This is a genomic window from Acetivibrio cellulolyticus CD2 (genome assembly GCF_000179595.2).
Taxonomy (GTDB): Bacteria; Bacillota; Clostridia; order Acetivibrionales; family Acetivibrionaceae; genus Acetivibrio; species Acetivibrio cellulolyticus.
This window is the reverse complement of the sequence record NZ_JH556653.1, coordinates 225,311-282,981: the sequence shown is the minus strand read 5'-3', so window position 1 is coordinate 282,981 and position 57,671 is coordinate 225,311. Positions and strand designations below refer to the sequence as shown.

Sequence of the window (57,671 nt, the reverse complement as noted above, 5' to 3'; positions counted from 1 at the left end):
ATACTTGACAGAACTTCGAAAGTATGATTTAATTGGAATGTGTTTAAAGCTCTGAATGGGCGAAATTATACACCCTGAAGGAGGTGCGGATAATGTTAAATGGTACAGTTAAATGGTTCAATGCTGGAAAAGGTTTTGGATTTATCGAAAGAGAAGATGGTGAAGATGTATTTGTTCACTTCTCAGCAATAAATGCTGATGGTTATAAAACTCTTAACGAAGGTCAAAAAGTTCAGTTTGAGGTTGAAAACGGTCAACGTGGCTTACAGGCTAAGAACGTTATTCCTTGCTAAAACTGATAAGAAAATAAGACATTAGCAATATTGCTAGTGTCTTTTTTTATTTGAGAAATTTACGGCGAAAATCACTAAAATCAATTATAGCAAAATCTCAATAAATTTTGTTTAAGATACACTTGCTAGTGGTATTCTAAATAAGTTACAAAATTAAATTACAATATATTATTAAGATACTGGCATAAGGGATTTTCGGGTGATATAATGCTTTTATCAAATAATAAAACTATTAAAAATTAACTATAGGAGGTTACTTATGAAGAGTTTAAAAGGTACAAAAACAGCGGAAAATCTATTAAAGGCATTTGCCGGTGAATCACAGGCTCGTAACCGCTATACATTCTATTCTTCAGTTGCAGACAAGGAAGGATACAAGCAAATAAAAAATTTGTTTATTGAAACGGCAGATAATGAAAAAGAACATGCCAAGAGATTCTATAAATTACTTCTAGAAGGGTTACAAGGAGAACTTCCAACAACTATAAAAATAACAGCAGATTTTCCTATAGCTCAAGGGACTACACTTGAAAATTTAAAAGCGGCAGCTGCCGGTGAAAATGAAGAATGGTCAGACTTGTATCCGGAATTTGCGAAAGTGGCAGAGGAAGAAGGTTTTACTGAAATAGCAACAGCCTTCAAAATGATAGCAAAAGTTGAAAAACATCATGAGGAAAGATATAAAAAGCTGGCTGATAATGTAGCAAATGGAGTAGTATTTAAGAAGGAAGAAAAAGTTGTTTGGAAATGCGCAAATTGCGGATATATTCATGAAGGATCTGGAGCACCTGATAAATGTCCTGCATGTAATCATCCTCAATCATATTTTGAATTGAATGCGGAACCGTACTAATAGAATAGAGTTGAAAACCTCTCATTCTTCTTGTGGATATTTGAAAATGTTCACAAGAAGAGCAGGTTTTTATTTTGAGATATAAATGGATGCTTACATATGAAGAGCAGAAAACAGTATTATGTGATGTCTGGATAAAATTTTACTTTCACATTTTATTGGGGCTGATGTAAAATAAGTATATCCAAGAAAATAAAATATGTGGAGGTCATTATGTGGAAAGAGTTTAAAGAGTTTGCACTTAAAGGGAATGTTTTGGATCTGGCAGTGGGTGTTGTAATTGGGGCTGCGTTTGGAAAAATTGTAACTTCGCTTGTTAATGATATTATAATGCCTGTAATCAGTGTCTTTACTAAGGGGTTGAACTTCGAGAATTTGTTTGTTAGTCTCGACGGGAGTAAATATGCCACTTTGGCTGCGGCTAAAGATGCTGGAGCAGCAACTTTGAATTATGGATTATTTATAAGTAATATTATTGACTTTTTAATAATTGCTTTTTCAATATTTATTGTAGTAAGGCAACTAAACCGTTTCACAAAGAAAAAAGAAGAGCCTGCTCCTAAGAAAACAAAACAGTGTAAGTATTGTTTTAGCGAAATTCACATTGATGCGACAAAATGTCCGCATTGTACATCTGATATGAAATAAATTTAGTATTGCGTACTTAAATTGTTAAATGCGCCGATGAGAAACTTTGGTTCTCTCATTGGCGTATTTTATTTTGAGAACTATCAACGAGCAAAGGTTATCAAAGCAATGGGGTTTAAAGACGCTAAATATCACCAGAACTTTGTGGTTTGGCAAATGATGCTTAAGCTAACTTGAATTGAACTTAGATCAAAGAACTGTTAAAATCACACTTGTAGAATATTAATAAATAATTGAGCTATTTTAAATCTTAAGAAAATCTTAAGAATTTTATATAGTGTTTTGTAAAGATTACCTGCTAATCTTATATCAGAGGCAGGTGATATAGATGTATTACTTCGGAAAAATTTTGGGGGTTTGCTCTTATGGATAGATTTAATGTATTGGTGTGTGATGATGACAGGGCTATAGTTGATGCTCTGGAGGTTTACCTCAGGCAGGAAAATTATGAAGTCATAAAGGCATATACCGGGAAGCAAGCATTGAAGGCTTTGGCAGAACAAAAAATTCATCTGATTTTATTAGATGTGATGATGCCGGAGATGGATGGGTTATCTGCAACTGTCAAAATTCGTGAAGAATTAAACATTCCAATTATAATACTTTCTGCAAAGTCTGAGGACACAGATAAAATTATTGGGCTAAACTTTGGAGCTGATGATTACGTGACAAAGCCTTTTAACCCATTGGAACTAATGGCAAGAGTAAAGTCACAAATGAGGCGGTATACTCTCCTTGGAGGGGCAGCAGAAAAGAGCGGGGTTATAAAAAACGGCGGTTTGGAGCTTGATACGGAAGCTAAAGAAGTCCGATTGGATGGGGAACTAGTAAAGTTAACTGCTACTGAATACGGTATAGTTTTATTTCTTATGAATAATATAGGCAGGGTTTTTTCGATAGAGCAAATATACGAAAATGTTTGGAATGAACCGCTGTATTCTTCGGAAAGTACAGTTGCTGTACATATTAGACGCATCAGAGAAAAGATGGAAATCAATCCTAAGGATCCAAAATATTTAAAGGTGGTGTGGGGAATTGGGTACAAAATTGAAAAATATTAAGTATTCAATGGTTGTAAAAGTTATTGCAGTTGTTATGGCTTTGTTTTGTGTTTTTACAGCATATGGTAGTAGTGTGTATCTTTTGAGTAATGAGAATATTGCCAGAAGTACAAATTATTATGAAACATATGGATTTTATTCTGAGTATTCAAGGCTCATTCACAATATTATCGAGTATAATGTGAAACTGAAGAGTGAGGAGAACATTAAAGCTTCCGGTAAAACTAAGGAAGAAATCCAGAATATGTTGGATAGATATAATACCATAAAGAATAGAATTACAGAATGTATTAACTTTACCTATTATATAAAAGACAGGACAACCGGTGCAGTAATTACAAATAATAATACCAAAGATCCAATATCACTATTTGAAGGTCAGGACACCATGTTTCATTATAGTCAGGATCAATTTGAATATAGGTATCCTTTTATGTATACTGATGATATTAAGTTAATGCTGTCTGGAACTTCATATGAGGTATATGCGGCTGTAATGGAGCCATTGAAACAAGGTGATGTAATTTATGACAATTATGTTTCTTATACAAAAGCTAAAATGTTGGCAAATAACATAAAATATCTTTTGATTGCTTCGTTAATTCTTTTTCTGATGATTCTGGCTTATCTCGTCTTTTCTGCTGGACGTAAGGAAGGAGTGACAGAAGTAGTATTAACTAATATTGATAGGATTTACATCGATGTACATACAATAATGGTACTTGTTGCTGCTGCAATTTCAATATTTGCTGTAGCAGGAATTGTTAATACAGGCAATTTTACAGAAATTGATTTAGAATTGATTGTTTTAATTATTTTAACCATTGATTTTTTAATAGGTTTATCTTTTTTATTGTCGGTAACAAGGCAGCTAAAAGCTGGAGGATTGATGCAAAATATACTCATTATAATAATTTTGGGCAAATTAAAAGCTCATTTTATAAGGAGAATTAATGGAGGCAAATCTATTGTTGTAAAAAGCTTTAGCAAAGGTAAATCTTTTATCAAACTTTGTTTTAATGGAAAGATTTTCAGAGTGCAGATACTTTTTTTGCTTTTGGTATACACGCTTTTAAATATAGTGTTCTCAAGCATCATTTTTCATTACGCATATTATGCAAATAATGGATTCTATCATGGGTATATTCACATATTCCTTACATTTCTTTTGTTTGCTATAAACGGTTTTGTCTTTTATCAGACGGCTAAGGGCTTGAAAACTTTGTCTACAATAATTGAAGGGACAAAAAATATATCAAGCGGCAATATGGATTATGCATTTGACGTAAATAATATGTCAGTTGCATTTGCTGCCTTTGCGGAAAATATTCAAACGATTCAAAGTGGTTTGAAAAAAGCGGTTGATGAAGCAATTAAAGGAGAACGAATGAAAACCGATCTTATCACGAATGTATCCCACGATTTGAAGACTCCGCTTACTTCTATTATTAATTACGTTGATTTGTTAAAAAAAGAGGAGCTGGATAATCAAAAAGTAAAGGAGTATATAAACATCCTGGATGAAAAATCGGCAAGATTGAAGGTATTAATTGAGGATTTGGTTGAAGCAAGCAAGGCGTCAAGCGGGAATTTGCCGGTAAACGCGGAAAAGGTTGATTTACACGAGCTGGTTATGCAGGCAGTTGGTGAGTATCGTGAGAAAATTGAAAAAGCAGGATTGGACATTCGAACTAGTACCAGTGATAAAAACATATTTGTCCGGGCTGATGGAAAGCATATGTGGCGTATAATCGAAAACCTTTTATCAAATGTTTTGAAATATTCGATGCAAAATTCAAGAGTATATATCAATATAACAAAAAATGAAACACATGGGGTGTTGACTATTAAGAATATATCAGCGCTTCCGCTTGAAATACCTGTAGAGCAATTGACAGAGCGCTTTGTCAGGGGTGATGTGTCCAGAACTACTGAAGGATCAGGTTTAGGTTTGTCTATTGCTCAAAGTTTGACTAATATTCAAAAGGGAAGATTTAACATTGAAATAGATGGGGATTTATTTAAAGTAAATGTAGAAATACCTTTATGGAATGATTTGTAGTAGAATACCATTCTCTGGGGAAGCAGTTCGATGAAAAATACAATTAAAAAGGCCTGCATTGCATGGCCTTTTTAATTGTATATATATATCTGAAGCCGGGGAATCAATTGAAGTAATATTTCAGCTATTCCTTAATAATAGTACACAAAAGCTTTATCTATTTTACGCTTGTACTATAACATTCGGTGCTAGGAATTTATTTCATCTAGAATTTTTAAAAATAATGATCACATTTCTCATATATAATTTGTTTTCTCTCCTTCGATTATATGTTCTAGATATTTTTGTTAAGTACTTTTTCGTATATTTCCATCATCAATGCTTCGACACGTTTTATGTCTGGCTCTTCGGGTAGAGAAGTATTATTTGCAGCATATTTAAACCGTTCTTCATATTCATTAACCATTTCAAAAACCTGATTGTAGCTGTACTTGCCTTTTCGAATATCTAAAAAGAGTTCGCGCTCATTCTCCCTATAAGTATTAATACCTTTGCCCTCAAGAATTTCGGTCCCTGTGACCAGAAGCCGAATTAAGTGCATTGCATGCTTGTTAAGGTGAAGTTCATCCTTTTTACTATTACGGTGGTTGAGCTTTGCGTATTCCCTGACTATGTTATCCATGTCCGAATAGATATTTTTAAGGTCACGCAGGGGATAGTGCTTTAATTCTATATCAATAAATATCTCTGATTCCATTTCCTCTTTGGCTGATTTATCAAGATACAAATTGATTTCACTGCCTGTAAAGCTCTTGTAGGTTCTTTTTAAATGATCCATTTGGCCTAATATGCTGTTTAATATATGTTGTTCTTTTTCTTTCTGTGGATAGTTATCTCTTGCCAGAGCATTCTGCAGCCTTCGAAGCTGTGCAGTAGCATAATTTCCAAAGCTGGCTATTGCTCTTCTTGACAAAAAGAGATCAACATTATCGCGCAAGAGTTTACCTTCTTCAGTTATAATTAGAAGGTGATCGGGGTTGGTGCCTAGTATTTCTAGAACATTTGGGTTGCTATTAAGACAAAGCAATATAAATTTCTTCAGGCCATAAATGACAGTATCTGTTACCCTGTCTTCAAACTGATCAAAACTAGACAAACCTATGATATCCTGCGGGGTTTCAATTGTGACACCTCTGATGTCGATATCACTGGTTTCAACATTTGTTCCATATGCAATAGAGCCCGCTGTTGTAAGGATTAGTATGTTTCCTCCAAGGTGTGGGTCGGTTTTGATAAATTCATATTCCTTTGAATTCAATTTTTCTTTTATAGATTTTATGTCCATATAAGTTGGTCTCCTTATTAAATGCCCGCGAGTGGAGGAATTGTGAAGCCAATATTATAAATTGGGGCAGGGCTAAATGCTTCCTTGAGATTTTTATTATATCATAGTATAATTTAACAAGAAATATCTTTTTGCACTGCATTTAAGCTACAGTACAAACTGATCAGGCGATAAACCCCAAATTTTAAGGTTTATGCAGCTGGGCCATAAACGGCAGCAGATGAAAAATATAACACATCTGTGGGACAGTGATTCCACAGGTGTGTTTTTTTACTTTTAATAGAGTTTAGAATTTCTGCCATAATAATAAATGATTGGAGGGCTAATTTTGATTAAATTGATAATAAGAAGATTTATTAAGAATAGTGAGAAGGTAAATGATAAGGAAGTACGGGAGTCTTATGGAATATTATCCGGTACTTTGGGGATTATTTGCAACCTGTTTTTATTTGTGCTAAAGCTTGCTATTGGACTATTAATAAATAGTATAGCAGTAATTTCCGATGCTTTTAATAATTTGAGTGATATGGGTACATCAGTTATTACGATATTTGGAGCTAAGCTTAGCAATCGTCCTCCAGATAAGGAACATCCCCATGGACATGGAAGATATGAGTATATTGCATCTTTGGTAGTATCATTTATTATTTTTGCTGTTGGTATAGAGTTATTAAGAAATTCGTTTAATAAAATTATTAATCCGCAAGAAGTGGTGTTCCAATTAACATCAATGATCATTTTGACGAGTTCAGTTCTGGTAAAGGTATGGATGTTTTCTTACAACAAGTATATTGGTAAAGCGATAAACTCAAGCATTATCAGGACAACAGCCTTTGACAGCTTAAATGATGTATACGCAACAAGTGCAGTAATAATTGGAACTATTATAGGCATGTTTGTTAGTTTTCCAGTTGATGGTATAATGGGGCTTGGTATTTCAGGATTAATTATATACACAGGGTTTAATACGGCAAAAGATTCAGTAGACTTGCTTTTGGGAGCTTTGCCAGATCCTGAGCTTATTGAAAGAATTAACACATTGGTTCTTGGCAGCAAAAATATAAAAGGTGCACACGACTTGAAAATTCATGATTATGGACCAGGAAGGATATCTGCCTCAATACATGCTGAAGTTTCTGATGATGCCAATATTGTGGACATCCATTCGGAAATTGATAAAATTGAACTAAAGGTTAAAGAAGAGCTTGGGATTGAAATGGTTATTCATATGGATCCTGTTGAGTAGGGAGTTTCAATTGTATAATACAATGCTGAAAATGCAGTTTGATTAAATCAATCTGCATTTTTAATGTTTGGGGAATTATGATGTTTTGTAAAAAAGCCACTAACTATAAACTAAGAGAAGACAAATATTTATGGGGTTAATATTGTTGGCAGCATTTTGAATTTTAATGATATGATATAATGAGATGAAGAAAAGCAGAATTATTGTTACTAAAGGGTGGCAAAATGGAAAAGTTTATTTATAAGATAATTGAGAGTCAATCCAAAAAGGTTATTGAAATAGCAGATATACTTATAAGTGTGGAAAGAAAACTTGGTGGAGATGATTTTGAAATCAAGGGTGGATATAGGACTTTTGCAGACATAATTAAGGAGTTCTGTGAAAAGGGCATTTTGATACCTGTAAAGGTATCTGGAACGAATGGAAGAAATCCATCTCTACATAATAAATACAGAATTTCTTATGAAGATAAAAAGCAGTTGGAAGATGGGCTTTTTCATGAACTTCAGTCTTTACACCCTAAGCTGGATAAAAGCTATTACTTTAAAAATCCAGATGTATACAGAGAAGATAGGAATTATGTGCTAATGTTGTCGGAGTTTCTTCTTAAACATTTTGAGAGTAAATCTTTGAAATTTCGATGTACAATGAATGAAAGATCCTTTGAAATATTCAATAACGAGAAGTTTTTGGAATCAAGAGGCAAGGTTTTGCTCAAGCGACTTGGGCTTTCTTTCAATGATTTAAACTGTTACAAGACACTTGAGGCGTTTTTTTATATACTGTTCAAACCCCAAGCCAGCCTGACTATACTTATTATTGAAAACAAGGATACTTTTTATTCGGTACTGAAGTACCTTGAAAGAAGGCCTGACAAGGATTTGTTTGGTATAAATATAGATATGCTTATTTATGGAGAGGGAAAGAAAATAGTGAACAGCTATAGTTTCATAAATGAGGTGGCAACGGGAATGCCAATTGACAGGGTATATTATTTCGGTGACCTTGATTTTGAAGGTATAGGAATATTCAACTCTATGGCAGCAAAGTATGGCAAGTATCTTATTGTGCCGCATGTAAACCTTTACAAGCAAATGCTTGCAGAAGCAAAAAATCCACCTTTTTTAAGAACAAACCAATCTGAATTAAACCTTGAATTATTTCTTATGAACTTTGATGAGGAAAGCAAGACAAAAATATCGGAAATATTGTATACTGGCAGATATATTCCACAGGAGGCTGTAAATTTTGGACGAAAGAAAAATTTATGAAGGTGCTGTCTTTGATTGCCTTAAGGATTTTAGGGGAAGAATGCAAAGCCTTGCACCCTTTATACACCTTTCACGAAAGCTATCAGGATTTCAAAAGTATACTGAAGTCGATATGATTTCAGTAGGATTTTCCGTCCTGCTATTTATATTAGAAAACATGTTGATTGGCAGGGAAGAGTGCAGTATTGAGGATATAGCAGGTTTTCTTCAGACTATTCTTAAGCGTTCCTATGATATAAATATGACACAGGAAGAGTCGAGGGAAATGGCATTTTATATAAGGGATTCCATCTCAGGAAGCGGGGGAGAAGTTCTAGAGTTTAAATTCAGGAACCTTGAATACAATAGGGATGAATCTATACCGATAAAGCTGATTGATACATCCTATTATGAGATAAAAAAGTCCGCTCGTTACAAATTGACTGATCAGGGAATGGAACTTTTGTTTAAGACTAGGGAGATATACTCGGAATTTAGGATAAATATCACTCAGATGTACTTAAAACAGCAGATTGAAAAAGGTGTTTTTTCCGGTGCATTGCAAACGGTAAATGAACTTAACCTTCAGGTGAGACAGCTTCGTGAAAGACTGGAAAACCTTCTTTTAAACATACGGCAAAACGTTTTGGGCATTGACTTTGAGGAGTTGAAGATCCTTTTTGTCAGGATAAAGGAGCAGTTTGAATCGGAGAGGCGTGAGTTCCATAATATAAAGAGAATACTTAAAGAGCAGAGAGAAAATATAGAAAAAATAAGCTACAATGATCTGCAAGAAAAAGAATTAAAAAGTCTTGAACAGATAAAAACCCTAACAGAAAAGCTGAATATAACAACTTCGGAACATGACAGGCTTTTTAATGATAAGCTGGATATTGTGGGTGAATACTTGAAAACATTGGAATTGAGGCTTCGCCAGGGTGTTAGTGAATATATTGACTTTGAAAAGAATATTTTTGATGTTTTGATTTCAAAAAACACAAGCTATGAGCCTCTGAAAAATATTCTGGCACCGCTATTTGTAAATATTTCACGCAATAAGGTTTTTAATCCATTTAAGGCTTTTGAACCTCAAAGGGTAAAGAGTGAAACGGAAGAAGAACGGGAAAAAGTAGACATAGAAATGCAAGTGGAGATAAGAGAAAAGGAAGAACGTGAGGAGCGGGAAAAAAGGGATTTAAAGGTTATGGCATACCTTGAAGCTATATTGCTGGAAGCATACTTTGAAGGAGATTCTTACTTAAGTTCTGCCATAAAAAGGCTGAATGACCAGCTATATAAATCTACTTCCTATGACTTCGATTTCTATAGTTTGGTGGTAATTTTACATCAGCACAAGTTGCTTTGTTTTGAGGATTTGGAAGAGATTTTAAGCAAGATGGTTAGAGATACTTCAAACTATAACATAAATATCTATTACCTGTTTGACAGGATATTTGCTGTAAAACCGGAACTGAAGTCTTTAAAATCACTGATTTTACTGTCAACAGCTAAAAAGATCAACTTTGAAAACGGAAATGAAATTACTGATTTTGTAATTAAGGGGGTAAAGTGATGGAAAACCTGTCGCCGGATCTGGTAAGAAAGGCTTTTGCATTATATATGAATCTGATTGAAAAGTCAAAAGTTGCAAAGAAGGACAACCCGGAAGAGTTTGCGGACTTTGATGACCCTGAAATATCATATATTATGAGAATTTTTGAGGAAGAATCAGGGATAATGATATTAAGGTCAGGAGATACAATGTATTTTACACCAAGAACCGATAACCGGTTTTTGGGATTCACGAACGAAAATCTCAGGGAGAAAATGGGCTTTTCAAATAATACTGAGTTGTATGTTGGGTATGTAGTAATACTCTCTATTATAATAAAGTTCTTTAACGGAGAAAACTATAACAACAAAATTCGGTCGATGCTTAAGGTTGAGGAACTTGAAGGTTTTATTACAGCCAAGCTGGAATCATATAATTCTGGAGAAAACAGTGAAGAGACTGACGAAGCATTAAATTTTAATTTTGGAAGTGTAGCAAAACTCTGGCTCGACCTTCCTACCTATGATGAAAAAATAAAGAATTTCGGACAGTCAAAAGGTACGAGGATAAGCTTTATATACAGGACTCTAAAGTTTTTACAGGAGCAGGGGCTTGCAAATGTTGATAATGACAGCGAAATATATACCACGGATAAGTTTGACACGCTTATAATAGGCTATTACCCGGAAAGCACAAGAAAGAGGGAGATTTTATCTTTCCTTGAAAGCATATGAATTTTGAAAGGACATGGTTTTATGCCGCGGATAAATAGATTCAGAATTGTAAATTTCAGATATGATGATGACAAGAAATACATTGCAAACGAGCTTTATGAATTTGATGGCAAAAACGCCCTTATAAACTTGGAGAATGGCGGAGGAAAAAGTGTTATTCTTCAACTGGCGCTTCAGACAGTACTTCCAAATACAAATATGGGGAGCAGAAACTTTTCAGATTATTTTAAGGTGAATTCTTCTCCTACGCATATTATGATTGAATGGAGATTGGACGGCACAAGAGCCGACTTCTTACTCACAGGAATATGTGTCTCTAAAAATGCGGATGGAATAAGATTTTTTACCTATACACATAATTATACTCTCCCTCATGATTTGGATATAAAGGGAATGGAAGTAGTAACAAGAGATAAACAGATTATTGGTTTTTCTGAGTGCCACAATTACCTAAAGAGGCTTGCTTCAGAAATGCGTCTTAACATAAATGTATATTCGAGGGACCGTCAGAAGGAGTACCGTGATAAGCTGCACACCTTTAATTTATTTAAAGAAGAATTTGATGCCGTTAAGATTATAAATCAGTCAGAAGGCGGAATTGATAAATTTTTTGAGAACGCCAGAAAGTCAAGAAGTGTAATAGAAAAGTTGATAATTCCCAATATACCCAAGGGAGAGGGGGAAACCTCGGGAATACTTGCAGAAACTTTTAAAAAGCACCTTGAAAATTTAAAGAACATTCCTTTGTATCAGCATAATATAAAGATGTATGAAGCATTCTGCGATAAGGCTTCCGATCTTTTTTCGAAGCTTGAAGGCTATGGAACTACTGTTGAAGAAATAAATAAAGTAAGCAGGGATATTCTGGCTCTTGACAACCTTATCAGTCTTGCAACAGATAAACTTCAAAATGAAATCGAGTCCCTTAAATCAAGTGACCGTGAGTATGCTGCAAATATCGAGGAACTTTTTTATAAAAAGGATAGTCTGGATTATCAAAGCAAAATTATTGAGCTTAAGTCATTAAATAAAAAGCTTGAAGATGTAGCTTACAGTATTGAAAGAATTAGGAATGAAATTGAAGAAAAAGACAAGCGAATAAAATATATGGAATCAGCTTCTCTTTTTGAAGAAGTCGTGAATGCCAGAAGAGAAATTGCTACATATAAAGCACAGCTTGAGACTGTTTCGAAGGAAAAGGACGAGATAGATAGAGAGTACCAGAGCTGTCTATTTTTCGCAAAACTTATTCTAAGTGAGGAAGCCCAAAAAGTTTTGAGGATTGTTGAAGAATTAAAAAAACAAGTGGATGAATATTCAAATGAACGTGGGTTACTCCAGAAAGAGTTAAGTGAAAAAGACAGTGAAAGGGATAGTATTCGTGACAGTCTGTCTTCTATAAGTACAAGGCTTAAAGATAGCAAAGACAAACAGTCACAAATTACAGGTTATTTCGTAAAGGATATGACACTGTTAGTAGACTCAGCTACTGGACTTAAAGACCTTATAAATGAAAGGGACACGCTTTCGGATAAGAGAATGAGCTTGAACGATGCGCTTGAAAAGGCAAATAAGGCTAATGGGGATATTTCAATCAGTGAGATAAGAATTAAGGAAGCTGTTGCTGCATTAATTCAAAACCGCAAGACTAAAAAAGAAGAAATAGAAGTTTTTGAAACACGATTTTTAAAGATAAACAGGGAAATAAACATGTATGAAATTGATGGAGATGTATACAGCAAAGGTGCATCAGAGTCTTTGAAAGCTCATAGGGCAAGAGTGGACAATTCCTTGAGCGAGGTTTTGGGAAGGTATCATGAAATTCAAAAGAGAAAGTTGCTCTATGATGGCTGTGAGTACTATATTCCAGATATAGAGCTTAAAAAGGTGTATGAGTTTTTGAAAAGCAGCGGTATAAGGTGTATACCTGGTTCGTTATGGCTTAAGAACCAGCGTGAGGATATGAGAGAAGAGTTTTTACACAGAAATCCACTTTTGTGCCATTCAATTGTATTGGAAAAAGCTGAATTGGAGAAGATTAAAGCAGATTCAGGCAATATTCCTCTAACTAATCAAATACTTGAATTGGTTGAGAACTATCCGGTTACATTTATAGTGGATTCGGAAGCTGGAATTGTTGCGCCAACGGGTGAGGGAAAACTATCTGTAGGTATTGACAAATTAGGCTCAATGGAAGCCTATGTTGTTTTTGCGAATAATAATACTTTTGCGTTTAATTCCAATGCGTTTCAGGATTATTTGACCGGCATGGATCAAAATATTTCAAAAATGAAGGAAAACTATGAAGCAATTAAAAGTGATCAGGAAAAGATAACAGGGCTTATTGAAAGGTGTTCTGAATTCTTAGAATTGTATCCGCAAGGATGTTTGAAGGAAATGCAAAGTCAACTGGATAAGATTGATAGAGATGTAAATGCAAATGAAACCTCTCTGAAAGAACTGCAAGAAAAGAGAGAGTTGCTTTTCAAGAATATAAGGGAAAATCAAAAGACTATCAGTGATATAGAGGAACTTATAGGTGAGAAAAACAAGGATATAGTTAAGCTTAATGAGCATATTGAACTTGCAGGAAAGATAAAAGAGCTGGAAAAGCAATACAGGGAAGAAGACTTAATTAGAGCTAAAATTGAGGAAGAGAAAAAAAATCTCATCGAAAAGCTTAATTCTACGTCAAAGAAGATTGAAGATACCAGAAATAATATGGATGCACGTATAAGAGAAAATCAGGATAACAGGAAAAAACTTGACCAAATATCTGCAAAGCTTAATATAGATAAGCCTGCAATCGATATAAAAGGTAGTTTGGAAGAAATTCTTTCAAGAGCGCAGGGACTTGAGATAAAAATAGCTGACAGTCAGACCGAGCAGATTCAAAAGTTTATAGAGAGTCGTATGAAGGATGAACACAGGAGAATAAAGGAGATACACAATAAAGGCTTTTGTGAGGCTGATTTTGAAGGTAGTGTAATATCTTTTACTGATGAAGAACTTGAAGAGGATAGAGAAAAACTTTTATTACTAAAAGACGAAGATGTGAGGATAAAGAACAATGAGCGAAAGCTTTCAGGTCAGATAAATACTTTGGAAGGAGAGGCAAAGGAGCTTAAGAAGAATATTGAAAGAAGATTTAATTTGGAACCGTTTGAATTTGAATCACTGGAAAGTGTTGATGTGGCAACTTTTAATGCTCAGATAGAGGCTTACAATAGAAAGAGGCAGAAGAACGCAAGAAGGCTTGAAGAGATTGAAAAAAGAAGAATAAGACTTTTGCGATCTGGGGAGAGAATTGAAGATTACATTAGTGCAAACAAAATAACAATTCGGAGCGAGTCAAGGGAGTACATGGACAGTCTTGTTCATAATGGCGAAAGTATTTCCATGTGGGATATGCTGCAACTTCCTGTAGAAAGGATAGATGTGATTATCAACGAGGACCGGGACATTTATAGGGATTTGATCAAAAGCCTCGGGCAGATAGAAGCGACAATAAGGGAAAGTTACGATGAGCTTTACCACGAAGCTGATTGGGCTGAGAATGTGACAATCAGGATGATTATTGAAAAAATAATGAATAATGATATGTACAATTATAAATATGTTAAGGATTTGTTCAAAGAAATAATCGATAACGTTGAAAATATGAAAAAGGGAGCACAGTTCCAATTGGAGGAATCACTAAGGGATAAGTCAGAGATTGTTGAACGTTGCTACAGCAGGGCAGAGGCAGTATATGACGAGCTTAAGTCGGTGGATAATTTCTCTAAAATAAAAATTGATGGAGTTCACAAAAAGACTATAGTAATTGATATGCCTCAGCTGCATACTGAAGAAGGAAAAGCTTTGATGACTAGGTATATAGAGGTTTCCATCAGTGAAATTGAAAAGATGAAGGCAGAAGGTAAATATGACCCTGCCAGGATTGATGGGGAGATAGCAAGGATTATGTCTCCTGTAAGCCTGTTGGACGCAGTAACAAACCTCAATGAATATTCAATAAAGGTATTTAAACCTGAGTCCGTAGGAGCGTCACGATATATTGCATGGGAAGTAGTTATAAGCTGGTCTGGAGGAGAAAAGCTTGCCGGATTTTTCGCCATGTTCATTTCAATTATCTCTTACCTGAGAAGTAAAAAGACCGGATGGCCCGATTCCAGTAAGGTTATATGGATTGATAATCCTTTTGGTCAGGCAAATGCGGGATATCTTTTATCCTATATATTTGAACTGGCTAGGGCGACAAATACCCAGATGATATGCCTGACTGGTCATATGCAGGTGGATATTTACATGCAGTTTGATGTGGTTTATAGCCTCATACACAGGCAACTGACAGGAATGAATATGAGCGTAATACAGTCAAAATTGGTAAAATCTCAGGGTGGATTGGAATCGGCGTTCTACAAGATTAAGCAGGAGCAAATGACACTGTTTTAGCGAACAATAAAGTCAATTGTATAATACAAGGATGAAAATGCAGTTTGATTAATCGATCTGCATTTTTCTTTTTGTTAAACACATTGACAATTATCTATATGAGGTGATTAAATATGGAAAATGTATTTGTTGAAAATGCAAATCTATTTAAGGCGCTTTCCGATCCTAATAGATTAATGATAGTGGATATGCTGGCAAAGGGTGAATTGTGTGCATGTAAGATACTGGATGAAATGAAGATTACACAGCCAACTTTATCCCACCACATGAAAATTTTATGTGAAAGCGGGCTTGTAAATGGCAGGCGTGATGGTATTTGGATGAGATACTCTATTAATAGAAAAGGTCTGGAAGCGGTGAAAGTTTTGATAGATACTGTTTTTGCAGGTGAAGAGATTTTAAAGAAATAAGCGTGGAACTTTTTGCATTTTTATCAGGAGGTGGATATTTTGATTATATTTAAATGGCTAAATGATCAATTATTAAAGATGGAATGGCTTAATTAGGAACAACTATAAGTGCCCTAAAACTTGAAAAATATGTTGCTTCATTTATTTTCGAAAACAAGGTACTTGATATGGAGCAGGAAAAGTTAACAAAAAGGCAAAGAATCGAGTTTTCAAGGAATCAGGTATTAGACATAATTAAAAAAGTTTGGATATATATATTGATAGGAGTGGGAATAGGGGCAGGCATTCATGGTTGGGTTCCGGAAGATATGATAAAAGCTGTTTTAGGTCAGGATAAATGGTATTCTGTATTTTTGGCCACTTTCGTAGGTGTACCGATGTATGCTGATATTTTTGGAACATTGCCTATTGCTGAATCATTAATTGCCAAGGGAGTTGGATTAGGAACTGCATTGTCGTTTATGATGGCTGTTACGGCTTTGTCACTTCCATCAATGATCATGTTGAGTAAGGTTGTTAAGCCAAAGCTACTTGCTATTTTTGCAGGAATTGTAACTACTGGAATATTGATTATTGGATTCTTTTTTAATGCGTTTTCGCATTTATTTATGTGAAATTTAAATAAAGAAAGGAGTAAATTGACATGGTAATAAAAATCTTGGGTTCAGGTTGTAGAAATTGTGTTTTACTGGCTGATAATACTAAAGCGGCAGTAGAAGAGGCAGGTGTGCAGGCTGAAATAATTAAAGTTACTGATTATAAGGACATCGTGGCATACGGGGTAATGTCAACTCCGGCACTTGTTATTGATGAAAAGGTTGTATCCTTTGGCAAAGTTCTTAAGCCGAAGGAGATTGTTGGAATTATTGAAAAAGTAAAGTAAGGAATGCTAAAAAGAGCATGCAAAAAGCCGCACATCAAATAGTGCGGCTTTTGCGTATATTAAGACTATTTTGAATCCTTATCAACAGTACTGAGCATCGGTTCTTCAATCTGTTTACCGTTAAGTGCAATATAAACACCCTTGCCGGCATGATTTTCCTTTAGACGGATGGTTTTAACCTTTGAAAATGGATCCATCTTATAGTGTTTTATTGTTTCTGAAAGGTCTTGGTATAGCTTTTCTGAACCTTTAGCCAAACAGGATTCACACATACAGATGGTAAATTCCTGTACGACAAAAGCTGAGTTATCCTTTTTACGTACAGTGTTGCAAGCGCTATCACCTTGTTTTGGGGAATAATGAGTATGCAAAAGTTCATGAGCAAGATGAGAGTTTGCTTCACCGTAGAATTCATCATAAAGTCTCAAAATATCAGGATTTTCTTGTGATTTACGGTATTTTGAAACCTTATCGATATTAACAAGAATCTGTTGACGTTTTTCAGCGGCATCTATTTTTTCAGGAACTGGATGACCTGCTCCACAGATACAGCCACCAGGACATGCCATAACTTCTATAAGATCATATCCTACATCAATGCCTTGTATTATTTTTTCAACTATAGGCTCAGCATTATGCAGACCACTAACAACGGCTACGCGCACTTTTGTGCTGTCAACATCTACTGTAGCTTCTTTAACGCCATCAAAACCACGGATTTCTTCAAAGTCAAGATGGTCAGTAAGAACTTTTCCTGTGAGTTTTTCAACAGCCATACGAAGTGCGGCCTCAGCAACACCACCTGATGCACCAAAGAGTATACCTGCGCCTGAAACTTGTCTGTATGGCTCATCAAATTCCTGAGGTACAACTTCGGAAATGTCGATGTTTTCCAGTTTAACCATTTCAATCATTTCTGTTGTAGTGAGTACAGCGTCAACATCACGGATTCCTTCAGGAGCAAACTCCGGACGTGCTGCTTCATGCTTCTTTGCAAGACATGGAACGATAGAAACTACAAAGAGATCCTTCTTATCCAGTCCGGCAAGCTTTGCGTAATGGTTTTTAACAGTTGCACCCATCATCATTTGCGGTGATTTACAGCTTGACAGGTGAGGTATGATCTCAGGGTAACGCTTTTCAACAAAGTTGACCCAACCAGGACAACAGGAGGTAAACTGTGGCATTACACCTTTATTTGATACCCTTGTTAAAAACTCTGTTGTTTCTTCTACAATTGTTAAGTCAGCTGCAAACGTAAAGTCGAACACCTTGTCAAAACCAAGTTTTTTGAGAAGTCCTGCCATAAATGGAGAAGCTTCTTCAAATGGAACATTATAGGTTTTTGAGATAAGGCTTCGAACAGCTGGTGCAACAAATGCAACGACAGTCTTTTTATGATCATTTATTGCTCTCATTACCTTTCCCTTATCACGACGGTAATCTAAAGCACCACAAGGACATGCAGTTACACACTGACCGCAGCTTACGCAATCTGTTTGCTGTAATGGCAAACCGCTCTTTGTACCAACTAACTGGCGTCCGTTTTTCATATAAAATGTTAGTATATCAGGGCCTTCAATCTCGGAACATGCAGCAATACAACGGCCACAGGATATACATTTGTTATGATCACGTATAATAAAAGGATGATCATCAACTATAGGAATATATGGACGGTCATGAATAGGATTCTCGAACTCTACACCATGACAGCTTGCTTCTTTTCTTAAATCACAGGTATAGCGTTCAGTACAGCCGCATTTCAGACAACGTCTAGCCTCTTGACGTGCAGTTTGTTCCATCAGTCCTAACTCAACTTCATTAAAATTGTTTTTACGTTCAGCAATTGAAATTGAAGGCATTTGAGCACGTGGAACTTTAGGGATCTCCCTGAATTCCCATTTTGGAAGATCTTCCATAGAGCCACGGCTGCAACTGTAGTCAACGTTTTCTTCTTTAATATAGCCTTTCATCAAAAAGCTGTCCATAGTATCAGAAGCATGGCGGCCTGCTGAAACAGCCTGAATTACAGTTGCTGGTCCGGTTACGCAGTCTCCACCCGCAAATATGTTGACTTCAGATGTTTGAAGAGTTTTTCCGTTGATTTCGACATCTCCCCATTTGTTTAGCTTTACAGGAAGGTCGTTATACAGGAACTGTGTATTGGTACTTTGACCGATAGCACCGATTATTGTATCTGCTTCAATTTCAATATCGCTTCCTTCAACAGGTACAGGACGGCGACGACCTGAACGGTCAGGTTCTCCGAGTGTCATTTTTATACAGCCAAGCTTCTTTTTGCCGCCTTCAGAAGTAATCTTTGTTGGTGCCATGAGGAAGAGCATCTCAACACCTTCATGCAAAGCTTCTTCTACCTCGTATGGTTCTGCCGGCATTTCTTCCTGAGTACGGCGGTATACGAGTTTAACCGATTTGGCTCCTTTTCTAAGAGCAGTACGAGCACAGTCAATAGCAGTATTACCACCGCCGATAACTATGACATTGTTGCCTAAGTTAATCTCTGCATTCCTTGTCACCTGTTCAAGGAATTGTATTCCAAGCCATACCCCATCGAGTTTTTCACCTTCAATGTGCATAGGAGTTGCATTCCATGAACCTATAGCAAGATATACGGCATCAAAATCTTTATGAAGATCCTCAAGACGTATATGAATTCCAAGGGATTTGCCTGTCATAACCTTTACACCGAGGCTTTTAATTATATCAATTTCTTTATCTAGCGTAGCCTTTGGCAGACGATATTCAGGTATACCATACCTCATCATTCCACCTGCATGTGGCTGACGTTCAAATACAGTTACATCATGACCCTTGATAGCACTGTAGTATGTAGCAGAAAGACCTGACGGTCCTGCACCTACTATAGCAATCTTTTTACCAGTCGAAGGGCTCTTGGTTGGAACCCATGGATGCGGTTGTGACATATCCCAGTCGGAAGCAAAACGTTTTACGTAGTTGATTGCTACCGGTGAATCTACAAGATTGCGGCGGCATTGAGCTTCACATGGGTGTGGACAAACACGGCCACATACGACAGGAAACGGATTTCTGTCTTTTATAGTTCTTATTGCAGACTCGTAATTACCATTGCCTACGTGACGTAGATAAGTTTGGATATCAACGTTTGCAGGGCAGGTCATAACGCATGGAGCGACACAATCTGCATTGTGGTCGGAAAGCAGCTGTTCAAGGCGTACTTTTCTATAGCTTTCAAGTTTAGGACTGTTTGTGCATATTATCATTCCCTCTTTTATGGGGGTTTGACATGCTTTTACATCCTTTTCACCATTTGGACCAATTGAAACTACACATAAGCCACAGTTTCCGTTTGATCTTTCAAGCCTTATATCATAACACAGATGAGGAATATGGATATCCTCCTGGAGTAACGCCTGAAGAATGGTAAGATTATCGTACACTTCGATTTCGCGACCGTTTACTGTTACTTTGATACGGTTTTGATTTGTTAATGTTTTCATTCCTTTTCACCTCAAAATACATTCGTAGACTTATTTTTCAAAATTATAGTGATATTAATTTTAATTTTAATGCTCACATCTATATATTATAGCGGGGGAATTTAAACTTGTCATCGGAAATTGACAAATTTTTAACTATTTTTCGACGAAAATTTTTGGTAATGCATTTTGAAATGCAATAAATAGAAAATATGTAAAAAGTTCATTGGGAAAAAACTATTATGTGAACGATATTAAGATGGCAGATCTAAACCTATCACGGTAAGTTCTGCTGTGATATAATTCTATTATGAGGCATTCCTTAATGACAATGATTGACAAATATATTCGTGGAGGATTAATTCAATGAGAAGAGTTGCTATTTATATCGGTGTTGCAGTTTTATGTTTGGGTGTCCTAAGTGTAATATTTTTGTTTTTTTCAACAGGAAAGTATAATCAGAATAACTCAGAAGTTGCTGATATTCAAATTAGCTTTGGCAGCAATCAAAATGAAGCAGGTATAACTCAGGATATTAATTTGCCTCAATACAGTAAAAATCACAGAGAGATTACTTGGGAAAGCAGCAACGAAGTATATATAAACAGTAAAGGAATTGTTAACTGTCCAATAGGTAAAGATGTAAAAGTCAATCTGACTGCCACTATAAAAGTGGGCAATATTAATTATTATAAGAGATTCAGTGTTGTTGTATTAAAGAAAAACGCTGGTGGAAGCATAATTGATAACTCTATTGAGGATTTGGCCAAATATAACAACAATGTAGAGCCGGAGCTTACATTGGATGAGGAAGGTAAAATAAAGCTTATTGATGGAAGATATACCGACTATATTATTGAATCTCCAGCTGACGTGTTATATTCCCTTAACAGTATTAAGTCAATAATGAAAATAAACTCTCCGGAAAATGAGTTTGCGGTTATTAATCAGGAAAAGAGCGATGATTTGGTTTATTACAAATTGCAGCAATTGTTTGATGGAATTGAGGTTTATGGAAAAGAATTGGTTGTTTGCGTGGATAAAGGTGGAAATTCAGTATCGGTGAGTGGTGATTATCTGCTAATTACAAACTTAAACACGAATCCTCAAATACAAGAAAGCACAATTGTCAACTCATTTGGGATGCTTGAAAGAAGAAAAATACAGTCAGTTGAACTTGTAGTCTATCCAGGAAAGGACAAGACCGTTAAACTTGCATGGAAAGTACATATTATTAACAATAAATTAATTGGATCAGCCTCAAACAGACTTGAATTTTATGATGCAGAAAATGCAGAGAAACTTGGTGAAGTCAGTTTGGTAAACTATTAGGTTGTTGAAAAGTTTGATTTTAAGATAATACAGTATTATCATTAAGGCTGCCTGGAAAATAATCCGGCAGCCTTTAAAATGTTAATATCTTCTACATTAAAATTTTGTTAAAAAAGATAGTGAAGTAATTTTTTTATGTGCCGAAATATATATTGCAAGGCGGTAGAAATAATAATTGCAACCTGTCCTTATTCTTTTTTTCTATTCTATCTTTGTTATTGGTTAATTCAGCTTGTTCATGGATTTACACAAATGCCTAATAATATTTATAAAAGGAGATAATAAGCATGATGAAATGGATCTCAGACTTGTCATTAAGGAAAAAAGTTTATTTGATTTTAAACCTTACGGTAATAATTATTAGTGTATTCTTTTTTGGGGCTATATTCGCGATTAATTCAGTTCAGGGACAACTGGAAAGCATGCTGAACAATGGTGGCACTGCGCAAAGTAAGATTTTAAATGCCGACAGAGATTTATATCAGGCTTATACAGCAGTACAAGCTGTAATGATATCAAAGGATTCAGAAAAAGATATAGAAAGCAATATTGCTCATTTTAATGAGAATGTAAAAGGTGCCAAAGAGAGAATTGCAGATGCAAAAATGGTAATGGAAAAAAGTAAAGAGGAGTGGGATGGTTTTAAAGGTGAGAGTAGTGAGCTCACAGCATTTGAACTTTTTGAAAAAGTCGATACTGAAATAGATGAATGGATTAAAATTTCAAACACAATAATGGAAAATAAAAGCATGGGGGAGGGTTGGGAAGAGTCCTTTCAAACAGCCAGGGGCCATTTGGATGAAGTATCATTGATAGTGGAATCGGCAATAGAAACAAACAAAGAGTTGAATAGTGGAAAAGAAACAAAAGCTTATGTATTATTGGGGATTATTTTTATCGTGGTGTTCCTGATTATATTACTGTTTGTATCTGCTGTTATAAATAACATTTCAAGACCACTTTCATCAGTAGTTACTATGATTAAGGAAATTGAAAAAGGCCATTTGAAAACCAGATTAAATTTAAGAAGGAAAGATGAAATTGGCCAACTTGCAAATACAATGGATCATTATGCTGATGATCTTCAGAAATTTATTGTTGTACCTATTAATAAAATGGCAGATGGAAATTTTGATTTTGAGTTAAATGTTAAAGATAATGAAGATGAATTGTCACCTGCACTTAAGAAAACTGTGGAATCGATAAAAGGCCTTGTTTATGAAGCGAATACTTTAACCAGTGCAGCAATTGATGGTGAACTTCAAATTCGTGGAAGAGCTGAAAACTTCAATGGATTATATAAAGATATTATATCAGGCATAAACAAGACGCTAGATGCGGTAATAGATCCTATAAAGGAAGCTTCAAGTGTTCTTGGAGAATTGGAAAAAGGAAACTTACAGGCTAGCATGAATGGAAATTACAAGGGCGAACATGCAATAATAAAAGATGCTCTTAATAAAACAATTCATAATTTAAAGATATATATAGGTGAAATTACGCAGGTGCTGAACCAGATGTCCGATGGTAATTTGGATGTCACAATAAATAACGACTTTAAAGGTGATTTTGTTGAAATAAAAAACTCACTGAGTCATATTTTGTCAGTGTTTAATGGTATGTTAATCAGTATGGGTGATGCAGCATATCAGGTATCCGGGGGCTCAAAACAAATTGCGGATTCATCACAAATGTTATCGCAGAGTACAACGGAGCAAGCAAGTGCAGTTGAAGAGTTATCATCAACTATGAATGTAATAGCCGAGCAAACGAAAAAGAATGCAATTAATGCAAAAGAAGCAAGTGAAGTTGCTATGAAAGTAAAAGAAGATGCTATAGATGGAAATGAGCAGATGAAAGATATGTTAAAATCTATGGATGAAATAGCATCAGCATCTACTAATATATCCAAAATTATCAAAGTAATAGATGATATAGCTTTCCAGACCAACATCCTGGCATTAAATGCTGCTGTTGAAGCTGCTAGAGCCGGGCAGCATGGAAAGGGATTTGCTGTTGTAGCAGATGAAGTTAGGAGTCTTGCCGGAAGAAGTTCTCAAGCAGCTAAAGAGACAACTGGTTTAATAGAGGGAACAGTCAGAAAGACGGAAAATGGTATGAATATAGCAAGGGATACTGCTGAAGCATTAAATAAAATAGTAGAAGGTGTCACTAGAGCTGCTGCTCTTGTTGGTGAAATTGCTACTTCATCAAACGAACAGGCAACGGGAATTTCACAGGTTAATCAGGGCGTTGTACAGATTTCACAGGTTATTCAAACAAACTCTGCAACATCAGAGGAAAGTGCAGCTTCAAGTCAGGAACTGTCAAGTCAGGCAGATATACTTAATGAAATGGTAAATAAATTTAAAGTCAGAAAAAATATTGAATCAAAATTGGGATACGAAAGCTTGGACGCTGAGATCATTCAACATTTGGATGAAGCAAGTAAGAAGAGTAAGGTGAACTCAAAAAAGAAAGTATTGAATAATAAAAAGAGCATCTCCCTTGGCGATGCTGATTTCGGCAAATACTAATAGTTAAAAAGTTTTATAAGCCCTTCTTTTTTCGTAACCTGTTTCAAAAGAAAAAGGTTTGAAGAGAAAAGAAGGGCTTTTCATTTGAGGAGTTTGTGAAACAAATTCCCTGAAATGGAGTGGATTTAACGACCATCAGGATTTATGCGTAAGCCTTGAGGATAAAAATATTACGAAAATATTTCAATTCTAATTTCTGGTTGACAATACAAGTGCGTATGTGTTACCATATAATTACTATGCCTGAGAAAATGTTGTTGGTAAAGGGCATTTTGAGAAACTGATATTAAATGATTATATGAAAGGAGGATTACAATGTATCGTTTTGGATATTACGAGCTTAGACAAATAAATATTACAGTGAAATTATCAGAGAGGCAAAGTATGGATTTTGGCGGCATACATTGGCTTAATCCTCTGTTATATAAATGCGATGCAAAGCTACACCCGGATATTTCTTGATGGGTTTTTACAAAAAAGCATTTACAAAAATAGAGTGGTTAAGTCCAATAAATGGATTTAACCACTTTTTATTTAGCCTCTTGGAGTGAAATGGGCTAAATGCTCTAAAGGATTAATTTTTGAAAATTATGAAAAGTGTTACATATAATAATTATTAAAGTTGGTGAGAAAAAATGAGATTTTTTAATTCAATGCAAAAGAATATGAGTTTTGCAGATGTAGTTGCAAGCATAAGGTACTTTATCAAGGCAAATCCTGACTGTCAGTACAGGATAGCGGTTGGAACAGATTCACAGGTAAAGGGAAGATACACATGTTTTGCAACAGGAATTCACGTACACAGAGTCGGCCAGGGAGCCTGGTGCTGTGTTAGTAAAATGGTTGAGAATAAACGGTACAAAAACCTTAAAGAAAAGATTTCGAAGGAAACCTTGATGACATATGAAATGGTATATATGCTTAATGAACAGTTGATGGAGGCATTATTTGATTTTACTTCAAAGTATAAAAACTTTGACTGTAAGCTAGAGGCACATATTGATGTAGGTACAAAAGGAGAGACAAGAAAGCTTATAAGGGAAATGGTCGGGTATTTTGAAGGAATAGGTATTGATGCAAAGATTAAACCTGATTCTTTCGTTGCAAGCAGCTATGCAAACAGGTATAGCAAAAAATTTAAGGTAGGTTGAAAGGGTGATATTTAGTGTTTGTTTTAAGAGTTACTCCTGTAAGAAATGTATTGATTGGAAAGCGCTGCTTTAAGAGCGAAAAGCCAGATATGTTTTTTAACAAGGTTGTTGAATATGGCGCAAAGGTTGAAGTATATGATGTTTCTGATAGAAAGAATAAGACGTTGAATGTCTCTGAAATAAACAAGAGAAATCATAGAATGATCATAAATGACAAGAAGTATTTTATATGCTCAATAAGTGATGCTGGTGAGAAAAGAAAAGCTATATAGAATTGACAAGGGAGATATAATTGTTATGCTTGATGTTTGTTTATTGGGAACTGGGGGGATGATTCCTCTGCCTGAAAGGTGGCTTACGGCTTTTTTGGTGAGATATAATGGAAGAATGGTTTTGATAGATTGTGGTGAAGGTACTCAAATACCGTTAAGAAAGGCTGAATGGGGTTTTAAATCAATAGATGCTATTTTATTTACACATTATCATGCTGACCACACGGCAGGGCTTCCAGGATTGCTTCTTACATTAGGCAATTCCGGAAGAGAAGAACCGTTAACTTTGGTGGGACCTCCAGGTCTTAAAAATGTAGTTGAAGGGTTAACGGTTGTTTCACCTCAGTTGCCTTATGAGCTTAGGCTAATTGAATTAAAAGAAGACCAATGCTCTGAAATATTAATTAGCGGGCTTTCTATTAAAAGCATGCCGGTTGATCATTCAATTCCATGTCTTTCGTATTGTATTGAGCTTAAAAGGCAGGGTAAATTCGAAGTTGAACGTGCCAGGAATTTAAATATTCCCGTAACTTTCTGGGGTAGCCTGCAGAAAGGTGATAGCATAACCTTTGAAGGAAGGACTATAAGCCCTGATATGGTTATGGGGAAAGAGAGAAAAGGTATAAAAGTTTGTTACTGCACTGATACTAGACCAACTGAGGCTTTGGAGGATTTTGTTAAGAATGCAGATTTGTTTGTGTGTGAAGGCATGTATGGTGGAGAGGAAGAATCGAGCAAGGCCGTACAGAAAAAGCACATGACTTTTATAGAAGCAGCTACGCTGGCAAGTAAAGGTGAGGTTAAGGAGTTGTGGTTAACCCATTACAGTCCATCACTGACAGACCCTGAAGAATTTATTGAAAATACGAGAATGGTATTTAAAAATACTTTGGCAGGAAAGGATCTAATTTCAAAAACGTTAAAGTATTCGGATTAAATAAAGTGAATTTTATACAAAAATTGCAGAAAAGTATTTGACTTTTCTGCAATTTTTGTAATGAGTTTTAATTGGTTTTACAAAGGAAAATATATAATGTAAAATAATTTATAGAATTTAGGAATGCTGGAAATATAACTTTGGTAAAGGTGTTGAAGAATGATTAAACTAATAGCTACGGATATTGATGGGACATTATTAAATGGAGATGGCGAATTGCCAAGTGGATTTACTGAACTCGTATTGAGGCTTGAGAATAAAGGCGTTTATTTTGCTATAGCAAGTGGACGCCAGTATCATACATTGTTAAACGATTTTGCTTCATTAAAGGATAAGCTTATTTTTATAGCAGAGAACGGTGCACTTGTAATGCATCATGGAAAGGAACTTTTTTTTCGGGCATTGGAAAGACATAAAGTAGAGGGTATAATTAAAGACATAAGAAACGCTGGAGACCGGGATATAGTTCTATGTGGGAAAAAAACTGCGTATGTTGAAACAACCAATACTGAATTTGAAGCAGAGGTTAGAAAATATTATTTTAACTGTGAATTGGTGCATGATTTGCTGGATGTAGAGGATGACATACTTAAAATTGCCCTTTATGACTATATAGGGTCTCAGGAGAATTCATATGATATGTTTAGCAGCAGATGGCAGCAGGAAGTAAATGTTATTGTTTCCGGCAAGCATTGGATGGACTTTGGCAGGCCGGATGTCGACAAAGGTATTTCAATAAAGTATTTGCAGGATAAGCTTGGAGTGAGTTGTAAGGAAACAATGGTTTTTGGAGATTATTTCAACGATGTGCCCATGATGGAGGCAGCATATTACAGCTATGCTATGAAGAATGCCCCTTCAGAAGTAAAAGCACAGGCTCGTTTTGAAGCTCCTTCGAATATTGAAGAAGGAGTATTGAAGGTTATTGATGATATGGAAGAAAAGGGGTTTATATAGTAATAGGAAAATACAAGATAAAAGTCGGAGCATACTACGTTGATATGTTCCGACTTTTGTAGTTCTTATCAAATTACTGCATAGACTTCAACTGTAAATTGCTTGCTATCAGCGTTTTCTGGGTTAGCTATGTACAAGTTTCTGCATTTATCAATGTGTGTATCTTCTTGCTTGTTGTTATAAACATCTTTATACCAGGTAGGATCTTTGGCAGCACTTTTGTCCTGCATGACATCGAACCTTATTGGATCTGGATTAGGATGATTAATTACTTTAAATAGAAAGTATTTTGTGCCATCAGGCATGGAATCAGTCGAAAAATTACCGCTTGAACGATGGGATTGGCCTGATTGAGGTTGAGGTTCGGATACTACTGTTGCTAATAAAACGTTTGACATAGAGTTCATCTCCTTTAAATTTTTTTAATCAATTAAACTTAGGAATGCTGAGAATATAACCTCGGCTGTTCCTTACACTTATATGTTACAAAAATAATTGAAATTTGTCTTTTGAGTTTCTTAAGATGTAAGAAATATAAGGTGAATGGTATATTTTTTGAGCTGAATGGATTCTAGTCTCAGAAACTTTATAATAACTTTTTAATAATATACCGATAATTATAATAGATGTTTTTATACAAATGAAAAAAGGAACTTAGAGTTCTTCAAGGATGAATATAAATGAGTTTGGTCTCATAAAAGCAAGGAGGCGGCATTTTTATGAGAATAGGAGAATCCTCTGTTACTATGGCATCTAAGTCGACATATATGGAGAGTCATATTGAGGAGGAGACTTTGAAATTCTGGGTTGGCAGCAGACCGGACTTTGAAGCTCAAAAGCTTCAGAACCCAGCGGTAAAGAAAAATATCAGCGATATTCTGGAAATTTCTAAAGAAGGAAGAGGTGAACTGCAAAGGTCTGAGGCTGCGAAAGAAGAGGATGAAATAGACGGTGAACTCAGCAGCGAAGATAGGCGTAAAATTATGCTAATAGAAAAATTCATAGAAGTTTTTTCTGGTAGAAAAGTAAAACTTCAAGTAGCAGGGAAAATAAAGGAATTAGCTAATAGGAAAAATATTGATATTAGTAATCTGCCAGCAAAAAATGAAAACGTACAAAACAGAAGCGGCTGGGGATTGGAATATGATTATCGTAAGCAGTACTACGAAAAAGAGACAATGACATTTTCTGCAAAGGGAATGGTAAAAACATCAGATGGACGAAACATAGAATTTAAAATAGATCTGGATATGAAAAGAGAGTATACTTCTTATGAGAGCAAATCGATAAGAGCCGGAGATGCTAAAGTCATCGACCCTCTGGTAATAAATCTGAACAATAATACCTTAAAACTATCCAACAATAAAATAGGCTTTGATCTTAATTTTGATGGAGTAACAGAGCAGATTTCTTTTGTTTCAAAGGAAAGCGGCTTTTTGGCATTGGATTTAAACAACGACGGAATAATAAATGATGGAAAAGAGCTTTTTGGTCCTCAGTCCGGGGATGGTTTTTCAGAACTTGAAAAGTATGATTCTGATAGCAATGGGTGGATTGATGAAAATGATGCCGTTTTCAGTAAGCTAAAAATATGGGTAAAAGATGACTTGGGAAAGGATATGCTGTTTTCTCTTGCGGACAAGGGCATAGGTGCATTATATATTGGAAATATAAATACACAGTTTAGCTTAAAGGACACTTCAAATAACCTAAATGGGGAAATCCAGAAGACCGGTATATTCTTAAGAGAAAATGGGACATCGGGAACTATTCAGCATATAAATCTTGCAGTCTAATAAATTCAAAAGGAATTTTAAATGTATAATGTTTTGGAAAAATCTTGAGTTTGTGTTATAATTATATTGCGCATATCACGGTATTACGAGGCGAATATAATTATTGATTATTTTTAAAAAATTATAAATAATTTTTATGTTATTTGAGGAGGTATTTTAATGAAAATTAAAAGGGTTTTTAGTGTGTTGGTGACAGGTGTACTAGTTGCTGTGCTTCTTTTTGGTATGACAACGGTTACGTTTGCTGAAGGGGCAGGGACAACAGTTGTGCTTCAGGTAAATAGTACGACTGCTACAATTAATGGCAAAAGTACGACTTTAGATGTTCCTCCATATGTTGATCCTTCAAGTAATAGAACTCTCGTGCCTTTAAGATTTATATCCGAATCGCTGGGATACATAGTTATATGGAACGGACAAAATAAATCCATAGAGATATTGAATAAAGTAAAAATGGATTCGTATGATTATTCCTATAAAGATGAAGATACAGGAGAAACGGTAGAAAATTATAGATCATTGAATACATACAAGTATGCAAAATTATCACTTGGCAGCAATATTGCAACTGTTTGTAATAACTATGTATATGGTGAATATTCAGAACTTTCGAACATGACTATAGAACAGGCTCCAGTAATTAAAAACAGCAGGACAATGCTTCCTATAAGATTTGTAGCAGAACAAATGAATTTAAATGTTATTTGGGATAGCAAAACTAAGAAAATAACCCTTTCTCCTAAGGGCGAAGGCTACACTCCACAAGCAATAGAGACTGCCTTGGAAAAATTCGTAAAACCAGCTGGCAAAGAAGCAGTCAACGTAGAAAATGATCCTGCTTATGTAAAATCTGAAAAACCTCAAAATTACTTTATTAAAGTAAGTAAGGATATTGTAAATATTGATGTAGTAGTTAAATCATCTGGTTCAGGTGAAGTTGTGTTAAGCGGGAGGGTTGTCGGTTTAAAAAATGATAAGGCATATTTAGGATACAAATTAACTGGCCAGGAAGATGCGGAACATGATGGGTATTTGCAAGTAGTAGATAATAGTCTAGTTTTGTACTATACAGACTTGAAGGGTGAGAAATGTTCAGTTACTTTCCCTAATCCATAATTAACGATATGCTGCTTTGAAAATCTGTAATATAATTAGCAAAATTCACATTTATATCTATATGCTCATATTTTGTTAAAATTATTTGTATAATTGTAGCTATGCAGTAATGGAGGTGGCTATGAAGAAGAAATATTACATTTTTCTTTTATCAATTATAATTCTAACTATAGTCTTTGTTACGTCTTATATATATTATGGCATAAATACTGCTCTCTCTGATGCCGGCCAAATTGAAGAGATAATAGTACCTGGAAATGAACCGGAATATCACTTTTCTATGATTTGTGAAAATTTAGAAGATTCTCTTTGGCTTTCGGTAAAAAATGGAGTTGAGAAAGCATCGGAGGAATTTAACGTAGCGGTTGAGTTCAATGGACCAAACGTCGTGAATGGAAGTGATGAACAAAAATATATGAATATTGCAATTGCCTCCAGACTAGATGGGATTATTACTCATGTTTGGGATGAAAAAGAAGCAGGAGAACTTATAGATTGTGCTGTAGAAAAATGTATGCCTGTAGTAACTATAGGTACGGATGCAGAAAACAGTAAGAGGGCTGCTTTTGTAGGAGTAAATGCCTATGATTCAGGAGTGCAGCTGGGAAGAATGTTGCTTGCGGCAGCGGGAGATCAGTCAAATGCAGCGGTTCTTATCAGTAAAGGCCAGATTGATGAGACTGTGCAGAAGAATCTGATGATTTTGGGTATCAAGGATTCTGTGAAGGATTACCCAAATATAAAAATAACAACTATTGAGTATGACAGCACGGACATCCTTAATATAGAAGATACCATAAGGGATTTGATTCAAAATCCCAATGGACTGGATTCCATTATATGTACAACATCAAAGGACACTACGCTGGTTGTACAGAGATTAATTGACTTGAATAAAATGGATTACAATATTATAGGTAGCGGGTATTCTCCCCAATTGTTGCGTTATATTGATAAGAGGGTAGTTTTTGGGACTGTCAGTGCAGATTACGAGCAAATGGGCTATGATGCCATCAAAGCTATGGTGCAAATTAAAAAAATTGGCAGGACATCGGCTTATTTCAAGGTTAATACTATGGTAATTACAGGAGAGAATATTTCAGAATATATAAAGTCTGGAGAAGAATAAAATGCGGCTTTGGAGAGGTCTTAGGAAACTATGGAGCAGGAATAAATTAAAAAAGAGGCTCATAACATACTTTATGGCTACTATAGTTATTATGGGCGTTATAAATATATATCCCTATTACGGAATAAACATGCTTATGAGAAAGATGAGCACAACATTTGAGATGAACGTAAAATTGAATAACCTAAGTAAGTGTTTGAAGAATTTGAATCTTTCGTATGAGGATTATCTTGCTACGAAGTATTCCAAAAGCCTCGGCAACTATTACCAATATTCAAATGAACTTAAGAAAGATGTAGAATCAATCAATACCCACTATTCAAATGTACAAAATATACTGATGCTCAAGGATATCAAATATATGATTTCAACTTATTTTGAAGAAACAGATGCAGCAGTGACTGCAAGAAGGGGCAGAGCAGTTGAGGAATACCTTTTACACTATAGTGAAAGTAAGAAAATCTATAATTATATTAACGAGTATATTCAAAAGCTTAATAATAATTTACTGCTGCAGAATACTGACAGCTATTTGTCAGTCAAGAACAGTTCAAATATAGTTCAGACGCTTAATATTGGCTTGATTGCTTTTGTTATATTCTTAAACATAATGATGATTTTATGGTATACCTACAGTATAACGAAGCCTATTTCAGAACTTTCAAGGGCTGCTGATGAAATTACGCACGGTAATTTTGATGTTCCGGAAGTAATGGTGGGGTCTAAAGATGAAATAGGTGTAATGGCGGAAGCATTTAATCGTATGACAGAAAGTATAAGGCAATATATTACTCAGATAAAGGAAAAGGCTGAACTTGAGAGCAGGCTTAATGAGCGGGAAATGGAAAATCTTCTGATGAAGAGCAATCTCAGGGAGGCAGAACTCCATGCACTGCAAGCGCAGATTAACCCTCATTTCTTGTACAATACACTTAATACAGGCGCACAGCTAGCAATGCTTGAAGGTGCGGATCGAGCCTGCATGTTTATTGAAAATGCAGCTGAACTTTTTAGATATAATATCAGAAATCTGGATAGACCTGTTACAATTAGCGAGGAGCTAAAGAACATTGAAAACTATGTACACTTGATAAAAGTACGCTTTTCTGACACGGTAGAGTTTTCGCTCTATAGTGATGAGAGTATTCTTAATGTAAAAATTCCGTGTATGATACTTCAGCCTATTGTTGAAAATGCCTTTATTCATGGCATTGGTGATGTTGAATATGTGGGAAGGATATGGATAAAGGCGATAAGGAACGGGCAATATGCCCAAATTTCAATAAAAGATAATGGAAAGGGAATGTCAGAAGAAAAGATCAGTGAGATATTGAACGGGAAGTCAAGCGGCAGGGAAGTGAGTTTAAGTACAAATAGAGGGCATACAAACGGGATAGGAATGAATAATATACTCAGCCGGTTAAAGATTTTCTACAATGATGACAAAATTATGGAGATATATAGTGAGCCGGGGAACGGGACAGAGGTTATATTAAATATACCATTAACTAGTTTTACCCAGGAGGAATCGGAATGTTTAGGGTCATGATAGCTGATGATGAAAGGATTGCAATTGATTCGCTAAAATATATAATTGATAAAAACTTCAACAATGTTGAAATTATTGCCACTGCCAGATCCGGACGTGAAGCTATAGAAAAAGTTGAATATAGTGTGCCGGACATTGTGTTTATGGATATTAAAATGCCTGGAATTAATGGAATTGAGACTATAAGGGAGATTAAGAAACTCCACAGGCATGTAGTTTTTATTATTTTGAGTGCCTTTGACCAGTTTGAGTTTGCAAAGGAAGCTGTAAACCTTGGGGTTATAGAATACCTTTTAAAACCGGCTAACCGCAAAAAGGTAGTGGAAGCCTTAAATAAAGCAATTGATATTGTTAAGGCTGAAAAGGAAAACCGCAAAAATATGCTTGAATTGAAGGAGAAGATAGAGAGGATACAGCCAGTTCTTGAAAATGGTTTTATTTACTCTTTAGTAATGTTTGATAATAATAAGAAAGAACTTCTGAATTACCGGGAGCTTTTAAGTATAGAAGAAAACAACGGATATGTGATGACGATTGAGTTTAGCTATGAAGAGGATAAAGAGGGTCTGGTCGATAGGATAGGAAATAATTTAAAAAGCAGGAAAGTATATTCGCTTTTTAGAGACACAGTAAGTAATATAGGAAAATGTATAGTAGGACCTCTGATGCTAAATCGTGTAGTTGTGTTTGTACCGGTAGCTTACATGACTGAGGATTCGGCTTTTGTACAGCGAGCTGCAATTGCTTTTGCTGAGACGCTTTCAAAGCATCTTTCCGGTAAATTGGAATGTGGTTTGAAAATAGGTATAGGCAATCAGAAAAGTTTTGAAACAATGTCAGCCTCGTATGAGGAAGCGTTGAAAGCACTTCGTTCATTAAATGGCACCGGTATCAAGCATTTTATGGATATAACGCTTGTAAACACTCAAGGGTATCCTGAACACAAAGAAAAACTCCTTATGCAAAGTGTAGCTCTAGGAGATAAGGGTGAGAGTATAGAAGCCTTTAATTGTATTTTTGACTGGTTATCGGGTGTATATAATGGACAGCACCTAAGGATAAAGAACAAGCTGTTGGAACTTTTATTCCTTGTACAACGGATGGCTGGAAAATATGATAGTGAGACAGATGGAAATGAAACTGATTTCCTTGAAGAGATGCTTTCTATAGAGGATATGACTGAATTGAGGCTCTGGGGCAAAAGAATAGTAGAGGATGTTGCAGGCAAGATAAATGTATACCGCAGCTATAAAACCGGCGAACTTATTACAAGGGCAAAGGAATATATAGAAGCAAATTATGCGAAATCTATAACATTAGAGGATATATCAAATGAAATAAATGTAAGTCCTCAATACTTAAGCAAGCTTTTTAAAGAGGAGACTGGTGAAAACTTTATTGACTATCTCACAGGAATAAGGATCAGAATTGCAAAGGATTTGTTGGAGAATAAGAATTCGAGTATAAAGGAAATCTGCTACAATACGGGCTACAGTGATCCGAATTATTTCAGCAGGATATTTAAGAAGATTGTAGGAGTTACACCTACGGAATACAAGGGGACTTTTACGGCTTAATAATAAAATCTTGGGGGGAGTTGAATTGCACTGCTTAAAATGTTTTGTGAAAATATTGTGTTTGGTGGTAGTACTGGATGTTTTTATTGTCGGATGTTCATCGATAAATGAAAAAACAACTGATAAAAGCTCAGTAGGAGAAGATAAAATAGTTATCGGTTTTTCGATGGATACTCTTGTGCATGAAAGATGGCTCAGCGACAGAGATATTTTTGTGGCAAGGGCAAATGAGCTTGGAGCAGAGGTCATAGTGCAGACTGCCAATAGTGACAGCGTTGAACAGGAAAAACAAGTGGAATATCTTCTCGATCAGAATATTGATATATTGGTATTAGTTCCAAATGATGCTGCGAAAGCGGCAAACCTGGTCAAGGCTGCAAAAAACAGAGGAGTAAGGGTTATATCTTATGATCGGCTTGTAAAGAATGCAAATGTTGATTTATATATTTCATTCGACAATATACTGGTAGGAGAACTTATGGGAAAGGCAATTCTTAAAAGTGCTCCTAAAGGTAATTATCTTGTTATAAATGGTTCACCATCTGACAATAACTCATATATGTTTAATGAAGGATACAAAAAGACACTAAGTAGTGAAATAGAGAATAGCAGCATAAAACTGGTCGGTGAAACTTGGGTTAAGGGTTGGCTCTATGAGGATGCTTTTAAGTATGTGGAGGATACTATTAATTCAGGCACACAGGTAGATGCGATAATTGGTGCAAATGATACTCTTGCAAGTGCTGCTATTGATGTTCTGGCAGAGAAAAGACTGACAAGTAGAGTTAAGGTTATAGGGCAGGATGCAGACTTGGATGCTTGCCAGAGGGTTGTGGAAGGAACGCAGATTGCTACAGTTTATAAACCCATTGATAAAATTGCCAGAACAGCGGCAGAATATGCGATTACAATGGCGAAAGGCGGCCTTGTACAGACAAATGATAGTATAAATGATGGCAAATATGATGTGCCTTATTTCAAAATAGCACCAGAACTTGTGACAAAGGATAATATGGTAGATGTTATAATTAATGATAGGTTCCATAGACTTGAAGATGTATATATAAATATCCCTAAGTCCCAATGGCCTAAAACCAAGCAACAATAGAAAGTTAAGGAGCATATAACAATACATTGTATACTGATAGTGGTAAATTACAGATTTATCCTTCAAAAATGAAATTACAACTTGTTTTTTGTTGTTGTGAAACTAAATCTTTCACGAAAATTTGCAGGAGTCATATTAACATGTTTTTTAAAAAGCTTATGGAAGTATGTTATGTCGCTTATGCCGCACATAATACTTATATCGGATATTTTTATATTTGTTGTTGTCAATAATCTTTTTGCGGTATTCATGCGGTTTTGGATAATATAGTCAAATGGTGATAGTCCGATTATACTTTTAAATATTTTGCAATAGAAATTTTTACTTACTCCACACATTTCAGCAAGGTCTAACAAGGTTAAATCCTTATGTAGGTTGTTATCTATGTACTTTTGAGAAGACTTTATTATTTCATAATTACTTTCAAAAGACCGTGTTTTAATCCTTTTGATGGTGTTTTCGGGGGATACAAGTAAGAGATTTAATATGCTCATAAGATGCGCCTTCAAAATCAACTGGCAATTCTGCTGCTTTTTAATAAACTCATTGAATACGGATTGGAATAAGTACTCAATCTCATAATTAAAAGTTGTAATTATATAAGGCACGTCTTTGAAAAATCCGATATTTGGGAGCGTTGCTTTTTCATCTGCCATCCAATAAGGGGTAGAGGTAGCGTAAAGACTTTTTCTTGAGATATCATAAAAAACGTCAAAAACAATGACAATAAAATAATAACCTGAGTAACCTTCAACTATTGTGCCGGGCTCCCTTAAAAACACATCTCCTTTTGAGACTTTAGCAGTTTCACCGTTGGTAATGATAGTTCCGGTTCCTCCTGTAATTAGTTCAAGCTCATACAACCTGACAACTCTCTTTTCAAAATGAGTTCCCACAGGATATGGGACATTTTTTTCATGGGTATAAAAAACCTCAATAATATAGGGATTAAATATTGATTGCTTGTCATTAATCATATTACACCAAATCTTCCTTACTAGTGCATATTAACATTACTAATTTCTATGCTTTCATAATGTTAATAATGTACTTCCTCTTTCTGTGCTTCGCACACTTTAGAAATTAATTCAGTTACGAGACGATTGCTGGTATTAATATAATGATAACACATAGAAGTACTTCTGTGGTATAAGAATTTTTAATGATTGAGTAATATATTACAATTGAGTGCTATATGACAATTGTATTCAAATATGTGCGTTTATATAATTAAAGTAGATAATATTGAAATTTACACAGGGGGGAAATTTAATGAAAAAGGTTTTGGCACTGATTATATCGTGCAGCATTATTATGAGCTTATTACCTATTGCTATCTATGGTGCAACAACGACTGAAAGTGGGAATAATTTACTGGTAGGTGCGTGGGTAGGAACTCAACCTTCAGAAAGCAACATTAAAGAATTCCAGCAATTACAACAAAGAAAGCTTGACATTGTGCACACGTTTATAAACTGGAGTACTGATTTTGGTTCTGTAAGATCTATGGCTGAAGCTGCAAGTGCGAATGGTTCAGTCTTAATGGTTACATGGGAACCATGGGAGTATACTTCAGTTGATATTAACAATGGAAAAGCTGATTCTTACATAACAAGAATGGCTAACGATATAAAGTCATTTGGAAAGGAAATATGGTTAAGACCTCTCCATGAAGCAAATGGCGATTGGTATCCATGGGGTATAGGAAATAAGTCAGGTGTTAATACCAGTGAAACTGTTAAAGCAGCGTTTAAGCATATCGTAGACTTATTTAGAGCACAAGGTGTTAGCAATGTCAAATGGATATACAATGTAAACTGTTCGAATGTTGGTGCTGGGACAAGTTATATGGATCATTACCCTGGAGAAGGATATGTTGATTATGTTTCGATAGATGGGTATAACTGGGGTACGACACAATCATGGGGAAGTACATGGCAAACCTTTGATCAAATATTTGCTCAAGCGTATAGTGCAGTAAAGTCCACCAACAAAAAGATAATGATAGCAGAATGGGCGTCTACAGAAGTGGGTGGAGATAAGACGGCTTGGATTACCCAATCATTTAATACAATTAGATCTTCATATGGTAATATATTCGCAGTTGTTTGGTTTAATCAAAATAAGGAGACCGATTGGAGAATAAATTCAACCCAGTCAGTGCTTGATGCTTATGTTAAAGCAATAGCTGGAAATTCATCGGAATATATAATTGGAGATGTTAATGATGACAAAGCAGTAAATTCTATAGATTTTGCAGCATTGAGAAAATTCTTATTGGGTATTGACAGCCTTAGCTCAGATGGAAGTAAAGCCGCAGATGTAAACCGTGATGGTTCAGTTAATTCTATAGATTTTGCAGTGTTTAGACAATATTTGCTAGGTATAATAAAAAGTTTTTGAGATATTTAATATAATAACTCTTATCTTATTTTGATTCAGAAAATAAACAGTGGGAATATGTTTAACAAACATATTCCCACTGTTTTCTTTGTTTTTAAACCCATTTTCTTTTCTTACTTTTTTTCACATTAAAAAAATGCTATGCCTTCTTATACAAATTTCATTGAGCAAATAATTTACAGATTTGCATTAAGTAAGTCTAGAGGCTGCAATGCTATAATTCAATTAAAGGATGCAGGTAGTAATTAGCTTTTTCTGCTTTTTGTAGATTATCTGGAATAAGCTAGGTGCAAAAAGCTGACAACAAAAAAGGTGCAATTACCAGGTCCTTGTGTTAGGTAGATAATTATAAGGAGGTTTTTAAATGAAAAGGTATTTAAGAATATTATCTGTAATTATTTCCGTATTTATGATTATGGCAATGTTTGCAGGTTGTGCATCAAACAAGCCTGCTACTCCAGGAACTACAAGCGGAACAAAAAGCGGGGGTACTGACATAGGTATTGTACTGCCAACAAAGGATGAGCCGAGATGGGTTCAAGACGAAACAAGGTTCAAGGAAGCTTTGAAGGATACAAATTATTCCGTAGAAATTTTATTCAGTCAGGGTTCATCGGCAAAGGAAAAAGAAAATGTTGAAGCTTTAATAACTAAAGGAATAAAAGTATTGATTATTTGTCCGCATGATGGTGGTGCAGCGGCAGCAGCAGTTGAGGCTGCAAAAAAAGAGGGTATAAAGGTAATTGCATATGACAGGTTGATAACTGGTACCGATGCCGTTGACTACTATGTAACTTTTGACAGTGTGGCTGTTGGTAAGGCACAAGGGCAGTACTTGATTGACAATGCAAAAGCTAAAGGACTTCCACTTTATCTATATGCCGGTGCTGCGTCAGATAATAATGCATTCCTATTCTTTGAAGGCGCATGGAGTGTATTGCAGCCGAAGATCGCTGATGGCACTTTTGTTATAAAAAATTCCAGTGAAGCAATAGCTTTAAAAGATAAGGCTACATTAACGCGTGAGGAAATGAGTAAAATAATCGGTCAGGTAACAACAGACTGGGACTTCAATGTAGCTAAAAATAAGGCTGAAGCCAATTTGACTGTTGCAAGCGCAGCTGATAAGGGTGATGTATTTATACTAGCTCCAAATGATGGTACTGCACGTTCAATTGCAGATACTTTTAAAGCGGATACAGCGGTTAAGAGTTATACAATAACAGGTCAGGATGCTGAAAAGGCTTCTGTTCAATATATTATAGATGGTAAGCAATCAATGACCGTATTCAAGGATGTGCGTACCTTGGTAAAAGACTCAATCGCAATGGCGGTTGCATTATTAAAGGGAACTACACCTGAGACTACAGGATCATATAACAATGGTAATATTGATGTTAAGGCAAAACAGACTGAGGTTATAGTTGTTAACAAGGATAATGTTAAGGCTGCACTTATTGATTCAGGTTATTATCCAGCTTCAGATTTTACGGGATTACAATAAAAGGTAGCAATTGCTATGGTTGGAATAGTGACAGTCAAATCTGTCACTATTCCTTTATTCCACCTCTTTCGAACGAAGTGAAAGAGGCAAAAGCGAAGGGGCTCGATGCTCCGTAGCTTTTAATGAAGAAATTTGCGTGGTAAATATGTATTGGGCAAAGGGGCGTTTGGCGTATGGACAAACACATACTGGAAATGCGAAACATAACCAAGGAATTCCCCGGGGTAAAGGCTTTAAGTAATGTGAATTTCAAGGTGAAAAAGGGTGAAATTCATTGCCTTGTAGGTGAAAATGGTGCCGGTAAATCGACACTTATGAAGGTTTTAAGCGGTGTTTATGGTTATGGCCAATACTCGGGTGATATTATTTTTGATGGGGTAGTCCAAAAGTTTTCAGGTGTCAGGGATAGTGAAAAAACAGGAATTGCCATCATATATCAGGAATTGGCGCTTTTCCCTGAAATGACTGTATACGAGAATATATTCTTGGGCCATGAGATAAAAAAGGGTAATGTTATTGATTGGAATAAGACAATTATAAGAGCAGAAAAAGAATTAAAAAAAGTAAGACTAAATATAAATCCTGCAACAAAAATAAAAGATTTAGGTGTTGGAAAACGTCAATTGGTGGAAATAGCAAAAGCCTTAAGCAAGGATGTCAAACTATTGATTCTTGATGAACCTACTGCTGCGTTGAATGAAGATGACAGTGAAAATTTGCTGATCCTTTTAAAGGAACTAAAAGGTCAGGGTATCACTTCTATTATGATATCCCATAAGCTAAAGGAAGTAATAGAAATTGCAGATACCATAACCGTAATACGCGATGGGGTAACAATTTGTTCAATGGATGCCCAAAAAGATGAGATTTTAGAAAGCGTAATAATCAAAAATATGGTTGGTCGTGAGATAGAAAATATATATCCTAAGAGGGATTTCAAACCAGCAGACAACAAGGTTTTTGAACTAAAGAATTGGAATGCCTATGACCCTGGAGTTGGAAGAAAGCTATTGAGTGACATAAATATTAATGTAAAAAAAGGTGAAATTATAGGAATTGCGGGATTAATGGGTGCGGGCCGTACAGAGCTGGCAAAAAGTATTTTCGGCAATCCGGCGGAATACAGGATAAAGGGAGAATTATTTGTTAACGGAGAAAAAAAGGTTCTAAGACATCCGGATGATGCAGTTCGTGCGGGCATTGCCTATGTTACTGAAGACCGAAAAGGGGATGGTTTGATACTGATTCAGAGCATCCGCCAAAACACTACATTAGCAAATTTGAAATCAATCTCGGGCAATGGCGTTATAAATGAAAATGAAGAAATAAAGGTAGTAAATGAGTATAAATCATCTCTCAACATTAAAGCCCCTCACATTGAGCAAATAGTTGGAAACTTAAGCGGCGGAAATCAGCAAAAGGTTTCTCTGGCAAAGTGGCTGTTTGCAAAACCGGGGATTCTGATACTTGATGAACCTACACGGGGTATAGATGTAGGGGCAAAGTTTGAAATATATACCATAATGAACGATCTGGTGAAGCAGGGTATGAGTATTATAATGATATCGTCTGAATTGCCTGAAATACTTGGTATGAGCGATAGGATATATGTTGTATCCGGGGGCAGGATAGCCGGCGAACTTACGGCAGAAGAAGCCACCCAGGAAAAAATCATGAAGATGGCAACGGAATAGGAGGGATTATTATGGAACTCATTAAAGAAGTAAAGTCTTTACTGAAGCAGAATATTCGTGAATATGGAATGTATATAGCTCTTGTTGTAATAATGGCGGTATTTACTATAGGAACTAAGGGACTTTTCTTATCCTCGCGAAATATCAGCAATTTGATCAATCAGACTGGATATATTGCGGTATTGGCTGTAGGTATGACACTAGTTATTGTAATTAAGCATATAGACCTGTCTGTAGGTTTTACAGCTGGATTTTTAGGTGCGGTGGCCGCCATCATGCTTTCGCAATGGGGATTATCGGTAGTTGTTGTTATACCTGTAATACTGCTTTTAGGTGTTATAGTTGGAATGTATAATGGTGTTTTGGTCGCAAAGCTCGGTATCCCTGCATTTGTTGCTTCACTTTCCGGAATGATGATTTTTAGAGGTGCATTGCTCAGGGTTACAGAAGGGACTGGAACAATAATAGTTAAGGACAAAGTATTCAATGCCATTGGAAATGGTTTTATTCCCGATATTGGCGGAATTGAAGGGATACACCTTTTAACTATTATCATCGGGGCATTAACCGTCGGTCTTTATGTTATTAGTGAAATCAAATCCAGAAAAAAAAGGGCGGAATATAAGTTTGATGTTCTATCACCACAGTTGTTTGGAGCAAAATTGGTTTTTATATCAGCGGTTATTGCCTATATAACATGGATACTTGCAGGATATAACGGTCTTTCATGGACAGTAGTTATTGTTATTTTAGTAGTAGCAATTTACCACTTTATTACATCAAAAACAGTTTTGGGAAGACATATTTATGCTGTTGGTGGAAATCCTGAAGCAGCAAAGTTAAGTGGTATAAATGTAAAGAAAATAACCTATATAGTGTTTTGTTCAATGAGCATGCTTGCCGCATTATCAGGAATATTATATACTTCAAGGCTTCAATCTGCAACTACTACAGCCGGAACACTGTTTGAACTGGATGCCATTGCAGCTGCTTACGTTGGTGGGGTATCGGCAGATGGTGGTGTTGGTAAGGTTACAGGGTCTATTATTGGAGCATTCGTAATGACTTCGTTAACAGCAGGGATGAATCTTATGCAAGTAGGCATTTCATACCAATATATCATAAGAGGTATTGTTCTTGCTGCTGCTGTAATATTCGATGTTACAACCCGTAGAAAAGCTGCATAGAGTTCCCCGTAATGATAATTATATAAAAGAAGCTCACAACCAACTATTATAGGTTGTGAGTCTTTTTTGTGCGCACCAAACCACCATTTGAAAGTATGGTACAGCGTGATTTATAGTCTAGATAAATAGTTTTGCCTCTTTTGAGTCAAGTTAAACAGAAGTATGGTTTTAGCTTTAAAGAGCATTTAGTATCATCAAAATTAGAAAAAATAAAAATTGCTTAGAACGTAGCAATAGAAAGGCTATATAGGTGTATCTTCGTTCTTTTTATATGTTTTCTTTTCAGTCCTTTTATAACAACGGCACATGTGGAGTGTATTTTGAGAATGGAGAAAATTAAGTAACTGGCAATAACTATCGGTTGTAAATATTGCTTTATAAAACTATAACACATTAACAATTAAAGGAAGATTCGAGAATGTGCAAAATACTGAGGGAATGTCGAAATAACTGGACATTCCCTTTTGCTTTTTTGGCAGGAAATAGAGGCTAGGGAATGGGAAGACACTTGGTGCTTTGTTTTGACAGATAATAACCATATTTTAAATTGATGTTAAAATATGTTGAATAAGGTAGATAAAAGGTATATAATGTTGGAAAAATGAATAAGGGGATGATTTACAATGAAGTATAGTAGTAATAGGAAGTTGGTATTTATTGCAAGTGTATTTCTGGTTTGTGCCATCCCAGTAGTTAGTGTTTTTGCAAGTCCTACTATCTCATCGGTTTATCAGGGAACATCAAAATCTTATGTACTATTTAAAGACGGTACAGTATATTCGTTTGATATGAATTCAGAGTCAGTAAAAAAAAGTGATGTTTTATCTTCGGTTAATCAGATTGCAGTTGGTGAAAAAAAGGCGGCAGTTTTAAAAAATGACGGGTCAGTGTGGGCATGGAATATGGATGATGATTCGCTAAAGGTAATAGAAGGATTGTCTGATATTAAGTGTATTTCAGCAGGATTTGCTCATATTATTGCATTAAAACAAGATGGAACAGTGTGGGCATGGGGGGAAAACTTTGAAGGACAACTTGGAAACAATTCTACTGAGCCTGCCGATTTACCAGTCAAGATAAATGATCTTACAAACATAAAATACATAGCGGCAGGTTTTAATCATTCAATAGCAATAGACCAAAACGGTTATGTCTATACCTGGGGAAGCAACTATTTCGGACAGCTTGGGGATAGCAAACATGGAGGGAATATTTTTGCTTATGATGAAGGTATAGACCGTGAAGTACCATATAGAGTAGACGGAATTGAGAATGTTGATAAGGCAGCAGGTGGATGGCAACATACTATTGTATTAAAAAGTGATGGTAGTGTATGGGGATGGGGTCATAATATGAATGGCCAGTTAGGTAATGGGCAGGTAGACATAGCAAGCGGTATTGTGAGGGCAAATGATTTGTCAGGGATAATTGACATATATGCAGGAGGGCTTTATTCTCTAGCGCTTAAAAATGACAAAACAATGTATAAACTTGGTACTGAACCAGAAGTTATTGAGATAAGCAATGATAATGCAAAATTAAATCCTTATATTTTCATGACAGATGTTGAATATGTAAATTCATTCATGGATAATTTTATGGTAATAAAAAATGATTATTCAGTCTGGCAAAATTCAAATAAAACAAAAATTAAAGCTGATATGATAAGTGAAGATACACAGGATTTGAGTGCCATAAATGTAGAAGAAAGAGAAGAAGTTTTAGCTTCTGACGATATTGAATCTGTCACAAGCGGAGCTCTTGTAAATGAAAATGTATATATTTCTATTAAAGATGCAGCCATAAATGCTATAAGAAGAATATTTCCGGGTTTTTTATTAAAATAGACTAATAGGCATTTGCAAAATGACTTAAAAAATCAGATGTAAAAAGTTAGAAGAGATGTAAAATGGACTTTGATAACTTAAGAGGGATATATGTTAGTGATTTGACTGAAAAACCAGAACCTTGTTGATGAAATTACAGCACAAATAAGCTTATGTATAAGACATAAGTTTCAAGAGTAAGTTAGTAAATCAAGCGATTAAAGGTTTTAAACTACGTATATACTTGTGCTCATGAATTTTATCTGCAAGTATTACAGTAATTAGTTGTGTGATACCTGCGAGATATAAATCTGCTTTAATAGTTAGGTTGTCTCTTGTTTTAAGATTACCACAGGCCATAGGCTCCTTAAGGTATTGAATGTTTTTTTCTACTACAGTCCTAATTTTGTAGTCAGAAATCCATTCGTCAGAGCCTCTAATCACACCTGGATACATGCGTTTATCCATGGCAGGAGATGTGAAGGTTACACGACCGCAAGGCTTGCCATTACAGGGGTTATCACAAGAAGTAACCCATTTACCTTTAATTAGTTTTGCCTGTGGGCACCGCCATTTGAATCTTTCGATTCTTCCTTCTTCTCGGCTCCAGCCATTTGGTTTCATTGGTACAGAAGAATCTTTAGAGCAAAGTGGCCAACCATCATCATTGTATTTAATAGGCGGAAGATTAGGGTTTGAATTTCTGGAATTCAAAGGTATTAGAGCCCTTTGAAACTTGAGTTCATCTAAGAGCAATGTGTAGGTATCGCACGTATCAAAAATAGAATCACCAAGGAAAGTGCTTGGTTTAAAATCCGGGTGAAGAGTAAAGAAGTCTGCAAATACTGGTTTAAGGGATTTGGAATCACTAATAGATTTATCTTCGTCTGGAGAATCCGATTTTTTCTCAATGTGCATTTCAGGATGTTTCTTTTTGAAGTCACTATCCAAAAAGGCAATATGTCTTGGAATGCCGAGGCCGTTGGTGATAATGCCAAACTTGTAGACATAGCAGAAGTAGCCGTTTATGTAGAGTTGCTTGATTTCTTTGTTTGCAGAGGCTGAAGAAGGCATAAGGCTATAAGCCATTTTATATACATCGACATCAGGCTTGTCCTTGTAGAAAGCCTTGAGTTTTTTTATGATAGAATTTATGAACTTTGGGTTATTCTCAGTTACAAAGGTTTCAATACCTGAAGTATCATAAGCGATAGTGGATGCAAGAGTAGTGTTAATTTCCTGGCAAATAGGTTCTGTAATATCTACAAGGTGGTTAAAGAAGTTTTCCAGGTAAATAACGAAATCTTGTTTGAACCGTGTAAACTGAGAGTTATGAGGGACGTCTGGAAGGCCACAGAATTCACGGGCTTCATGGCATAAATTAAGAAAAATAATGAGTAGCGAAACTGTAGGAATGCCAAGAATTTTCTGCAGAACTAATGCTGAAAGCATTGAAGAGAGTGAATATTTACGGTCTCTCCCTAGAGTTTTGTGGTAAGACCAATAAAAATCCTGTGGTATAAGCGAAGATAAATCAAGATGTTGTGAGAGTAGCTTAAGAAATTTTGGCTTATTATTTTGAAAAACATCTTTACATTCTTCGAATGTGTCAGCAAAAGAAATTTGTTTATAAAGTTTTACCATTTGTTTTCCCTTTCTCTTGTTTAAAATTGGATTAGATACCTATATTTTACTAGAAGCAGAGGGGGAAAACAATAAAAATATCAATTTGAAATGCAGTAAATTCAAGCGTTATAGCATTTCGCAAATAACTAAAAATAGACTAATATAAGGGGGCTAGGGCATGAAAAAACTCATTTTATGCAGTTTATTTGTAATTCTGGCTTTAAATCTGAGTATTTGTGTTGTATTTGCAAAGGATGCAGCGGACAAGTCTTTGATATATAACAATTCAGTATATCCGGAAGCAAACTATAAGAGTTTCTCTGAAACTACAGGAATTACTTCTGTCAAGGATGAGGTTATATATCCTGCAACAGGAAATATGGAAATACATAAAACTGACTTAACCTTAAAGGGAAGAAATGGGATGGATTTTGCTCTTGGAAGGTATTATTCTCTTTTCGGATCAAATATTTATGAACCATATGTTGAGTCTCAAACTCAGATGTTTCTGGATGGACTTACAAAGTTTCCGGTACATGTTTTAAAACAATAACAGTGTATGACCTCACTACAGGAAGTGTTGTAAATACTTCAACCAATAGTGCAACTTTTACAGACGGATACTATGATACAGAGGAAGAAGCGACTGATATCGCTGCGATGTATAACAATAGCTACTATGATTATGATGATGAAAAGATTGTAGGCAGCAATATGTACTGGCAGACGGTGGAATACAGCAGCTTTACAACTGCCTACGTCAATATTCAGGACCCAGTGGAATATTATACATATATTGAGAACATTGATGAAAAACCGCTAACGGAAAAGTACTATGATATAGGAGCTGGATGGGCTTTTGATTTACCCTTTATAGAAAGAAGAAATGTTAATTCAAGTGTTACAGGAAATGAATATAGTAGGGATTACCTTCATTATGGGAGCGCAGGAACGTGGGAAATTACTTTTGGAGATGATGGAGGAAATTCCAATCTTAAAGGTTATCCACTGAAAGATCTGATTATTGAAATTGATGGGGGCTCATATTCTAACGGACAAATGACATCTGCTTTTGTGCTTTCTAAGAAAGATGGTACAAAAACATACTTTGGAACTGATGGAAGAGTGTTAGGGATAAAGGATCGGTTTGGAAATGAAATTAAGATTCAGCACACAATGAGGAACGGTTACCCAGTTATAACAAAAGTAATCGACAGTGTACAAAGAGAAATAGATTTTACATATAATACCTCTGATGTTACTGTAACAGTTACAGATGCGGGTAATACACAGAATGTTATGACAATTAAATATAACAAGTCAGGTATAGATGGACATACAGGCAAGTATTTCTTATCGAGTGTACAGTATATAGATGTAAAACCTGGAGAGAATGTGACAGAATTTTATGATTATACTATAAGAGATGCAAAGCTTGACTTCTTTGATAAATCACCCATTCAAGGAAATACCAATTATTATGCCTGTGTTGACAGCATTATGTATAATTCCGATGTATCTGGTGCAAAACCTTGTGAAAATTTTGTGTATGAGAGCTTTACAAAAAACTGCGGAGCCAATGGTTCAATGGAGTTATACAGGATCTCTAGTGTGAATTTTAATGATATTGACAGTTATAAAACAACAAGAAACTATCAATTTACATATAATGAAGATTCACAAAACAATATAGGTCAGTTTGATGGATTCCCATACTATGACTATGTGGAAGAAATACCGTCAAATTATATAGTTCAGACTGAAATAGATAATTATTTTAATAATGATGCCTATACATTTAACAAAAAACTACTTTGTACGGGTATAATCAGTCAAGGTCCGACACATAAAAAAGAGACTTTTTATGAATATGATTCTGTAAGGAATTTAGTTACAAAGACTATTAACAAGGTATACAATCATGGAACAATCGATTTTATTAAGTCAGTTGAGAATTTTACTTATGATGATTACCGCAACTTAACAGGATATTGGGATGTTCAATCAGATAGAGATACTAATGATGATCCTGTAGATGATGAGCATAAGTATTCTTACACTTACAACAGTACTTATAAATATGTAAACTCTAAATCTTATAAAAAAGACAGTGATACAACAATACTTGAACAATTTATTCCATCTGCCAATGACATGAAAGTAGAGTGGTATAAATTATATGAGAATGGGACTCTTAAAGAGCAGACAAACTATTATTCCTTTGACTCATATGGAAATGCAACGGAAGAAAGAAGATATCTTGATAATTGGACAGACTATGTAACTATAAAATACGACTACTCAGACAATGTTGTTGCAAGAAACGGTCAATTTGATGGAGCTTACCTTACAAGGCAGTGGTATGAGGATGTAAGAGATGCCGACGGAAATCTTGTGACAGCTAGGTCAGGTCAGAATGCAGGAGTGGTAGATGAAGTATATATTTATGATTGGTTTGGAAATGTAGTTGAGAAACAGAATCCTAATGGAGGTAATAATAAGGTTGTTTACTCATATGACAAGATGGGAAGAAAAATATCCGAGTCAGTGTCCGGTTTTTCAGCTAAAACAAATGATATAAATGATGAAGATTTCAATATTATAGAACAAGACCAAAATGGAAATGAAATAATAACAAAGATCAATAGTAATGGTGGAGTTGTATATAAAGGAGAATACAGCCAGCTAGACGGAATTGGTGATATTCTCAATTACTATGAGTATGATATGAATGGAGTTGTAACTGGAGAGTACAATCAGGACAAAACTTCTGTAGAGTATGAATACAATAGTGACTATACATTGAAGTCCAAGAAAACATATGAAAGATTTACATGGTTTAATGACAATCTTCCTTTCGGAGCTGTACCTTCAGCTGTAAATGAAAACACAGCATGGGACTGGAGGTACACAAATGAAGCAGTTAATACATATCACAAATCCCCAGACTGTAGTGGCATGCATGAACATTCCTTTGATGATTCTGATATAAAAATGAAAGTAAATCAAGGAGATATAATATTTGTTGATGTAAGGCTTTCATCAGACCATCCGGTATCAGAAGTCATGCTTCAGTGGAAGGATGAAAATGATTCGTGGGAGCACAGGGCTTTCTGGGGTGCAGACCTAATAAACCTTGGTACAGTGGATACTGAAAGTAGATGGGATCTTGGAGTATTGCCTGTTGCGGGTCAATGGGTTACACTGGAAATAAGAGCGGGGGATGTGGGGCTTGAAAACAAGATTGTTTCTGGTATGAAATTTACATTATATGACGGTGAAGCCGATTGGAACAGGGTAGGTATTTATAGAAGTGGAGCATCTAGGGTTTTATCGGAGGAATCATATGAATACGACTACTCTGCTTTAAGCGGAACAGCAGTCAAGATAGCAAAAGAAGTATATAACAATGAAACTGGTGGGACAATAGAGAGCTCAACATATTTAAATAATTCCGGGTTTACAATAAAAAATGAGACTTACAGTGATTCAAACTATGATGGTATAAAAGATAAGACATATACTGATACGTATGAGTATGATTATCTGGGCAATAAAACACAGGAAAAGACAGCAAGAGCCTATGATGAGAACTGGATTGATCCGTCAACCAACCAGCCTTATGTGTGGACAGGCAAATTTGAATACGATTTTAAGGGAAGACTGACAAAGAGCTACAATGTAAAAGGCGATTTTGAAACAAAATGTTATGATTCCCTTGGGAGATTGATTAAATTTACCGATATAAAAGGAAATAAATCAAATCCAAATTATTCTACATTCTTTACATATGATTGCATGGGAAGGCTAATAAAAGTTGAGACTCCTTTTGAAGAGGTTGGGGGCACAATATACTACTCTGCCGAAAAAGATTACTATGACAGAAATGGCAACCTTGCCAAGATGTTCGAAAAGTGTAATAAATATAACGAAACTGAAAGCTACAAAAGAATTGACTACGAATACAGTGACAGGAGTCTTCTGGAAAAAGTAATAACATATAATTCAGGAACACCTGAAAACTATACCCAGTATTATTATGATAACGCAGGTAACAAGGTAAGAATGTACACAGGACTTTCAAGCCCGCTGTCAATAACAGGTCTGGATATTGTTACAGATAGCGGTGATGCCGACTATGCTGTTACAAAGTATAGCTATGATAACCTGAACAGGCTTGAAAGCGTAATTGATCCACTTAATAAAGGGGAAGCATATACATATGCTAACTTGAATATGGAACAAACAAAACCAAAGATAATTACCTACCAATAAACCCCTTTCGAAAAATTCAAAAGGGGTTTTATTTTGCAAAGTTTGTCACTTTTGTTTATGTGTTACTGTTTTTTTATTCCTTAAATACTAGTCTATTTAGACCTTCCACAATCTTTACAAAGAACCTTATATAAATCATTATGGGTATTACAAGATTTACAAATCCAAGTAGAAGCAGAAGAAGAAGCATGACTAACTACTGGTCTATTGCCACATTTGGGGCAGTTGCTTGAATCTGAATCATACTGATAACCACATTTGTCACATGATATTTTGGTAATGCTTTGCTTTTTAATATTTTCTTGTTCATTCCATTCATACCATACTTTTTCATTGAGTTTTTTTATGAATAGGAACTTTTGTACTAGTGCCAGTATTACAGTAAAGTAAGGAATGGCTGTTAATGAAATAGTACCAGACACCAACCCTCCGCTTTTGTCTTGTACATATCCATTAATTATAAACACTGACACAATGAAGGCTATCGATAGAATAATTACAAAAAACATAGCTATATTACCCCAAGTAAAACTGTTTTCAAGGTTTGTAAACAGTTTGAAACAATAAACTACTAATAAAATAAGGGATACTATAAATAGTCCCATAAAACCAAAGGTAATAAGTGTTTCAGTACCAGTAGAAGAATCCATAGAGTTTAGCATATTATGAATGCTTTTGATGATATTAGTAACCTCATATAAAGAAAATTCAGACTTGTCACTGTTAAACAGCCCTATGATGGGTATACTTAGCCACTTTTGGAAGAACAAGATTATTAGTACAATGGTAGTACCGAGTGTTAGGAAAAAGTATGTGTTTTTTTCTCCTTGTAAGCTACTTAATTTTTGATTAATTGTATGTGTATAGCTACTAGAAGTTACATTTGCTGCATTTGCTGTGTTTCCTGTATTTTTACAATTACCACAGTGTGAACAGAATTGAGCATTTTCAGATATTTGTTGACCACATTTTTCACAATACATTTTTTCTACCTCATTTCTTTTATCATTTGTCCTATGTCATTTGTTATCTGTTTTTATCATCTATCTACTTTCATAAGGTAGTCTTCATATCGTCCTTCATTTTTGCTTATTTCAGTGAAAAATGCATCAAAATCACTATCGTACCAGCGTTGTTCGTTTTCACCACTTAATATGACAGGCTTATTAAATGTTCCATTCATTTTTAACATGGGTATATTGTCAAGTTCAAGTGGGTCGAGTGGGTGAACTACAGACAGATATGTAAGGTTTCTGTTATATAATGCTTCGTACATTTCGTTTTCGTTTTCCTTACTGATGGCAAAGTCAAAGATTAAATACTTTAAAGAATCACAGCCCTTGATGCCTTTTAAGGTAGTCATTTTGGAGGTACAGTGTCCGGATAAGCTTAACATTTTTAAGTTTTTCATGTTTACCAAGGTGTCATTGATAGAGTTATCGAATCGGTTTATTTCAGTGTTGCTAGAGTATTTACTCCCCTCAGTACCACTTCTATTTAATAATAGTTTTTCTAGTGATACTAATTTATCAAGTCCATTAATAGATGTGATTCTATTATGTGAAAGGTCAACACTTTTTAGTTTTGTAAGCTTAGTTATTGGTGCTATATCGCTAATATTGTTTTTGGACAAGTCAAGGTATTCTAGGTTATCTGCTAATACTGAAATATTTTTAATATCGGAAAGGTTACATTTCTTTATTGTTAATGACTTTGGATGTAAATTTTTAAGTGCAGGGAATACCATTGTATCTTTGGAGCTTCGAGTACCACGAATGTAAATGGTTTTTATATTTTGAGCGTTACTTAGTGTATCAAGCTGTTTTAAAATGTCTGCTCTAGCTATAGGTACTCTAGCTTGGGACATTCCCCATGAATCAAGAATAAAGATATTTTCGAGATTAGTTAAGTTTCCTAGATCACTAAAGTCATTAAAGCTTTGGTTATTCCATTCGATAGAAAAGCCATCGCCAGAAAATCCTTTATCAGTGAAGCTTGAAAACGTATCTGTTATACAGTATTTCTTTGCTGATGCTTCATGATTAAATATTAGAGTCTTTATGCTACTTAGTTCACTAAGCATAATGGGGTCTTTTCTTTTTTTGCCTAGAGCTGTTCTAAACAAGTCATACATTTCTGGATTTTTAAATCTTACTTCTTTGTCTGGTATTGTTGTTACTATAGCTGTAGCTGTAGCGGTCGCTAGTGGTGCTTCGGTTAATTCTGGTGATGGTGTAGGGGCATACTCTGGTAAGTCTTCTGTGGACTGTGTTATTAAAGGTGTAACTAAATCTGCTGTTGATGTGCTGTTACTACTACCACATCCGCTTAGTGTGAATACTAAGCTAAGGACAAAAAATAAATTGGTTGATTTAAAATGTTTCATAACTAAAGTTCCTCCAAACTCATTTATCATGCGTAATAAACTTGTAATTATGTCAAGTCTTCTAGTGTCCTCTTAGGCTGTTTGTAGTTGGTTGTTTTTGCATTATAATAGTCGCCACACCTCCCTTGATGTCAGTGTTTAAGTAAGTTTAGTTCCTAAGTTTTGTATTCCTACTTTAGACAAAATTTAGGTTTTTTTAAGTTTTACAAACACTATATAACAAATGATGCTTATAGTCAATATACTAATTTATTTTAATGCTTATGTCGTATTACAGATTGAAGTTATTATGAGTAAAGTATAACTGGGAGTTGATTACATTGGACTATAAAGCACTTGGGGAAAGAATTAGAAAGCAACGTTTAAAAGTGAATCTTACACAGGAACAGCTTGCAGAAAAGATTGATATGTCTTATTCTTTTGTTGGACAAATTGAGCGTGGGGATAGGGTATTAAGTCTTGAAACGCTTGTTAGACTTGCTAATGAGTTAAGTATAAGTGTGGACTATTTGATACAAGATTCATTAAAGTTTACTCCTGAGGTGTTTATTAGCAGTGCATTAACAAACCTACAGGGCAAGAATGAAAAGAAACTTAAAGCTTTTAAAGATACGATTGATATTCTTGCTGAAAATTTTGATAGATTGACTAATGAAGTTGAGTGATACTTTTCTGTATTTTTATATTTTCTTATTTACCCATATTTTTTTATTTCATGTATATGCTTTTTAAAGCAATCTCTATATAAATAGAGCTATTTAAACCTATTTTTTCCTATTGCCAAAATTTGAGATTTGTATATTTTTTGTATGATTGATAGAATTTCGCTTGCAAAAAAGTTAAATATTTGAATATATTTGGCTTTTATTGTTTTAAACCGGTTTAAAATGTAAAAAAGTGTTAGCTAACTTATATGCAATAAAAATAATAATTTTAAAGGAGCTTAATGATGAAGACTAAACTTATTTCAGTTCTACTTGTAATATGTGTCCTGTGTAGCAGTCTGGGAGTAATGGCTTTTGCTAAAGATGGAGCAATAACAGATAATGTTATTACTAAGGATGATGCTTATAAAATTGCTTTGTTATTTGTAGCTGATACAATAAAAAGTGATTCAACTTCTAAGTGGACTAAAGATACAAAGCTTAAGTCAGTTGATGAGACAGTTGATATTGATGGAAGTGTTAACAGCTATTGCTTTAATTTGGAACAAAATGAGCTACCAAACGGTTATTTAGTTGTATCTGCTAATTCTGATTTGGGGATTATTTTAGAGCAGTCTGATGAAGGTGAACCTTTATATAAAAAGGCTGATATTGATTATGATAAAGTTGTATATACGTCTCCTCTTGAATACCATGTAACAAAGGGCAAGGATACATATGAATTTCAGCCTAATAAGAAGCTTGCTAAAGTAAATAAGAAGGATCTGAAAGATAACTTTAACCATAAAAGAAGTGATAAGGCACATAATAAAGATACTGTACAAAGTATAAAAACGTCTTTTGTGGAAAATGCTCGTGATTTATGGATGGAATCAACTTATAAAGGTCAAGTAGATGGATATGCGGTTGATTCTGATGTTTATAGTTATGTTAATGATAGATATGGAAAAGGTTGGACACTAAAAACTTCAAAAACTGTTAGTAGTGCAGGTAGTGCCCTTTTAATGAATAATTTTCGCCCTGGTGTTGGTTGTTGTACAATAACAGCACTTACATATGTGTTTGACTACCATAGGCGTAATAGTTCTAAATCTAAAATACCCAGTGATATTAATACGTTATTTAGTGATATAGAAAATATCGCTGTTAATTACGGATATGATAAGAAAACTGGCGGTACTAATCCACTTGATATTGACAACATTGTAAAGGATGTATGGAAAAAGTACGGTTATACTGGCTCAGGTAGTTCCTTATATGTTTTTACTAGAGGTAATTTTACTTATGAAATAGATAAAAACAGACCGGCATTATTAAATATTTCCTTTGGTTATTATGGTAACCACACAGTTAGTATGGTGGGATATAGAAGATACACTAAGAAAAATATACTTGGTGGTGAATCTGAAATTTTGTTTTTAAAGGTTTATGATAATTGGACAACCGATACTAGGTATATAGATTACGATGCAATAACCAATCCTTTGTCTGGTGATTTTTCAACCTTAAGTTTATCAAGAATTTATCCTTAATTGGGGATTAGGGATTAGGTATTGGGTATTAATAACTAATCACCAATCACTAATACCTAGTACCGGGAGTTGTAGCAAAGAGAGTGCTACAGCTCCCATTATTCTATTTTCTATTTATTTCTTGTTTGATAGCACTTCTTTTACGGTATTTTCCTTTAGGCTGACTATATACAATCTGCCAGTATATGATGGGTGATAGCAGTATACATATTCGCCTATAGCCTGTATTGATGTTGCATCAATGTCGACTATTTTATTTATGTTTGTGCCATCAATATTCATCTTGTATAAAGCTGATTTATCGCTTTCGCTTGAACTTATAAAGTAAATTTGATTGTCTTTAATGTCAAAGGCTCCTGTATTAAGTTCATAGGTTGAAAGTTTTGTAAGCTTTTTATCGTTTATTAGTAATTTGTGCAGGCAATTTTTATCGTTTACATCATAAAAAAACATTTCTCCATTTGCTATTTTAAAGTTGTTTATGGGTGTGTCAAAAATTTTTACACAATTGCTCCCGTCAAGGTTCATAGAATATACACCTTTTTTATCTTCGGAAATAGTGGAAAAATAAATCATGCCTTGATTTACAGTAAACATATTTGGCACTATATCGGATATTTTTATTGCTTCTGTGCCATCTGTTTTTATTTTGTATATTCCATCGTCGGCTGAATAATAAACCGATTTATCTAAAATTTTTAAATCGTTAGATTTTACTTTGCTTAGTTCTATTTTGTTTGTTCCATCTAGTCCGATTACATAATTCTTTCCGTCATAATCATTATAACAGATATCCCTTCCGTCAGTTGCTATATTAAATACTGAATCCTCCGTAATTTTTTTTATGTTTTTTCCTTTATAATCCATGCTGTAGAGCTTAGAGTTATCGGTAAAGTTTGGAAAATATATATTTCCATTATTTTCTACCATATATATTTTGCTTGCTGTATACATCTTTGTATTGTTTTTGTTTATTATGTGTCCTAGATTTGAAACTGTATATATGCCTACTCCTAATAAAATAACTGCTGTCGCTATATAAGCTGTTTTTCTAAAGGTAAATAGGGGTGACTTTCTTTTTACTTCGGCTTGATTTAAATTGATATTTTCGAGTCCAGTTTTTTGTGAAGCTTTAATTTTTTCAAAAACATCTATTTCTACACTTTCAACAGCATTTGAAATCATAGTAAGAATGTCTTTATCTTTTATTTTTTTATTCATACTAACCCATCCTTTCATGCTAGTTTTATTTTGATAAAAATTTCTTTGACTTTCTAAGTGCTGAAATATAATACCATCTTTCGGTTGACCTTGGAATGTTTAATATATCAGCTATTTCATGGTGTTTTAATCCTGATACAGCATAGAGGATTAATATTTGTCGTTCATTTTCATTTAATTTTAATAATGCTTCTTTTAACAAAAACCGCTCTAAGGCTATATCAAATTCATTTATTTTCCCTTCACTAATTTGATTGTTTATGTGCGAGAACTCTTCAATTTGTATATCTTCAAATATGTTAACTTCGTATTTTTTCTTCTTTAAAAGATTTAGGCATAGGTTACGAGTAATTTGTAGTATCCATGCTATTCCGTTAGTGCCATCTGCATAGGTTTCTGATTTTGTTAAAATCCTTATGAAGGTTTCCTGTACAACATCCTCTGCTAAGGATTTGTTACCTAGTAGCGAAATAGCAAGTGCAAAAACAGATTTATTCATTTTTTTAAAAAGCATTTCAAATGAGTTTTCATTGTTATTTCTTATTTGGATTATTAAGTCATTTATTTCTTGATTCAACTGTATTTCACCCCCTTACACATATATAAACAATTCAAGTGGTTATTTTGTTGGTAATTTTTTAAGATTTTTATATTTTATTTTTATTTGTTCATGTATATGCTGTATTATATTGTAAATATGGTTGTTTGTAAATTTGTTTAGGGGATTTTTTGGGGAATGATTTTGTAGGCAAGGGGGGTGGAGAAAATTTGCTTGCCTTGACAGTTTAGTTAAGGACATTACAAAAAGCAGTCTTGATTGTTGATTGGTTAAGGACTGCTTTTTGGTTTAATTTATTGTGGCAACTGGGGAATAAACTTTTAGCTTTTAAGACTAGTTTCATTAATAATAATTATGTCAAATAGATAATAAAATTCATCGAGTATATCAGGGATATGTTTTTTGTTAAATTCTAGGGTTTATAGTATATTTTAAGATAGGTAATTAAGATATGTGTGTATATTCTTAAACAACTACAAAGACTATTGGGGCTTAATATATGCCTCCAATAGTCTATTTCCAAACAATATATTATTTTTTAATCGCCCATACTATAACAACTCCCTTTTTGTATGGAATACAATATATAATATTATATTTTCAAGTATTTGTCAACTCTAAATTTTATAATTTTATAGGTCTATAAATTGCAAGTTAAAGTGACGGTAAAATTTTGGTAAACTTGTATAATGCAAACTATTGGCACTATTGTTCGGGATGTCAAGGGCGAGCATAGCTCGTTCATCGTAGGCAAAGCCGGAGACCCTTTACATCCATTGCACTATCATCCTTTTGTTCCCGGTCTGTTATGACAGACCGGCTGCCTTCTGGCGAGGACAGGGCTTGGGACAGAGTCCCAAGGTTTTAACTTGCAGCCATATCAATTGCAGACTTATATGCTAATATTCGTCTTGGATAGTTATTTATCCATGTTTCTATCCATTTTATCGTCTTTTTACTTATTCTCCCTATATCTGTTCCTTTTGGTATAAATCGGCGTATTAGACTTGTTTGTATTTTCGTTTGTGCCTCTTTCCCAGGAGCTATATGGATGTGCATAATATAGTTTCACCCTTTTATCTTTTCCAGCCCTCACAGACCGTTCTATGCCTTCATAA

At 34.9% G+C, this 57,671-nt stretch carries 43 protein-coding genes, 2 pseudogenes and 1 riboswitch; of the genes and pseudogenes, 35 read left to right on the top strand and 10 right to left on the bottom strand.

The window, feature by feature from the left end:
• Window positions 1-92: 92 nt before the first annotated feature.
• The 5 genes from ACECE_RS0203565 (at window position 93) to ACECE_RS0203545 (ending at window position 4,917) form a co-directional block, all read left to right on the top strand.
• Complete coding sequence (locus tag ACECE_RS0203565) at window positions 93-293, top strand: cold-shock protein (RefSeq protein WP_010244178.1); 201 nt, start codon at window positions 93-95, stop codon at window positions 291-293.
• 259 nt (window positions 294-552) lie between these two features.
• Entirely contained in the window at window positions 553-1,146 is a 594-nt protein-coding gene (gene rbr, locus ACECE_RS0203560) for a rubrerythrin (RefSeq protein WP_010244176.1), read from the top strand.
• A gap of 213 nt (window positions 1,147-1,359) precedes the next feature.
• Window positions 1,360-1,794, top strand: a complete 435-nt coding sequence (gene mscL, locus ACECE_RS0203555; protein WP_010244173.1) for a large conductance mechanosensitive channel protein MscL — start codon at window positions 1,360-1,362, stop codon at window positions 1,792-1,794.
• 365 nt (window positions 1,795-2,159) lie between these two features.
• A complete protein-coding gene (locus ACECE_RS0203550) occupies window positions 2,160-2,855 on the top strand; it encodes a response regulator transcription factor (protein WP_010244169.1) in 696 nt (231 codons plus the stop codon).
• Window positions 2,830-4,917: a sensor histidine kinase gene (locus ACECE_RS0203545; protein WP_010244166.1), complete on the top strand. Its 2,088-nt coding sequence runs from the start codon at window positions 2,830-2,832 to the stop codon at window positions 4,915-4,917. The genes ACECE_RS0203550 and ACECE_RS0203545 overlap by 26 nt, the downstream gene beginning before the upstream one ends.
• 274 nt (window positions 4,918-5,191) lie before the next feature.
• Here the strand turns inward: ACECE_RS0203545 and ACECE_RS0203540 are convergent, their stop codons facing one another.
• Window positions 5,192-6,202, bottom strand: a complete 1,011-nt coding sequence (locus ACECE_RS0203540) for a nucleotidyltransferase domain-containing protein (protein WP_010244163.1) — start codon at window positions 6,200-6,202, stop codon at window positions 5,192-5,194.
• Window positions 6,203-6,351: 149 nt separating this feature from the next.
• A riboswitch (NiCo riboswitch) is annotated at window positions 6,352-6,453 on the top strand.
• A 77-nt stretch (window positions 6,454-6,530) separates the two neighbouring features.
• On the opposite strand from ACECE_RS0203540, the gene ACECE_RS0203535 reads away from it, so the two are divergent.
• From ACECE_RS0203535 to ACECE_RS0203500, 8 genes and pseudogenes are all read left to right on the top strand, one after another.
• On the top strand, window positions 6,531-7,448 hold the full coding sequence (locus ACECE_RS0203535) for a cation diffusion facilitator family transporter (protein WP_010244162.1): 918 nt from the start codon (window positions 6,531-6,533) through the stop codon (window positions 7,446-7,448).
• A gap of 224 nt (window positions 7,449-7,672) precedes the next feature.
• On the top strand, window positions 7,673-8,719 hold the full coding sequence (locus ACECE_RS0203530; RefSeq protein WP_010244160.1) for a Wadjet anti-phage system protein JetD domain-containing protein: 1,047 nt from the start codon (window positions 7,673-7,675) through the stop codon (window positions 8,717-8,719).
• Window positions 8,697-10,271, top strand: coding sequence for a hypothetical protein (locus tag ACECE_RS0203525; RefSeq protein WP_010244158.1), 1,575 nt, complete (start codon window positions 8,697-8,699; stop codon window positions 10,269-10,271). The genes ACECE_RS0203530 and ACECE_RS0203525 overlap by 23 nt, the downstream gene beginning before the upstream one ends.
• On the top strand, window positions 10,271-10,984 hold the full coding sequence (locus tag ACECE_RS0203520) for a DUF6063 family protein (protein ID WP_010244156.1): 714 nt from the start codon (window positions 10,271-10,273) through the stop codon (window positions 10,982-10,984). The genes ACECE_RS0203525 and ACECE_RS0203520 overlap by 1 nt, the downstream gene beginning before the upstream one ends.
• Window positions 10,985-11,005: 21 nt before the next feature.
• Complete coding sequence (locus tag ACECE_RS0203515) at window positions 11,006-15,439, top strand: coiled-coil domain-containing protein (RefSeq protein WP_010244153.1); 4,434 nt, start codon at window positions 11,006-11,008, stop codon at window positions 15,437-15,439.
• A 113-nt stretch (window positions 15,440-15,552) separates the two neighbouring features.
• Window positions 15,553-15,849, top strand: a complete 297-nt coding sequence (locus tag ACECE_RS0203510; RefSeq protein ID WP_010244152.1) for an ArsR/SmtB family transcription factor — start codon at window positions 15,553-15,555, stop codon at window positions 15,847-15,849.
• Window positions 15,850-15,944: 95 nt separating this feature from the next.
• A pseudogene (locus ACECE_RS26470) lies at window positions 15,945-16,463 on the top strand (permease); the annotation flags it as partial.
• Window positions 16,464-16,492: 29 nt separating this feature from the next.
• Window positions 16,493-16,732 carry a thioredoxin family protein gene (locus ACECE_RS0203500; RefSeq protein WP_010244150.1) on the top strand — a complete coding sequence of 80 codons (240 nt, stop codon included), beginning with the start codon at window positions 16,493-16,495 and terminating at the stop codon, window positions 16,730-16,732.
• 65 nt (window positions 16,733-16,797) lie between these two features.
• On the opposite strand, the gene ACECE_RS0203495 is transcribed toward ACECE_RS0203500, so the two are convergent.
• Window positions 16,798-20,235 (bottom strand): NAD(P)-binding protein, encoded by a 3,438-nt coding sequence (locus ACECE_RS0203495; protein ID WP_010244148.1) that lies wholly within the window; start codon window positions 20,233-20,235, stop codon window positions 16,798-16,800.
• A gap of 345 nt (window positions 20,236-20,580) precedes the next feature.
• On the opposite strand from ACECE_RS0203495, the gene ACECE_RS0203490 reads away from it, so the two are divergent.
• From ACECE_RS0203490 to ACECE_RS0203460, 7 genes are all read left to right on the top strand, one after another.
• The gene (locus ACECE_RS0203490; protein WP_010244146.1) at window positions 20,581-21,546 is read left to right on the top strand and encodes an immunoglobulin-like domain-containing protein; all 966 of its coding nucleotides are present in this window, start codon (window positions 20,581-20,583) and stop codon (window positions 21,544-21,546) included.
• A 287-nt stretch (window positions 21,547-21,833) separates the two neighbouring features.
• Complete coding sequence (locus tag ACECE_RS26465) at window positions 21,834-24,083, top strand: methyl-accepting chemotaxis protein (protein ID WP_010244144.1); 2,250 nt, start codon at window positions 21,834-21,836, stop codon at window positions 24,081-24,083.
• A 315-nt stretch (window positions 24,084-24,398) separates the two neighbouring features.
• Complete coding sequence (locus tag ACECE_RS30930) at window positions 24,399-24,545, top strand: hypothetical protein (RefSeq protein WP_162862474.1); 147 nt, start codon at window positions 24,399-24,401, stop codon at window positions 24,543-24,545.
• A 173-nt stretch (window positions 24,546-24,718) separates the two neighbouring features.
• Window positions 24,719-25,234: a ribonuclease H-like YkuK family protein gene (locus ACECE_RS0203475; RefSeq protein ID WP_010244143.1), complete on the top strand. Its 516-nt coding sequence runs from the start codon at window positions 24,719-24,721 to the stop codon at window positions 25,232-25,234.
• A gap of 14 nt (window positions 25,235-25,248) precedes the next feature.
• Window positions 25,249-25,506: a hypothetical protein gene (locus ACECE_RS0203470; protein ID WP_010244142.1), complete on the top strand. Its 258-nt coding sequence runs from the start codon at window positions 25,249-25,251 to the stop codon at window positions 25,504-25,506.
• 25 nt (window positions 25,507-25,531) lie between these two features.
• Entirely contained in the window at window positions 25,532-26,443 is a 912-nt protein-coding gene (locus tag ACECE_RS0203465) for a ribonuclease Z (protein ID WP_026073679.1), read from the top strand.
• A 159-nt stretch (window positions 26,444-26,602) separates the two neighbouring features.
• Window positions 26,603-27,400: an HAD family hydrolase gene (locus ACECE_RS0203460; protein WP_010244140.1), complete on the top strand. Its 798-nt coding sequence runs from the start codon at window positions 26,603-26,605 to the stop codon at window positions 27,398-27,400.
• A 68-nt stretch (window positions 27,401-27,468) separates the two neighbouring features.
• On the opposite strand, the gene ACECE_RS0203455 is transcribed toward ACECE_RS0203460, so the two are convergent.
• Entirely contained in the window at window positions 27,469-27,798 is a 330-nt protein-coding gene (locus ACECE_RS0203455) for a hypothetical protein (RefSeq protein ID WP_010244139.1), read from the bottom strand.
• 321 nt (window positions 27,799-28,119) lie between these two features.
• On the opposite strand from ACECE_RS0203455, the gene ACECE_RS0203450 reads away from it, so the two are divergent.
• The 6 genes from ACECE_RS0203450 to ACECE_RS0203425 all read left to right on the top strand — a co-directional run bounded on the left by ACECE_RS0203450 (window position 28,120) and on the right by ACECE_RS0203425 (window position 35,675).
• On the top strand, window positions 28,120-29,196 hold the full coding sequence (locus ACECE_RS0203450; protein WP_010244138.1) for a hypothetical protein: 1,077 nt from the start codon (window positions 28,120-28,122) through the stop codon (window positions 29,194-29,196).
• A 159-nt stretch (window positions 29,197-29,355) separates the two neighbouring features.
• A complete protein-coding gene (locus ACECE_RS0203445; protein ID WP_010244137.1) occupies window positions 29,356-30,312 on the top strand; it encodes a copper amine oxidase N-terminal domain-containing protein in 957 nt (318 codons plus the stop codon).
• A gap of 121 nt (window positions 30,313-30,433) precedes the next feature.
• A complete protein-coding gene (locus ACECE_RS0203440; protein ID WP_010244135.1) occupies window positions 30,434-31,441 on the top strand; it encodes a substrate-binding domain-containing protein in 1,008 nt (335 codons plus the stop codon).
• Window position 31,442: 1 nt separating this feature from the next.
• Window positions 31,443-32,990: a sensor histidine kinase gene (locus ACECE_RS26460; protein WP_010244134.1), complete on the top strand. Its 1,548-nt coding sequence runs from the start codon at window positions 31,443-31,445 to the stop codon at window positions 32,988-32,990.
• Complete coding sequence (locus ACECE_RS0203430) at window positions 32,975-34,567, top strand: response regulator (protein WP_010244133.1); 1,593 nt, start codon at window positions 32,975-32,977, stop codon at window positions 34,565-34,567. The genes ACECE_RS26460 and ACECE_RS0203430 overlap by 16 nt, the downstream gene beginning before the upstream one ends.
• Before the next feature lie 25 nt (window positions 34,568-34,592).
• Window positions 34,593-35,675: a sugar ABC transporter substrate-binding protein gene (locus tag ACECE_RS0203425; RefSeq protein ID WP_010244132.1), complete on the top strand. Its 1,083-nt coding sequence runs from the start codon at window positions 34,593-34,595 to the stop codon at window positions 35,673-35,675.
• A 74-nt stretch (window positions 35,676-35,749) separates the two neighbouring features.
• Here ACECE_RS0203425 and ACECE_RS0203420 read toward each other — a convergent pair whose 3' ends face one another.
• Window positions 35,750-36,652 carry a helix-turn-helix transcriptional regulator gene (locus ACECE_RS0203420; protein ID WP_010244131.1) on the bottom strand — a complete coding sequence of 301 codons (903 nt, stop codon included), beginning with the start codon at window positions 36,650-36,652 and terminating at the stop codon, window positions 35,750-35,752.
• Between the two features lie 295 nt (window positions 36,653-36,947).
• Here ACECE_RS0203420 and ACECE_RS0203415 point away from each other — a divergent pair, with 295 nt between their 5' ends.
• From ACECE_RS0203415 to ACECE_RS28990, 5 genes are all read left to right on the top strand, one after another.
• Complete coding sequence (locus ACECE_RS0203415) at window positions 36,948-38,078, top strand: dockerin type I domain-containing protein (RefSeq protein WP_010244130.1); 1,131 nt, start codon at window positions 36,948-36,950, stop codon at window positions 38,076-38,078.
• Between the two features lie 364 nt (window positions 38,079-38,442).
• Window positions 38,443-39,582, top strand: a complete 1,140-nt coding sequence (locus tag ACECE_RS0203410; protein ID WP_010244129.1) for a sugar ABC transporter substrate-binding protein — start codon at window positions 38,443-38,445, stop codon at window positions 39,580-39,582.
• Between the two features lie 173 nt (window positions 39,583-39,755).
• Window positions 39,756-41,276 carry an ATP-binding cassette domain-containing protein gene (locus ACECE_RS0203405; protein WP_010244128.1) on the top strand — a complete coding sequence of 507 codons (1,521 nt, stop codon included), beginning with the start codon at window positions 39,756-39,758 and terminating at the stop codon, window positions 41,274-41,276.
• Window positions 41,277-41,287: 11 nt separating this feature from the next.
• Entirely contained in the window at window positions 41,288-42,463 is a 1,176-nt protein-coding gene (locus ACECE_RS0203400) for a sugar ABC transporter permease (RefSeq protein ID WP_010244126.1), read from the top strand.
• A 623-nt stretch (window positions 42,464-43,086) separates the two neighbouring features.
• Window positions 43,087-44,310, top strand: a complete 1,224-nt coding sequence (locus ACECE_RS28990; protein ID WP_010244124.1) for an RCC1 domain-containing protein — start codon at window positions 43,087-43,089, stop codon at window positions 44,308-44,310.
• Window positions 44,311-44,499: 189 nt separating this feature from the next.
• Here ACECE_RS28990 and ACECE_RS0203390 read toward each other — a convergent pair whose 3' ends face one another.
• The gene (locus ACECE_RS0203390; RefSeq protein WP_010243494.1) at window positions 44,500-45,933 is read right to left on the bottom strand and encodes an ISNCY family transposase; all 1,434 of its coding nucleotides are present in this window, start codon (window positions 45,931-45,933) and stop codon (window positions 44,500-44,502) included.
• A 160-nt stretch (window positions 45,934-46,093) separates the two neighbouring features.
• Here ACECE_RS0203390 and ACECE_RS0203385 point away from each other — a divergent pair, with 160 nt between their 5' ends.
• On the top strand, window positions 46,094-46,468 hold the full coding sequence (locus tag ACECE_RS0203385; RefSeq protein WP_010244122.1) for a hypothetical protein: 375 nt from the start codon (window positions 46,094-46,096) through the stop codon (window positions 46,466-46,468).
• Between the two features lie 2 nt (window positions 46,469-46,470).
• On the top strand, window positions 46,471-50,190 hold the full coding sequence (locus ACECE_RS0203380; protein ID WP_010244121.1) for an RHS repeat domain-containing protein: 3,720 nt from the start codon (window positions 46,471-46,473) through the stop codon (window positions 50,188-50,190).
• Window positions 50,191-50,282: 92 nt separating this feature from the next.
• On the opposite strand, the gene ACECE_RS0203375 is transcribed toward ACECE_RS0203380, so the two are convergent.
• Together ACECE_RS0203375 and ACECE_RS0203370 are read right to left on the bottom strand one after the other, a co-directional pair.
• Window positions 50,283-51,173 (bottom strand): zinc-ribbon domain-containing protein, encoded by an 891-nt coding sequence (locus ACECE_RS0203375; protein ID WP_010244120.1) that lies wholly within the window; start codon window positions 51,171-51,173, stop codon window positions 50,283-50,285.
• Window positions 51,174-51,229: 56 nt separating this feature from the next.
• The gene (locus ACECE_RS0203370) at window positions 51,230-52,576 is read right to left on the bottom strand and encodes a leucine-rich repeat domain-containing protein (RefSeq protein WP_010244119.1); all 1,347 of its coding nucleotides are present in this window, start codon (window positions 52,574-52,576) and stop codon (window positions 51,230-51,232) included.
• Between the two features lie 320 nt (window positions 52,577-52,896).
• On the opposite strand from ACECE_RS0203370, the gene ACECE_RS0203365 reads away from it, so the two are divergent.
• Together ACECE_RS0203365 and ACECE_RS0203360 are read left to right on the top strand one after the other, a co-directional pair.
• Window positions 52,897-53,241: a helix-turn-helix domain-containing protein gene (locus ACECE_RS0203365; protein ID WP_010244118.1), complete on the top strand. Its 345-nt coding sequence runs from the start codon at window positions 52,897-52,899 to the stop codon at window positions 53,239-53,241.
• A gap of 284 nt (window positions 53,242-53,525) precedes the next feature.
• A complete protein-coding gene (locus ACECE_RS0203360; protein WP_010244117.1) occupies window positions 53,526-54,773 on the top strand; it encodes a C39 family peptidase in 1,248 nt (415 codons plus the stop codon).
• Window positions 54,774-54,887: 114 nt separating this feature from the next.
• Here the strand turns inward: ACECE_RS0203360 and ACECE_RS0203355 are convergent, their stop codons facing one another.
• The 3 genes and pseudogenes from ACECE_RS0203355 to ACECE_RS26450 all read right to left on the bottom strand — a co-directional run.
• On the bottom strand, window positions 54,888-55,994 hold the full coding sequence (locus ACECE_RS0203355; protein ID WP_010244115.1) for a DUF5050 domain-containing protein: 1,107 nt from the start codon (window positions 55,992-55,994) through the stop codon (window positions 54,888-54,890).
• 25 nt (window positions 55,995-56,019) lie between these two features.
• Window positions 56,020-56,571 (bottom strand): RNA polymerase sigma factor, encoded by a 552-nt coding sequence (locus tag ACECE_RS0203350; protein ID WP_010244113.1) that lies wholly within the window; start codon window positions 56,569-56,571, stop codon window positions 56,020-56,022.
• 846 nt (window positions 56,572-57,417) lie between these two features.
• Window positions 57,418-57,671: pseudogene (locus ACECE_RS26450) on the bottom strand (IS30 family transposase); the annotation flags it as partial.

What these genes read in the sequence shown, in the direction of transcription:
- ACECE_RS26460 (WP_010244134.1), top strand. Translation starts at nt 31,443, where the DNA reads ATGCGGCTTTGGAGAGGTCTTAGGAAACTATGGAGCAGGAATAAATTA.
- ACECE_RS0203410 (WP_010244129.1), top strand. Translation starts at nt 38,443, where the DNA reads ATGAAAAGGTATTTAAGAATATTATCTGTAATTATTTCCGTATTTATG.
- ACECE_RS28990 (WP_010244124.1), top strand. Translation starts at nt 43,087, where the DNA reads ATGAAGTATAGTAGTAATAGGAAGTTGGTATTTATTGCAAGTGTATTT.
- ACECE_RS0203465 (WP_026073679.1), top strand. Translation starts at nt 25,532, where the DNA reads ATGCTTGATGTTTGTTTATTGGGAACTGGGGGGATGATTCCTCTGCCT.
- ACECE_RS0203360 (WP_010244117.1), top strand. Translation starts at nt 53,526, where the DNA reads ATGAAGACTAAACTTATTTCAGTTCTACTTGTAATATGTGTCCTGTGT.
- ACECE_RS0203375 (WP_010244120.1), bottom strand. Translation starts at nt 51,173, where the DNA reads ATGTATTGTGAAAAATGTGGTCAACAAATATCTGAAAATGCTCAATTC.
- ACECE_RS0203565 (WP_010244178.1), top strand. Translation starts at nt 93, where the DNA reads ATGTTAAATGGTACAGTTAAATGGTTCAATGCTGGAAAAGGTTTTGGA.
- ACECE_RS30930 (WP_162862474.1), top strand. Translation starts at nt 24,399, where the DNA reads ATGTATCGTTTTGGATATTACGAGCTTAGACAAATAAATATTACAGTG.
- ACECE_RS0203420 (WP_010244131.1), bottom strand. Translation starts at nt 36,652, where the DNA reads ATGATTAATGACAAGCAATCAATATTTAATCCCTATATTATTGAGGTT.
- ACECE_RS0203550 (WP_010244169.1), top strand. Translation starts at nt 2,160, where the DNA reads ATGGATAGATTTAATGTATTGGTGTGTGATGATGACAGGGCTATAGTT.
- ACECE_RS0203440 (WP_010244135.1), top strand. Translation starts at nt 30,434, where the DNA reads ATGAAGAAGAAATATTACATTTTTCTTTTATCAATTATAATTCTAACT.
- ACECE_RS0203455 (WP_010244139.1), bottom strand. Translation starts at nt 27,798, where the DNA reads ATGTCAAACGTTTTATTAGCAACAGTAGTATCCGAACCTCAACCTCAA.
- ACECE_RS0203520 (WP_010244156.1), top strand. Translation starts at nt 10,271, where the DNA reads ATGGAAAACCTGTCGCCGGATCTGGTAAGAAAGGCTTTTGCATTATAT.
- ACECE_RS0203510 (WP_010244152.1), top strand. Translation starts at nt 15,553, where the DNA reads ATGGAAAATGTATTTGTTGAAAATGCAAATCTATTTAAGGCGCTTTCC.
- ACECE_RS0203540 (WP_010244163.1), bottom strand. Translation starts at nt 6,202, where the DNA reads ATGGACATAAAATCTATAAAAGAAAAATTGAATTCAAAGGAATATGAA.
- ACECE_RS0203405 (WP_010244128.1), top strand. Translation starts at nt 39,756, where the DNA reads ATGGACAAACACATACTGGAAATGCGAAACATAACCAAGGAATTCCCC.
- rbr (WP_010244176.1), top strand. Translation starts at nt 553, where the DNA reads ATGAAGAGTTTAAAAGGTACAAAAACAGCGGAAAATCTATTAAAGGCA.
- ACECE_RS0203355 (WP_010244115.1), bottom strand. Translation starts at nt 55,994, where the DNA reads ATGAATAAAAAAATAAAAGATAAAGACATTCTTACTATGATTTCAAAT.
- ACECE_RS0203385 (WP_010244122.1), top strand. Translation starts at nt 46,094, where the DNA reads ATGAAAAAACTCATTTTATGCAGTTTATTTGTAATTCTGGCTTTAAAT.
- ACECE_RS26465 (WP_010244144.1), top strand. Translation starts at nt 21,834, where the DNA reads ATGATGAAATGGATCTCAGACTTGTCATTAAGGAAAAAAGTTTATTTG.
- ACECE_RS0203490 (WP_010244146.1), top strand. Translation starts at nt 20,581, where the DNA reads ATGAGAAGAGTTGCTATTTATATCGGTGTTGCAGTTTTATGTTTGGGT.
- ACECE_RS0203495 (WP_010244148.1), bottom strand. Translation starts at nt 20,235, where the DNA reads ATGAAAACATTAACAAATCAAAACCGTATCAAAGTAACAGTAAACGGT.
- ACECE_RS0203515 (WP_010244153.1), top strand. Translation starts at nt 11,006, where the DNA reads ATGCCGCGGATAAATAGATTCAGAATTGTAAATTTCAGATATGATGAT.
- ACECE_RS0203400 (WP_010244126.1), top strand. Translation starts at nt 41,288, where the DNA reads ATGGAACTCATTAAAGAAGTAAAGTCTTTACTGAAGCAGAATATTCGT.
- ACECE_RS0203450 (WP_010244138.1), top strand. Translation starts at nt 28,120, where the DNA reads ATGAGAATAGGAGAATCCTCTGTTACTATGGCATCTAAGTCGACATAT.
- ACECE_RS0203430 (WP_010244133.1), top strand. Translation starts at nt 32,975, where the DNA reads ATGTTTAGGGTCATGATAGCTGATGATGAAAGGATTGCAATTGATTCG.
- ACECE_RS0203530 (WP_010244160.1), top strand. Translation starts at nt 7,673, where the DNA reads ATGGAAAAGTTTATTTATAAGATAATTGAGAGTCAATCCAAAAAGGTT.
- ACECE_RS0203445 (WP_010244137.1), top strand. Translation starts at nt 29,356, where the DNA reads ATGAAAATTAAAAGGGTTTTTAGTGTGTTGGTGACAGGTGTACTAGTT.
- ACECE_RS0203390 (WP_010243494.1), bottom strand. Translation starts at nt 45,933, where the DNA reads ATGGTAAAACTTTATAAACAAATTTCTTTTGCTGACACATTCGAAGAA.
- ACECE_RS0203460 (WP_010244140.1), top strand. Translation starts at nt 26,603, where the DNA reads ATGATTAAACTAATAGCTACGGATATTGATGGGACATTATTAAATGGA.
- ACECE_RS0203415 (WP_010244130.1), top strand. Translation starts at nt 36,948, where the DNA reads ATGAAAAAGGTTTTGGCACTGATTATATCGTGCAGCATTATTATGAGC.
- mscL (WP_010244173.1), top strand. Translation starts at nt 1,360, where the DNA reads ATGTGGAAAGAGTTTAAAGAGTTTGCACTTAAAGGGAATGTTTTGGAT.
- ACECE_RS0203370 (WP_010244119.1), bottom strand. Translation starts at nt 52,576, where the DNA reads ATGAAACATTTTAAATCAACCAATTTATTTTTTGTCCTTAGCTTAGTA.
- ACECE_RS0203475 (WP_010244143.1), top strand. Translation starts at nt 24,719, where the DNA reads ATGAGATTTTTTAATTCAATGCAAAAGAATATGAGTTTTGCAGATGTA.
- ACECE_RS0203500 (WP_010244150.1), top strand. Translation starts at nt 16,493, where the DNA reads ATGGTAATAAAAATCTTGGGTTCAGGTTGTAGAAATTGTGTTTTACTG.